Raw genomic sequence first — 57,671 nt, 5'->3', positions numbered from 1 at the left:
CTAAATTGATGAATAAAGAAGAGATTGACGAAAAGACTGTCAAACTTCCATATACGATAGATGCTAAAGGAACAACTAAATAAAAGGTGATAAAGGACAGCTGTACTGGCTGTCCTTTTTTTGCGCTAACAATGCATTTTTAATTAAGGCCATCATAATCATATGGAAAAGGTAAATTAAAAAACAGCTGCTGACCAGTTAAGGTGAGCAGCTGTTTCAATTAGAATTTATTCTTCTTCGTCATCTGTATTATCATCGTCATCATCATTTTTGTCAGACGGTGGTGTGGCTTCAGAGTTGACGTTGCCGTTACCGTTAGATGATCCATTGTCATTTGAGTCGTCATTATCATCAGACGACTCATTTCCGCTGCTCGATCCGTTATTTCCATTGGATGAGGCATTATCATTCCCGTTGCCATTACCGTTTCCGTTAGAAGATTCTTCTTCATCGTCTTCATCGTCTTCAGGTTCCGGCTCAGATTCTGGTTCAGGTTCAGGTGCTTCAGATGACTCGTCGCCATTGGACTCGTCATCTGAAGCAGCATCGTCTTCTGTTTCTTCATCGTCTTCATCGTCTTCATCGTCATCATCATCATCATCGTCGTCGGAAGATAATGCACGACCCCAGAATTCTTCCAATTCCTCATCTGTTGCTCCGATTGCAAAGTCATAAACTGTGGTTCCAGGAACGTTATCTGACTTGAACAGTTCAGTATGTGTATTACCAGAGTAGTTGAATGTCGATCCGTCAGGGGCTTCAACTTCACCGGCTTTCATACCAGTATCTACTATGACAGAATCTTCAGTTACACCATCAGGACGAGCATGGGTTTCGCCCACACCAAGAATATCCGGATTAACCGCATGGACAGCATTCATAATGCGTGCCCACATGTCTCGGTTACGTCTGCTTGGATGGAGACCAAAGTCATCTCTTAATGAGAGCTCGTTTGTTCCATACCCCATCCATGTTCCAAATGATACGCTTGGGGTACTGCCGATATACCAGACGTCGTGACGATCCTGAGTAGTTCCTGTTTTTGATACCCAGTCTGAAGAAAAATTCAGCTGATCAATGGTTCCTTGTGCAGTCCCATCAGTATGAACTCCTCGTAGCATATCGATTAGCAGATAATTGGAAGCCGGGCTCCATACTTCAGTCTGTTCCACTTCATGTTCATAAATAATTTCACCTGCACTGTTTTCGATGCGTTCAATCATGTAGGCGTCTGCATGCTGACCGTTATTTCCAATAGTTGAAAATGCGCTGATCAGGCCGACAGGAGAGGGGCCATCAGGTCCACCGATAGAAAACGAAGGGAAACTGATTGTTTCAGGCGCAACATCGTCAGCAGTAATTCCCATATTTCTAATGTAACTTTCCAGATCGACGTCTTCCTTCATTAATTCAGCATGAATTTTAAAGGCAGCCAAGTTTTTTGAATCCTCAAGAGATTCTCTGGCAGTCAGCCACTCATTAGTTGTGGCTCCAACGTTTGTCGGAGTGTAATAATTCCATTCTCCAGTAGCTGGATTCCACTCATCTCTTATTTCAACCTCTGTATCAGGTATGATAGTAGCGGGATTAAGAAGGTTAGCGTCAATAGCCGGTCCGTATACTGCGAGCGGTTTTATGACTGACCCTGGACTTCTGTTCATCTGAAATGCATTGTTAAATTGACTTAGTTCATAATCTCTTCCACCGATAAATCCGATGATTCGTCCGGTATCATTATCAATCAATGATCCGCCATATTGAACAGGAAGAGTAGTGGACTGAGTATTCCCGTCTGCATCTTCCCATGTGTAAGTCTGTTCAGCTCCTAGCTGATCCTGATACTCTCTTACGGTTTCTTCCATTGCATGGTGAACATCACGGTCAATCGTTGTATGAATTTGGTAACCGCCATTTCTAATCTCAGAACGAATCTGTTCTTCATACTCACTTAATAGATCAGGATTTTCTTCCAGTTCTTCATTCGTAATACCGTCACGTTCGAGTGCCTGAACAACTAGAATACGACGGGCTTCAAATTCTGCACGGTCATAAACATAAGACAAATCTTCATAATCGATTTCTTCACGATTTAAAAAGTCCTGTGTCAGATCGTATTCTAAAGCTTCCTGATACTCATCGTAAGTGATGAGCCCTACACGGTACATTCTGAACAGTACTTCTCGCTGTCTGCGCAAGCCAAGTTCCTGATCTTCCTTGATGGCACCAGTGTTTGTATAAGGACTGAAGACGTTTGGACGCTGAGGCAGTCCAGCTAAAAATGCGGCTTGAGGAAGGGTCACTTCTGATGCAGGAACTCCAAAGATCCCTTGAGCGGCTTCTTCAACACCCGCAATATTCTGGCCTTTATTGTTTCTGCCGAACGGGGATACATTCAGGTAGGCTTCCAGAATTTCTTCTTTATCCATATAATTCTCGATGCGCATGGCAAGAAGAATCTCATTAGCTTTACGCTCATGCGAAACTTCCCCGCCAATGATCTGTTGTTTGATCAGCTGTTGTGTTATAGTCGATCCACCAGTAGAGGCACCAGACTCTGTCAGATCCTGAACGAGGGCACGGGCGATAGCTTTAGGAACGATTCCTTCATGATCGAAGAAGTACTCATCTTCCGTTGCTATAATCGCGTCAACTAGAAGTGGAGACATCTGTTCCAGTTCAACTGGTGTCCTCATGAGATCCGCTCTCAGATCACTGATCACTTCTCCACCTGCATAATACATTGTTGATGTTTCGTTAAAATCGTAAATCTGCTGGACCATCACTTCATGGTCAGGAATGTCAGTTCCACTGACCAGTGAAACGAAATATCCGACTGCCGCTCCAGCTACTAGTGAACCTCCTACAAGAAGTATGACAACCAGCATAATAATAAGGGACTTGACGACCCGATAAAAAATATCAAAATAATAGACAACATTCTCGAAACGTGAGGGTTCATTCGTTTCTTCTGTCTGTCTTTGCTTCTTTTCTTCAGAACGCTTCATTATGAACTCCTTTAAGTTTGATTTAATAGTCGTGTAGCTTGCTATATTATAGCAAAATAAGGGTAGAAATAAAATAATTGAGGAGATAAAGCACATATAAATGAGTGGACTGTGACAGAATTGTTAAGTACCTGCAAGAAAAAATCCTTTACGAAAATAGGAATCATTTTACGTAAAGGATTAATGGTTAGACTGTTTCAGGTAGAGTTTCTCCGATTTTTTCTAATCGTTCGACCACTTCTTCTCTGCTTAGGTGATGCTCTTTGACGTAACGGTTTTCCGGTGAAACACGGCAGTCATGAGAACAGCCTCTTAAATACTTGTGCTCATTTTCTTCGGAAGTAATGAACTGACGGTTACAGAATGGGTTGCCGCAATTAACGTAACGTTCACACGGTGTACCGTCAAACCAGTCTTTAGCGATAACAGTATGTTCCTTGCGGTTGATGTCCACACTGATGCGGCCATCGAAAACATACATTTTTCCGTCCCACAGTTCACCCTGAGTCTCAGGGTGCGTACCGTAGTTATGAATCCCACCATGAAGTTGAGCAACATCTTCGAACCCTTCTTTAAGAAGCCAACCACTCAATTTCTCGCAACGTACCCCTCCCGTACAGTAGGTAACGATGCGTTTGTCCATAAATTTTTCTTTGTTTTTCCTGATCCATTCCGGAAGTTCTCTGAAGGATCGGATTTCAGGACGTACAGCACCTCGGAAATGACCCAGATCGTACTCATAATCGTTTCTCGCATCAAGAACGATTGTATTCTCATCTTCCAGCGCTTGTCTGAATTCAGTAGGTTCTAGATATTGCCCAGTAATTTCATTCGGATCGAGGTCGTCTTCACCCAAACTTAGAGAGACGATTTCGGGACGATAACGGACATGCATTTTCTTGAATGCATGCCCCTCCGCAGGATCCATTTTGAAGAACAGGTCATTGAAGCGCTCGTCAGATTTTACAGCTTCCATATAAGCATCAGTCTGCTCGACTGTACCGGAGACAGTTCCGTTAATTCCTTCTTCCGAAACGAGAATGCGCCCTTTTAGCCCGATATCATTACATAAAGCCAGGTGCTCGGTTCTGAATTGTTCAGGGTTGTCTATTTTTACATATTTGTAGTAAAGCAATACACGATAATCACTCATTTAATTTCCTCCTGTTGCTGGGTATGATCTAGTCCATTCTTATGGAATCACTAAAAAGTATAGTCGTTTCGCTTACAAAATGCAAGTAGTCTCAGGGAGTATAGCCATTTCGAATGTAAAATTGACATCTAAGTGTAATATACTTGAAATTTAAACATCTCGACATAATGTTATACTTTATCCAATAAATTAAAACGCTGACATCTAAAAACTATGAATTGACGATTAATGGAGGGGCTTTTGTTGATCAAGAAACTTATACTGTCAACTTTATCAAGTGCACTATTACTTAGTACATTTTCTGCTGTACCGAGTGTATCAGCAGACGATTTTAACGATGCAATTGATGAACAAAGATCAATCATTGAAGAGACCGACAATCAGGTACATAACCTTGAAGAAACAATCAGTTCTCTTCAGGAACAGGTACGCAATGCAGAAGACGAGTTAAAGACTCTCGATCGTGATATCACTGCCAATGAAGATAAAATCAATGAAGTAGTTGAGCGACTGGAAGCAGCTCATGCTGAAATGAAAGAGCTTCAGGAGGAGATTGCTGAACTCGAAGACATTATTTCCAAGCGAACTGAACAGCTGGAAAGTCAGGCCAGAAAAATCCAGGTCGATGGACAGACGACCAGCTATATCGAATTTATCATAGAGGCTGAATCACTAACGGATATCATCGGCCGAATTGATATTGTGTCCAGTCTCGTGTCATCTAACCGTAAACTGGTTCGAGCACAGGTAAGAGACATGGAAGCAGTTGCCGAGAAGCAGGAACGGACTGAACAGACGATCGTTCAACAGAATGCACTGGGTGCTGAACTTGAAGTCATTTCTCAGGACCTCGAACAGCAGAGACTTGAAAAAGAAGTGCTCGTTGCACAGATTGCAGCAGAAAGAGCCACCGCACAGTCTGACAGAGATCGTTATCTTTCGCAGAGAGCTGAAGCAGAACAAGCTGTTTCTCAACTGATTGTAGCACGTGAGGAAGCTGCACAGGCGGCTCGTGAAGCTGATGAACAAAGACGAGCAGAAGCAGAACAGAGTGAACAGGAAGAAAGAGAAGCTGTAGCACGTGCTGAAGAGCAGGCAGCTGAAGAAGAGGCTCAAGTCTCATTATCATCTTCTCAAGCTTCTCAAACTTCTGAGCCTGAATCATCCAGCTCAGAAACTCCTGCACCATCTAATTCAGATAGAAACCAATCATCTTCCGGAAATAACGGAGGTTCCGCATCAAATACTGAATCATCTAACAACAATAATTCTGGAAACAACTCTGGTAATAACTCAGGAAGTAATTCAGTTAACAATGGTGGTGGAAATGGAACAGGTGGAAGTTCAAATGAATCATCCAACAAGCCTGCACCAGCTCCTGCTCCAAGCGGAGGAACAAGCTGGGCAACACTTCAGCCACATGCAACTAGATTGCTGGGAACAAGATACCAGCTGGGAGGAAGTACGGCAAGTGCCCTTGACTGTTCCGGATTTACATCTCTTGTTTTTAGACAAGTAGGCATTTCACTGCCACGTACAGCAGCTGGACAGTATGCCTCTTCAAGAAAGATATCCAGAAGTGACGCGCAACCTGGCGATTTGATTTTCTTCTCTGAAAATGGATCTACAATTTCTCACGTAGGGATATATGTTGGCGGCGGACGCTTTATCGGTTCTCAGACTAGTACGGGTGTCGCGTATACCAACGCTCACACTGGCTACTGGGGTGCTCGATTTGTAGGATACGGAAGATATTAATAGCAAACTCAAAAAGGGACATGCCTGAACGGGCATGTCCCTTTTTGAGTTTATAGCCAGATTTTCCCCCTCAAGTAGTGAACAAGCAACTGATATTGATCCAAGATTCAGCTCTCAGTAATCTCAGCATATTTTTGTAGACCTGCACCCTTTATATATTTGGCTAGGACAGACTTGAGGCTGCATTATAACCTGAGTGGGTTCCAAGACGAATCTTGCGACATACTGAAGCGGACCTTGCACTATGACTTTGATCTGAGAGTCGAATTACCTTCAACTTACAAGCCTCCACATTGTCATTCCATCACTTATACATAATGAAAAAGCAATGAGCGCCCGTCCTGATAATAACGGTGACTCATTGCTCTTTTGTATTCAGATCTTATATTACCCGAACTTTGTCCTGATTTATGCGCTAGACTAAAACAAATCTGACATCAATAAAAATTGACAACTAACTTAAATATAGGAGTCGGTCAGAGTCATGTACTCATCGATATCTGCCAAAACTTCATCAATTGCGGCCTGCCAGAAATCAGGTTGTGTCAAGTCGACGTTCAAGTGTTTTTCAGCCAGATCTTCAGTCGTCATGCTGGCCGTGTCTCTAAGCAGTTCACGGTAGTCATCTTCAAAGGCCGATTCCTGATTCTTCGCATGAGAATAGATCCCCAGGCTGAACAGGAAACCGAATGTATACGGGAAGTTATAGAACGGCACTCCAGTTATGTGGAAATGCAGTTTACTTGCCCAGAACATTGGGTGATAGGTGTCTAGCGCGTTCTGGAATGCTTCTTTTTGAGCATCTTCCATCAGCTGGCTCAGTTCCTTCTCGTCAAGCAGCCCCTTCTGTCTCTGTTCGTAAAAACGTGTTTCAAACAGGTAACGGCTATGAATATTCATGAACATGACAGCAGCACGTGAGATTCTGCTGTCCAGAAGAGCGATTTTTTCTTCAATAGACTCAGCTGCCTCGACTGTCGCACTCGAGATAACCATTTCACAGAATGTTGATGCAGTTTCCGCTACATTCATTGCATAGCGACGGTTCAGATGAGGCAGATCCCTCATAACATGACTATGGTAGGCGTGGCCCAGTTCATGAGCAAGAGTGGATACATTGTTAGCGGAACCGGAAAAAGTCATGAACACTCGGGATTCGCCACTCATAGGCAAGTTGGAACAGTAGGCACCAGGGCGCTTACCATCTCGATCTTCGGCTTCCACCCAGTTCTGTTCAAATGCAGTTTCAGCCAGTTCTTTCATCTCCTGACTGAAAGAAGCAAAGTGATCGACGACGAGAGACTGAGCTTCTTCAAATGAATAAGATTTAGGCTCGAAGTCCCCTAAAGAAATAGGGGCGGTCACGTCTGCCCAGTTGAGCTTGTCTTTGCCCATCAGCTTGGCCTTGCGATTAAGGAAGTCTACCACTTTAGGTTTGTTTTCGGTAATCGTATCCCACATCATATCCAAGGTATCCTTTTTCAGACGGTTGTATTCCAGAGCAGGATCAAGGAAATGGTCTTCTCCTCTGAGCTCATAGGTCTGTAGTCGGAACCCTGCCAGATGATTTAAAGTATCAGCAAACAGTGGCGCCTTGGCGTGCCAGGTCAGCTCCCAGTTATCAAGCAGAGATTCTCGGACAGCAGGGTCCGGATCCCCTGATAACTTATTGGCTGCCTGACCGGCTGACAGAGTGGATAACTCTCCATCTTTTTTAAACGGCACACGTATACTGTTCACTAGAGACTGATAGACGTTCCCAAAGCCTTCCAGACCATCCAGTGAGAGCTGCTGTATGATGCGTTCTTCTTTTTCAGATAAAAGCTTTTTACCTTTTTCTCTTTTTTCATTCAGATTGAAGGAACTCTGTTTAAGTCCTTCATGAGCAATCAGTTCAGTCCATTGATCTTCAGGAACAGCTTTCAGCTTTTTCATAAATAAAGTCTCTACATCGCTCATCTCACTACCGAGACGGCTGAGTTCATTAACGCGTTTGGCCGCCTTGGAATCATTCACGTTGGCAGAAAGGATGCCTCTTGAAAATGTTGATGCTTCTGATAAGTTGTCATAAGCAGTCTGGCGCTTGTCCAGAAAATCGAGCAGCTCAGCAGTATGAGAATTGGCCTGCTCAGCCGACCAGTTTATAATCAGTTTTTTAGCTTCTGAAATCGTCTCTCTGATGCCGTCAATAAACTGACTCAGTTCCTCAGAATCACTTCCCCCTTTAAAAATCCGTTCCATATCCCAGTTCAATTGTGTTTGCATACAGTCTCCCCCTTAGTTGATTGGTATCATTGTATCGTTTTTCCCTTTTCATATAAAGGGACATCAGTTAGAATAATAGTATTGACTAATGGGGTGTGTAAAAATATGAGAAAAAAAACAAGGACTGCAGATAACATCTATCTTCTTTCTGCCTTTGCTGTGATGGCTATTTTGTACTACAGTTCCTCTATGAGCTATCAGGAGCAGACGGTCCAGCCAATTCTTAATCAATGGCTTGAAAATGAACCGTTCAGAGGGCTGCTGGAGCGTATGGCATTCATGTATGCAGGCAGTGAAGTCAGTATCGAAGCTAGTGGTTATGTTGGATTCTTAGAGTTTTTCCTTAGAAAAGGGGCCCATTTCATTTCTTATTTCTTTTTAGGCCTGTTCTGGTACTTAGGATTAAGAAACAGAGTGGACAATCCGTACTTAACTGTACTGCTGGCTGTGATGCTGTCGATAGGCTATGCGTCATTTGATGAATTAAGGCAGTCCTTTCATCCAAACCGGACAGCGTTGATGGAAGATGTCATTCTGGATACTGCAGGAGCTGTGACTGGGGTCATTTCCGGCCTGCTGTCCACTAAACCACGCAGAAGGCGATCGCGTGTCAAAGCCTGATTCAACGGACTGACTAAAGACGGCAATGAAAGCGCAACCTGACCACCTTGAATGACAAAAGATTTTTGGTATAATAACAAAGGACAAACACTAAGATCAGGAAAGAGGAAATAGAATGGCAGGACATTCCAAGTGGAAAAATATTCAGCATCGTAAAGGTGCACAAGATGCAAAAAAAGGAAAGATTTTCCAGAAATTGTCAAAAGAAATCTATCAGGCAGCAAAAGACGGCGGTACTGATCCCGATACGAATGCTGCATTGAGACTGGCTGTAGACAAAGCGAAGGCAAACAATATGCCTAACGACAATGTCGACCGCGCAATCAAGCGTGCCACTGATTCAGGTCAGGGAGCTGACTATAAAGAAGTGCTGTATGAAGGATACGGACCAAGCGGAATTGCTGTTCTGGTTTACGCCCTAACTGATAACCTTAACCGCTCAAGCACAAATATTCGAGTGGCATTCGACCGTAATGGCGGATCAATGGGAGAAAAAGGAACGGTCAACTATATGTTCGACCGCAAAGGCTATATTGCAATCAGCAGAGAAAATCTCGATATCGATGAAGACGACATGCTGATGCACGTACTGGAAGCTGGCGGAGAAGATCTGGAAACGTCCGACGATGTCTTTGAAATCTATACCGAAGCAACGGAATTCGCTCAAGTACGGGATGCACTGAAAGAAGCAGGATTCGAGCTGGACCAGTCGGAACTAACGATGATTCCACAGACTACTGTACCTGTTCCTGAGGAAAAAGTCAGTGTGTTTGAAAAACTGATCGATGCTCTTGAAGATGATGATGACGTAAGCGAAGTTTACCATAATGCAGACATTTAAAATAATTTCACTTAATAGGCACTGGACAGAAAAATTGTCCAATGTCTATTTTTTTTCGTCACTTTTAGGATAAAAGAACAATATATATAGTAGACAGAAAAATTTTATGGAGGGGTGGTAAAAACTGGATACCGAATTATTCGCACAGCATCTTCTGACAGTAGCTGATTCTTACCGAACGAGTGATATACATGTTCTGCCGGAACAGAAACACTATGATATCTATTTCCGGTTGAATGGACAGATGGACAAACAATTCTATCTGGATAGAGAAGAAGGGGGACGGCTCATATCGTTATTTAAATACTTGTCGAATATGGATGTCGGCGAGAAAAGGCGACCTCAAAGCGGATCGATGACATTTCAGCTCGAAAAGAAAGCCATTGACCTGAGATTCTCCACGATCAGTAACTACCAGAGTCAGGAGTCTCTGGTAATCAGGCTTTTAAAGCAGAAAGAAACAGACGTGTCAGAGATCGGGACATTCTTTCAGTATGAATGGCAGCAGCTGAAAAAACTGGCCGATGCCAAATCGGGTCTCCTTCTCTTTTCAGGTCCTGTGGATTCAGGCAAGACGACCACGATGTATCATCTGGTTAAAAACAGGATAAGAGGTGAAAAACAGCAGGTGATTACAGTAGAAGATCCCGTTGAGATTGAAGAAGTCTCCTTCTTGCAGACACAGGTCAATGAGACGGCGGGCGTATCATATGAACACTTGCTGAAAAGTTCTCTCAGACATCACCCGGATGTGATCATCGTTGGAGAAATAAGGGATGAAGAAACGGCACGAATGGTCATTCGAGGCGCCCTGACTGGTCACCTGATTGTGGCATCGATCCATGCCAAAAACTGCACAGGGGTCATATCCAGGCTGATGGAACTGGGAATCAGTCGGCCATTGCTCCAGCAGACACTGATAGGGATATCTTTCCAGACGCTGCTTCCACTTTACTGTCCCTTGTGTGAAACAAACTGTCGAACCTTCTGTACCCATTATCCCAGAGATCAGAAACGTGCCGCTTTATTCGAAGTCAGAACTGGGGAAGCACTCAAAAGGAGTTTGGTGGAGTCGGGAGAAAAGAAATCCCGTGAAGATGCGCAACGTTCATTTAATCATTTACTGGAAAAGGTGACTGCCTATGGCTATATTTCGAAACAGACCTGCGACCGCTACCTCATTCCTGAGCACTAGGTTCCTTTACCTCCAGGGTCGCTTTCTGTCGCGACTTGGAAGACTTCTGGGAGAAGGGTTTTCCATGAAAGAGGCACTGGACTTCCTGAGAACACTCGAAAAAAAGGAAGCGGCAGGATGGGCAGACACGATCAGACAGGAAATACTTGAAGGAGGAGAACTGTCAGCTGGAGTCAGACGATGCGGCTTTCCCGAATCGGTGAGCACACAGATTCACTTTGCTTTGTATCATGGACACCTGCATGAAGCCATATCGCATGCGGGGCAGCAGCTGATGAAACGAGCAGAGCGCAAACGAAAGCTACTTAGCATTATTCAGTACCCGCTGATGCTGACAGGCTTTATTGTAGTCATGTTGTTTATGATGCGGTACATTCTCATCCCTCATATTGAACAGATTACTTCATTCCAGTCAGAGGTCATGCCGTTGAGCACGCGCCTGATTGTTATGCTGGTCTACCGGACACCCGAGGGCCTGGCACTGTCTGCTGGTCTGATCACAACAGCAATTCTCATATTTAAAAAAGCGAACAGCAGGAAAAGTGAAGTCGAGAAACTGAATACACTCACCAGATGGAGCCGCTCCACATTATTCACGCTTTACTGGAGCCAGTATTTTGCTTACGAGTGGGGCCAGCTGATCAAGGGAAGCTGCAGTCTCCTTGAAGTCATCACAATTATGAAAGGAGAGCAGAGCTCGAAGCTGGTCAAGGATATAGGGAAGCGAATCGAGAGTGAAATGCTTAAGGGTCTGTCTTTTTCTGAATCTCTAACCCCCTATCATTTTTTAAACGAAGAATTGAAGGAAGTGATTCGTCAGGGTGAGCTTTCCGGAAAACTTGGCCATGAACTGACAATGTTTGCCCACAGCTGTGAAGAGGATTTTGACCGGAAGACAGAACAGCTGATGGCTCTAATCCAGCCCATTGTTTTTGTAGGTGTTGCATTAGTCATTGTTGCGATTTATGCCGCTCTGCTGCTGCCCACATTTACTGTTATGGATACATTTTAAAGGAGGAAAAATAAATGATAAATAGATTACGCAATAGATTAAAGAAGGAAAATGGCTTCACACTGATTGAAATGTCTCTGGTCCTGCTGATCATATCTGTGCTCCTGTTATTGTTCGTCCCTAACCTGTCCAAAAGACAAGAATCAGCAAACGATACTGGAACTGATGCGATCGAAACAGTCCTGCAGAGCCAGGTGGATTTGTATAAAATAGAAGAAAAGAAAAACCCTGAAAGTTTCGATGTAATGGAAAATGAACAGTATCTGACACCTAATCAAGCCGATCGGGCCAATAAAGAATTTCAGTTGAATGGCGGCATTGTGACGAAAAAAGCTAAGTGACAGGTGAATCATGACGTGGTCAATGAATAAAGAAGAGGGCATGACGCTGATCGAAACACTACTGGTGCTCACTGCTCTGTCCATTATTATCTCAATACCTGCTGTTCAGTTCAGTCGACTCAAAGAAAGATCTGAAACAGCCCTGTTCTTTGAAACCTTTCAGTCGAGTGTCACCCTCATGCAGAACTATGCGATACTTAATGATAAATGGACAGTCATCGAATTCAGGCGTCCACTTAAAGATATATCATTCAGAGTAGCGGGTGAACGGGGGCATCCGATCGAACACAAACTGTCTCTGCCGGATCACATCTCATTATTGAATGATCTGACTGAATTCAGGTTTTCAAGAGGGACGGGACATATAAGCGGACATGAGGTCATCAGATTCCGCACACCGGAAGGAATTGTAGAGTTTGCCTTCCAGCTGGGAAGTGGCCGATATGAAATCAGGTAAATGGAGAAAAAGCGGAGGGTTCATCCTTATGGAAGCCCTGATCAGCTTGAGTCTGATCACACTAGCAGTATGCAGCATGCTTCCGTTCCTTGTGGATACTTTTGTAATCAGAGAAGAAGCAAAACTAAACGTGGAAACCAGCAGAGTTCTTTACGAAACAGCTCAGTTCTGGGATAGAACATATCAGTCGAATGCGATGATGGTGGACGGCAAGCTGATCGTAGTTATTGAAAATAACAATCGAATCACAGTCAAAGGAGAGAAAATCAGTGATCAGATGGTGGAAATCCTGTCAGTCAAATGGAAAAAATGATCAGGGACTGACTTTGATCGAATGCCTAGTTACTATCCAGGTCATAAGTGCTATGGTCCTGCTTTTTTCTTTCGCTCTCAGCCAGTTTACAGCACTTGAAAGACAGGTGAATGATGACAGACAGATCGAGTGGCACCTCTTCTTGAACTATCTCGAACAGGATCTGAAAGACAAGGTGGTCACGGATGTGAAGGGTGAGACGATTACTTTCAAAAAGGTGGTGGATGGTGTAGTGCAGGAGGAGCCCATGACCTACAACCGCTATAAAAATCTATATAGGAGAAGTGTGCGTGGACTGGGGCATCACCCTGTTCTAATGAGAATCAGTACCTTCTCAGCCGAAAAGAAAGATGACCAGCTGATATTAAAGGTCACTTTTGATAACCTGGAATCATACAGAGGCATAGTGAAGGTGGTGGATCATGTTCTGGAGTAAGGGCTTCGCAGATTCTATACGAAGCGATGAGGGGAGCACGCTATTGTCTGCACTCATTATGCTCATGTTTACTTCGTTCCTATTGTTGTCATCGGTCACAGTCCTCAAGCATCAGATGATCCAGTACAGGCAGACGGCTCTCAGCTATGAAGCCAGAACGATGATTGAAATGACAGAAGTTCTTTTAAAAGATGATTTTGATGATTATCAGTCTTATCCCAGTGAAGTGAGATTTTCATCAGGGAGCACAACAGTGAGCAGGCTCACCGATACACGATTTCTTATCAAGGCAGAACTGAACAATCAGCATACTAGTCAGAAAACAGTTGAGCTGGCAGTGAAGCCTGTAGAACCGAGTACACCCCTAAAAACAGACGAAAGCATTGATGACGAAGCAGTGGGAGATGAGCCAGAGGCCACACCAGAAGTCCAGGCTGTAAAAGACCATCAGGATGAATGAAACAAGATACTAAGCATAAATTGATTTGAGCATCAGTGGGCCAGACTGAAGAGAGCCTGCTGATGCTTTTCGCTGTTCAGCTGTCCTGAATATAGGTGTTGGGAACCGGATGTACAATGGCTGCCCATTCGTTTCTTTTTTAATTCAGCTTTGCTATAATAAAACAGATGAACGAAGAGCTGTACGATAAACTATAGAATAGGGTGTTCAAATGTTACGAGTAAAAGCCGTTCAAACAGAACTGAAGAAACAGGAGCTTGATGCACTGCTGGTTACGAGTCCGTTTAATCTCCGCTATGTCTCCAACTTTACGGGAACAACTGGACTGGGTGTCATCACTCACGACAAAGCCTACTTTGTCACCGACTTCCGCTATACTGAACAGGCTGCTGAGCAGGCAGAAGGGTACGAAATCATCCAGAACACTGGACCGATTTTTGATGAAGTCAAAGCACTAGTTGAAAAAGAATCGATTGCAAACCTTGGATTCGAGACAAATTTCATGACTTTTTCAAATTACGAACTGCTGAATTCACTTGTGGAATGCAGGCTGACTCCTGTAAGCGGGCTTATCGAGTACTTAAGAGAAATCAAGGAAGAAAGCGAAATTGAAACAATACAGAAAGCAATTAAGATCACTGAATACGCCTTCGAAGAAATCCTTCATTTCATCAAACCTGGCGTGACAGAGGTAGAAGTAGCCAATAAACTGGATTTTCTGATGAGAGAAGAAGGTGCCAGTGGAGTATCATTCGATACGATCGTGGCCAGCGGAAAGCGTTCTGCGATGCCTCACGGAGTAGCGAGCGATAAGGTTATCGAACAGGGAGACATGATCACGATCGATTTCGGGTGCTACTATAACGGATATGTATCAGACATGACTCGTACATTTGCATTAGGTGACCCTGGAGAAGAGCTGAAGAAGATTCATCAGATCGTTCTCGACGCAAATCTGAAAGTAACAGAGCAGATCAGGGCTGGAATTACTGGGAAGGATCTGGACGCTGTAGCCAGGGATTATATTACAGAAAAAGGGTATGGTAAAGCGTTCGGGCACTCAACTGGACACGGGATCGGACTTGAAGTGCATGAAGGCCCTGGAATCAATTTCAAGAATGAAAATGTACTGGTCAGCGGAAATGTCATCACAAACGAACCTGGGATCTATATTCCTGGACTTGGTGGCGTTAGAATCGAAGATGATCTGGTCGTCACTGATAGTGGCAGCAGAAACCTTATGAGCGTATCAAAAGAACTGATTCAGCTTTAAGGAAAGCCTTGTGAAGAGTAGTGATTTCAAATAGGTTTTCGCTTTAAATCATGTTACAATAAAGAGAGAATTAAAATACGTTTTATTTATGCCGTATTTTAAATTAGGAGGAAAACAGGTAATGATTTCAACAAGTGAATTTAAAACAGGTCTGACGATTGAATACGATGGAAGCATCTGGAGAATCATGGACTTCCAGCACGTAAAACCAGGAAAAGGTGCGGCATTTGTCCGTTCTAAACTTAAAAATCTGAGAACCGGTGCAATTCAGGATGAAACATTCCGTGCTGGCGAAAAGATGGAAACCGCTCATATCGAAACGAAAGAGATGCAGTATCTTTATGAGAATGGTGGAAACCACGTCTTCATGGATACTCAGACATATGAACAACTTGAAATTCCTGGCGAACGTATTGAAGATGAACTGAAATTCATGAAAGAAAATATGGAAGTCGAAATCATGATGTACGGACATGAAGTCCTTGGTGTTGATCTTCCTAAAAAAGTCGAGCTGAAAGTAGTAGAAACAGAGCCTGGAATCAGAGGCGACACAACAGGCGGAGGATCCAAGTCTGCAACACTTGAGACTGGGGCAGTTGTAACTGTACCTTTATTCGTCAACGTTGATGACATGCTGGTCATCAACACAGATGAAGGAAGCTACGTTTCCCGAGCTTAATCATTACATCGATTCAGTAAAAGGAGGAAGAGTGATGAGTGAAAAAATAGTCGATACAAATAGAACAAATCTAATAGGTGAAATCGAAGTGGCTCCTGAAGTACTGGAAGTCATTGCCGGTATTGCTGCCAACGAAGTGGATGGCGTCTATGCCATGCAAGGACGCTTCTCTAAAACAATGAAAAATGTTTTCGGCAAAGCTAATCATAAAAAAGGTGTTCATTTGAATACAGATGAAGACGGGCTGAAAGTAGATATATACTGCTACTTCAAATTTGGCGTGAACGTGCCTGTCGTAGCTCAGACCATTCAGCAGCGAGTACGCGAACAAGTGCTGCATATGACCGATATTTCACTTGCTGAAGTGAACATTCATATTGCAGATATTGTACCTGAAAAAACTACAATCCAGGAATTGTTCGATCTGGATACGGAAGAAGATGAAAAATAGTGACTACTGTAAGGCGTGTGATAAGGGAAAAAGCCTTTCAGTCTCTTTTCCAGTTATCCACACATGATGAACTGACCGCTGACCAGGCCATTCGACTGGCATTGGAAAGTACCTTGTCTTTTGATGAGGGGCGTACGATCGAAGAGGCTATGAAAGATGCGTTGCCTGAGGAAAAGAATACTCAGCAGATCGTGACGGATGCGCTGCATTATCTCAGAAGACTGGTTGTCGGTACAAGAGATAACAAAGAAGTGATTGATGAGACAATCACCAGACATCTAAAAAACTGGTCTTTGAATCGTCTTGAACGTACCAACAGGCTGCTGCTTGAGCTGGCTGCATATGAACTGCTTTTTGAAGCAGAGACGGATAAGCGTATCGTCATGAATGAAGCGATCGAGCTGGCTAAGACATTCAATGATGAAAAGGCAAGTAAATTCATAAATGGTGTCCTGCAGAGCATTGCAGATGAGAATAAAGTTTGAGCACTTTTTTCTGTCAGATATCCGCCAGTTCCGGATATGAAGAAATGAAATGTGACGCAGACAGCAAGAGAGGGCGGGGAAATAGAGTGTAGACCACATTCTATTTTTTTGCTCTTTTTATTTTCATCCAGCATCAGAACTTTAGAAAGGAGTTTGCTATGAGTGAAGACTACCTTACTGTCTCCCAGCTGACGACATATGTAAAAAGAAAATTTGATTACGATCCTTATCTTGAACGTGTTTTTGTTAAGGGAGAGATTTCGAATTACAATCCTCACCGCAGGAATTCTCATCAGTATTTCAGCATTAAAGATAAAGATGCCAAACTGTCAGTGGTCCTGTTTCAGCGGGAAGCCAGAAAACTGAACGTCGAATTGGAAGAGGGCATGAGCGTTATGGCTGTAGGTCGCTTGTCTGTCTATGAAAAGAACGGGACTTACCAGCTTTATATTGAACACATTGAACCAGAAGGACTTGGACAGCTCTATGCAGCTTACGAAAAGACTAAAAAGAAACTGACGGAAGAAGGCTGGTTCGATGCATCACGCAAACAGCTTCTGATTCGGTTTCCTAAAAGAATTGCTGTGGTAACCAGTCCGAGCGGAGCAGTAATCAGAGATATTCAGACAACTATAGAAAGACGATTTCCTATAGTTGAACTCACTCTTTACCCTACTTTAGTTCAAGGAGACAAAGCCGCCGATTCGATCGTAAAAAGCATTAAGAAGGCGGACAGGACGGGCGATTTCGATACGATCATTGTCGCCCGGGGAGGCGGATCGTTTGAAGACCTGTTTCCATTTAATGAAGAAAAAGTGGCGCTGGCAATTGCTCATGCGAAGACACCAGTCATATCATCAGTTGGACATGAAACGGATACGACACTTGCAGATCTTGCCGCAGACGTCAGAGCTGCGACACCAACTGCAGCAGCTGAACTGGCGGTACCTGTATTGACGGAAGAAATAGGTAAGATCGATCTGACAAGACAGAGACTGGTCCAGGCGATGCAGACACTTATTCGTCAGGAAAAAGAGCGGGTAAAACGAATGGAGCAGTCGTATATATTCAGGCAGCCCGAGCGGTTGTATGATGGATACAGCCAGAATCTTGACCAGCTCACGGATCAGCTGATCAGAAGCACGGATCAGAGGCTTCAGTCGGCACGTCAGAAGAGGGATATGCTGAATCAGCAAGTGCGTTCCTACAATCCTATGTCCCGAATCAGGCAGGCCAGGATTGATAATGAGAGACTGAAAAAACAGCTGTATACATTATCAAGGCAGGTTGTCGAAAACAAGTCAAGACAAGTGGATCATCTCATTCAGTCACTGGATCTCCTTTCCCCACTAAATATACTAGGAAGAGGATTCGCTGTTGCCAGACAAAATCAGACTATTATCAAGTCAACTGAACAGATTAACATAAATGAATCACTGGATGTCACCATTTCAGACGGAACAGTCAAAGCGAATATAACTGGAATCAGTAAAGACACTCTTATAAATAAAAGCAGCGAGGAGTAGAAGCAGTGGATAAAGAAAAAACGTTTGATGAAGCAATGAAGGATCTTGAAGGAATTGTTCAGAAGCTGGAGCAGGGGGATGTCCCACTTGAAGAAGCACTCGATCAGTTTCAGGAAGGAATCAATCTGAGCCGATACTGCAAACGCATTATAGAGGATGCAGAAAAAACAGTTACACGTATGGTCAATGAAGACAGCAGTGAAGATATTGCTGATAGCTGATAAAAAAACTGATAAATCAGATGACATGAGACTAGGGGCTATTGAAGATACAATGACGCAATGAATCGTGAGTAGTCGATTACTAAAAAATTAAAGGAGTATCAAATGAATTTTCAGACATTCGTTAAAGATTTTAAATACCCATTCGAACGGTATATGAGAGAGGCTATCCCGGACAGTAGCAGAACTCAGCTGGAAGCATCCATGCGCTACTCCCTTGAAGCTGGAGGTAAACGCCTGAGGCCACTGATTCTTTTCGCTGTTCTCAAAGCATTCAACAAACCGGTCGAGCAGGCTTTCCCATATGGGGCAGCACTTGAGATGATCCACACCTACTCACTGATCCATGATGATCTTCCAGCAATGGATGATGATGACCTTAGAAGAGGGAAACCGACAAACCACATAGAATACTCCGAAGCGACTGCTATCCTTGCAGGAGATGCACTGCTGACCAAGGCCTTTGAACTGATGACGCAGGGAACAGCGGACGATGCGATCAAGCTTAAACTGATCAGATCTTTATCTCAAGATGCAGGTCACGAAGGCATGGTTGGCGGCCAGCAGGCGGATATGAACGGGGAACATACTACCTTGACTCTTGAAGAACTGGAGTCGATCCATGCAAGAAAAACAGGTAAGCTTATCCGTTTTGCTTTCTACGCCGGAGGACTTCTTGCAGATGTGAAAAATGAAACAGTTACTGATCTTGAAGAAATGGCCTATGCTTTAGGACTGGCTTATCAGGTGAGAGATGATATCCTGGATGTTCAAGGGGATGAAAAAGATTTAGGTAAGCGGACTGGAGCGGATGCCAGATTAGGAAAGAGTACCTACCCGGCATTACTAGGGCTTGAAGAGGCAAATGATCTGTTCAGGGAGAAGCTTGAAAAAGCACTGACATTGAACTGCCAAATTAAAGAGCGTGAGGCTGTTTATGACGACGAACTGCTGGCATCCTTCATTCGCTCATTAGAAATCGAAGCATTGTCTTGAGGTGAGGACATGAAAAAAGAACGTGCAGATGACCTGCTGATCCGTCAGGGTTGGGCAGAAGATCGTGAAAAAGCCAAACGACTTATTATGTCCGGTAAAGTTTATACAAGCAAAGAAGAACAGATTTTTACTTCTGGCGAAAAGTGGCTTGGAGATACGCTTGTCTATGTCAAAGGCGCTGAACAGCTGTATGTCAGCCGGGGGGGCAAGAAACTTGAGCGCGCTCTGGACTACTTTAAAATTGACCTGACTGATCAGATTGTACTGGATATCGGCGCATCAACTGGCGGATTTACTGATGTCTCCTTGCAAAACGGTGCCCGACTGGTCTACGCTCTGGATGTAGGAACAAATCAGCTTGCCTGGAAACTGAGGATCGATGAGCGTGTCAGTGTTATGGAACAGACCAATTTCAGAACCTGCCGACCTGAAGACTTTACCCAGGGACAACCCACTGCCGCAACGATCGATGTCTCGTTCATCTCCTTAGAGAAAATTTTTCCTGTATTAAAAGATATTCTTGCTGAAGATGGTACAGTCATAGCTCTGATCAAACCACAGTTTGAAGCTAGAAGAGAAGATGTGGGTGAACGTGGCATCATTACTGACCCCGAAGTCCACAGATATGTCATTCATGCTATCATTTCATTTCTGTATGAATTAGGTATGACTACAGAAGGGATCATCCCTTCACCTATTAAGGGTGGCAAAGGGAACAAAGAATATTTAGCGTATATAAAGAATCGGTCTGCGAAGGATAAATCGCTAGATTACTGGCTGCAGAAACTTATTACTGACTCGTTGTTTTCCTGAACACTTAAAAAGTATGCATATAATTTAATATAAGATGATAAGTTCTTTTCTTGGCACTCAGTTAGAAATGATGTATACTTAAACTGAATATACTGTATAAATATACTGTGTTATTTAGTTCGCAAGGGCATAGGAGTGAATGAAGTGAAGAAAAAAGAGAGACATCAACTATTACGGGAACTGGTGCAACAGGAGGTTATTCAGAAACAGGGAGACTTCGTCGATATCCTGCAAAAACGCGGAATCGATATTACTCAGGCGACGATTTCGAGAGACATTAAGGAACTTCAACTCATCAAAGTACCTGCTCAAGAAGGTGGCTATCAGTACAACCTGCCTCCAGAAATGAATTATAACATTTCCAAGAAACTGGCAAGACTGATGAAAGATGCCTTCGTTTCAATCGACACTCAAAAAGAATTTGTTCTGATCAAGACGTTACCGGGTAATGCATTTGCTTTGGGTACATTGATCGAGACAGCGAAATACCAGGAAGTGTTCGGATGTATATCTGGTGATGATACTGTCCTGATAATTTGTCGGGATGAGGACAGTGCTGAACGTTTCCAGAGAAGAATTATTTCCTTCATTTAAATGATCTGATGAACAGGAGGTTTATCTTTGCTAGAATCGTTAAAAATTAGAGATTTTGCAATTATTCAGGATCTGTCACTGGACTTCAGAACTGGCATGACTGTCCTGACAGGTGAAACTGGCGCAGGAAAATCAATCATTATCGATGCGGTCGGTCTCCTGGCAGGTGGTAGAGGATCCAGCGAATTTGTCCGGTATGGTTCAAAGAAATGTGTTCTGGAAGGCCAGTTCTCCTATCAGAAGACGGAGACGTTGACTGCGCTTCTGGAAGAAAACGCGATTGATGAAGAAGAAGCCACATTGCTGATCCAAAGAGAAATATTTGCCACTGGACGCAATGTCTGCCGAATTAACGGCAGTATCGTCACCATTGCTGTCCTGAAAGAAGTGGGTTCTCAGCTGATCGACATCCATGGTCAGAACGAGCACCAGGAGCTGATGGTGTCTGATAACCATATTCATCTGCTGGATTATTACGGACCGAGTGAACTGGATCGGCTGAAAAAAGAATACCAGTCAGTATTCAGTGAATACAGGCAGCTTGAAAAAGAACGCAGAGAATGGGAAATCAATGAACAGGAGCTTGTGCAGCGTATCGATATTCTGAAATATCAGGTAGAAGAAATCAAAGCTGCCGATCTTCACCTCAATGAAGAAGAAGAGCTTAAAGAAGAGGAACAGAAGCTTGCGAACCATCAGTCGATTGTCGAAGCCCTGTCCTCAAGTTATACCATTCTTCAAGGAGAAGAGATAAGCGGACTGGATCTAATCGGACAGGCAATGGAGAAAATGGAAAGTATTTCGGATATGGATGATAAATTCAGACAGATATCTGAAACACTTTCTGCTGCATTCTTCCAGCTTCAGGAAGTATCCAGTGACTTGTATTCTGAAATGGATCATCTTGAATATGACGAAGAACGCCTTAACGAGATCGAAGAACGTCTCAACATCATTCAGCAGCTGAAACGGAAATATGGGAATACTGTTGAATCGATTCTGATCCATTACGAAGAAGCTGTCAGTGAACTGGAAAAGCTTGAAAACCGGGAAGAACAAGTGGATATGCTCAGCAAGAAGACAACTCAGTTGAGGGAACGGGCTGTAAGTCTGGCTGGAGACTTGACGAAAATCAGAAAAGAGACTGCTGAAAGGCTGGAAGTGGCCATTCTTGAACAGCTGAAAGAACTGTACATGGAAAAAGTCCAGTTTTCAGTGAATTTCAAAGAAGGATCAGATCAGGGAACTGCTGATTCCATCTTATCCGCCCAAGGCCAGGACAAAATCGAATTTTTTGTAGCAACTAACCCAGGGGAACCCTTGAAACCACTTGCGCGTGTCGCATCCGGAGGAGAACTCTCTCGTATGATGTTGGCAATGAAAACTATCTTCTCCAGGTCGCAAGGCATTACAAGCATCATTTTTGATGAAGTGGATACTGGTGTCAGCGGAAGAGTGGCTCAGGCCATAGCAGACAAGATTTATTCAGTGGCCTACCATTCTCAAGTCTTATGCATCACTCATCTGCCTCAAGTTGCAGCGCGGGCAGATCAGCACTTGTATATACGAAAAGAAGTGGCTAACGACCGGACGACCACCTATGTTGAACAACTGGCCGAGAAAGAACGGACAGAAGAAATTGCCCGTATGCTTTCAGGTGAGGAACTAACGCAACTGACTATTGAAACTGCTCAGGAATTACTGAAACTGGCTGATAAAAAGAAAAAGCAGGTATAAAAAAACCCTCTTTGCACCACTGAATAAGGGGCCAAGAGGGTTTTTGTCAATTATATTATAGAATCACACTTAAAATCGAAGCAAATGCAGGAATAGCCATCGACAGGAGCAGCACCCAAATAATGATTTTAGAAGCAGTGCTTGTTGATCCTTTTTCTCTTCGTTTCTTAGGCATAAGTGTACACCAACTTTCCTGAGAACTTTCAGCTATTAGTGTACTTAAAGTGCTGTCATAATGCAAGTCTTTATTAGAGAGTTTCAAAAGTGTTCAAATTTTGATAATATAATTACGAGTAAGATATGCAGGTCTGACTTTTTTGAGCGGTCAGCTGCATCAAAAATGAGAGGAGATTTACTATGAGTAAACAGCAAGTCGGCGTTATCGGTATGGCTGTCATGGGTAAGAATCTGGCTTTGAATATTGAAAGCAGAGGCTACTCCGTGTCGATTTATAACCGTACAGGATCAAAAACAGATGGGGTCATCGAAGAGAACCCCGGCAAGAATCTGACTGCAACGTATGAATTGGAAGAATTTGTCGACTCTCTGGAAGTACCTAGAAAAATCGTTTTGATGGTACAGGCAGGGAAAGGGACAGATGCTGTCATCAAACAGCTGCTACCTCACTTGGATAAAGGAGATATTTTGATCGATGGAGGGAACACCTTCTATCAGGATACGATCCGCCGCAGCAAGGAACTTGCTGATTCAGGCATCAACTTTATCGGAACTGGCGTGTCCGGTGGAGAAGAAGGTGCTCTGAAAGGACCAGCGATCATGCCAGGTGGTCAGAAGGAAGCTTATGATCTTGTAGCGCCGATCCTGGAACAGATTGCTGCCAAAGCACCTGCTGATGGAGAGCCATGTGTCACATACATTGGTCCAGATGGAGCGGGACACTATGTGAAAATGGTCCATAACGGCATCGAATACGGCGATATGCAGCTAATTGCTGAGTCTTATCACATTTTGAAAGACGTTGTCGGCTTGTCAAATGAAGAAATTGCTGATGTATTCAAGGAATGGAATACTGGTGAACTGGACAGCTTCCTGATCGAAATCACAGCAGATGCGTTAACTAAAAAAGATCCGGAAACAGGCAAGCACATGATCGATATCATTCTTGACCGTGCCGGAAACAAAGGAACAGGAAAATGGACGTCGCAGAGTGCGCTTGACCTGGGACTGCCTCTCCCACTGATCACAGAATCAGTTTTTGCCCGCTACATCTCTGCACTGAAAGACGAACGTGTAGCAGCGAGCAAAGTTCTGCCTAAGCCGGAAATGAAAGCCTTCGAAGGCGACAAGAAAGAAGTCATCGAAAAAATCAGAGAAGCCCTGTACTTCAGTAAAATCATGAGTTACGCTCAAGGATTTGCACAAATGGGAACTGCTTCAAAAGAGTACAACTGGAACCTGAAATACGGTGACATTGCAAAAATCTTCAGAGCTGGCTGTATCATCAGAGCGCGTTTCCTTCAGAAAATCACTGAAGCCTATGAGCGTGAACCACAGCTTAAAAACCTAGTACTGGATGACTATTTCATGGACATCACTGAACGTTATCAGCAGTCAGTAAGAGATCTGGTCGGACTTTCTGTTCAGGCAGGTGTTCCTGTGCCGGCATTCTCATCAGCGATCGCTTATTACGATTCTTACCGTTCAGAACGTCTGCCTGCAAACATCATTCAGGCACAACGTGATTACTTTGGAGCGCATACCTATGAACGCGTCGATAAAGAAGGCACGTTCCACTTCGACTGGTATGGAAATGAAGGCGAAGAAAGCTGGGATTAAGCCAATTGTGTCATTGATTAAAAAATAGTATGAAGATAGTGGGTTTTCAATTAGAAAACCTGCTATTTTACTGTTATAATAGCTTTAATAGACGATTTCTTTCGTTCCCTTGAATGAGAAACTGTGTTACACTAAAGAAGCCTTGTGACAGGAACTGAAGGGGATCACCCGTAAACAAAATGAAACAGGTAAATTAAGCTAGGAGTGAAAACATTGGCAAATATTTTGATCATTGAGGACGAGAAGAATCTGGCCAGATTCGTCGAACTTGAACTGAACCATGAAGGGTTTAGGACAGAAGTACGTTTCGATGGACGTTCAGGACTGGAAGCGGCACTGGATGAAGAGGAAAGCTGGGATATCATTCTCCTTGACCTGATGCTTCCTGAACTGAACGGCATAGATGTAGCTCGTCGCATAAGACAAGTCAGCAATGTGCCGATCATCATGATGACTGCCCGCGATTCAGTTATTGACCGTGTATCAGGTTTCGATCACGGTGCTGATGACTATGTCGTCAAACCGTTTGCGATCGAAGAACTGCTTGCCCGCATGCGTGCACTGCTTCGTCGAATCGAAATTGAAACTGAAGAAAACGTCAGCCGTCAGACAACCATCACTTATAAAGACATTACTGTCGAAAAGGAAAACCGCGTCGTCAAGCGTGGCGATGAAGTCATCGAGCTGACTAAAAGAGAGTACGAACTGCTTGTGGAACTTATGGAGAATGTCAACGTCGTTCTGTCTCGTGAAGTCCTCTTGAACAAAGTATGGGGTTACGAAACAGAAGTCGAAACGAATGTTGTCGACGTCTACATCAGATATCTTCGTAACAAAATCGATGTAGCAGGCAAGGAAAGTTACATTCAGACCGTTAGAGGAACTGGATACGTGATGCGCACGTGAAACAGCAGGCAGCCATCGATACGACAGCAGTAAACCAGCAGAAGCGTATTTCTCTGAGATGGAAGTGGACGATTGGGGCTGCAATTGCACTATTTCTTACCTATACGATTTTTTCAACGATTCTGTTCATTACGTTCCAGCAGATCATGATCGAAAATGAACAGCAGGCTGTCAGAAATGTGGTATTTAACCTTACCGAACGTTTCGGGCAGCATTTTTATGAGTTGACTGAAGAAGATGTAGAAGAAACACTGGATCAGCAGGAGCTGTATCTTACTCCCGAGATGCCGATAATGGAAGAAACTCAGAATCAGAGAAGTACTCCGCTGAGAGCAAGTCAGGGCAGCATCGTCATTCGTGTGTTCAGCCCGGATGAAGAACTTTTGTATGAAACGAATTCGGTAGATATCGGATTTGAACCACTTGAGACCTTACAGATACAGACAATACCTGAAGGACCTCATGGAGAAGCGCTGTCAGCTGTGACCCCGGTCTATTCTTTTTTGAATAATGACCGGATCGGTTATGTTCAGGTGATCAATACACTATCATCCTATCATCAGCTGTTCAGAAGTGTTTTGGGAGCGATCCTTTTGACAGGAATCATTGCCCTACTGTTCAGTGGGGTCATCGGTTACCTCATAGCCATCTCATTTCTTCAGCCGATCCGTCGACTGACCGAAGCGATGCACATCATTGAAAAGGATCCGGAATCCGAAGAACGCATCGATGTTGGAGACGGAAATGACGAACTGACTGAACTCGCCAACGCATACAACGCCATGCTGGATAGAATGCAGCGGAACATTGAACACCAGAAGCAGTTTGTAGAAGATGTCTCTCATGAACTTAGAACACCCGTCGCTGTGGTGGAAGGGCATATGAAACTGCTCAACCGCTGGGGGAAAGATGACCCAGTTGTTCTTGAAGAATCACTGGATGCCTCCCTGCAGGAAATCGGCCGGATGAAGAGTCTGGTGCAGGAAATGCTGGACTTGTCCCGCGCAGAACAGGTGGAAATTCATTATAAAAATGAACGGACACCGGTCAGAGAAATCATTAATCAGACATTTAATAACTTCAAGCTGGTTCATCCTGACTTCTATTTCATTCTTGATGATGATCTTGAAAAAGAAGTATATGTCAACATCTACCGTAATCATCTGGAACAGATTCTTATCATTCTTCTGGACAATGCAGTCAAGTATTCGACTGACCGTCATGAGGTGCATTTAAGTGTCTCGGAACACGGCAGAAATGTTCAGATCGCCATTCAGGATTATGGTGAAGGAATGACTCAGGAAGATACCGTTAAAATCTTCAACCGATTCTACCGGGTAGACAAGGCTCGCAGCCGTCATAAAGGCGGAAACGGACTGGGACTGTCTATCGCCAAACAGCTGATTGAAGGCTATCATGGCAAGATCTGGGCTGAAAGTGTTCTCGAACATGGATCTATCTTCAGAATAGAACTGCCTAAGCTGGAAGATAAGCAATCGGACAGGGATTCAGATAAATAATTAAAAATTGGGAAAGGCCCGGCAATCAGCCAGGCCTTTTTTCTGTTCAAGCAAGTGAGACTAGCTGTAAATTGGTGTTTATTTTCGTGAGTTTTTCCCTGAAAAGATAATAGTATATACGAGGAGGGAGCACATGTTAATTTTGAAATCCAGGGAAAAGTCATCACAGTTGAGGGGCTATGAGTCACTGAACAGCCGATTATCATTAAGTAAAGACGAACTCAGCAAATACAATCATTTAAAAGCAGGACTGGAAGGTGAAATAACATTTGATAACTTGATTCAGACTAGGTTAAACAAAGACATACTTATTCTGAACGATCTCCTGCTATCGGTAAATGGCTCATCGATACAGATTGATTCACTCATTCTGATGAATAACAGTGTCTATATATTTGAAATAAAGAACTACAAAGGAGAGTATCGGTATGAAGCAGGGAAGTATATCAGTAAACGTGGATACACTATTGTAAGTCCAAATAACCAGCTCGAGAGAACCGCTACTCTATTTGCCCAGCTGATGAAATCGTGGAATTACTCTGTCAACGTAGTGAAGTATCTGGTTTTTATCAATCCTGAATTTACACTTTACCGTGTCGGATCTGATGACAGCGTCTGCTTGCCAACTCAAATAAATGAACTGCTGAGAAAACTTGATGATCAGGAGGTCAGCCGAAACCCCAAACTACGTCAGCTCGCAAACAGATTACTGGAAAATCACAAACAGAATGTACCGTTTGAGCTGAATCTTCCCACATACGCCTGGGAAGACCTTCTTAAAGGCCCAACCTGTACACATTGTAAAAGTTTTACACTTGCATATTCACAACGCAGCTGTGTCTGCAAAGCATGTGGAATAAAAACAGACAGATTGGATAATATTATTGGCAACGTTGAAGAAATGAAGCTTCTGTTCCCGGAGATGAAGATTACTACCAAATGTGTCAGTGAATGGCTGAATGGGGCATTGCCTGCCAAGTCCATCAGACGGGCTCTAAACACCCATTATAAGCAACAGGGAAAAAGTCAGGGTGTATATTATCTTTGAACTAATTGGATATCTCGAATAACCGGAGAAGCATTAATGATTGGATAAAGAATGATGGCGTCCTCGAGTTGGACGAAAGAAGTCGGGAGCAGCCAACTGAGTTGCGATCGTGTCACCGAGTTGGACGAAAGATGTCGGGAGCAGCCAACTGAGTTGCGATGGCGTCCTCGAGTTGGAGGAAAGGTGTCGGGAGCAGCCAACTGAGTTGCGATGGCGTCCTCGAGTTGGAGGAAAGGTGTCGGGAGCAGCCAACTGAGATGCGACCGTGTCCTCGACTTGGTCGAAAGATGTCGGGAGCAGCCAACTGAGATGCGACCGTGTCCTCGAGTTGGACGAAAGAAGTTGGGAGCAGCCAACTGAGTTGCGATGGCATCCTCGAGTTGGACGAAAGAAGTTGGGAGTAGCCAACTGAGATGCGATGGCGGCATTGAGTTGGACGAAAGATGTCGGGAGCATCCAACTGGAGTGTGATCCTGTTCTCGAGTTGGACGAAAGAAGTTGGGAGCAGCCAACTGAGTTGTGATGGCGGCCTCGAGTTGGACGAAAGAAGTTGGGAGCATCCAACTGAGTTGCGATGGCGGCCACGAGTTGGACGAAAAATGTCGGGAGTAGCCAACTGAGTTGCGATGGCGGCATCGAGTTGGACGAAAGACCTCGATACTGCTCTAATGGAATAGAATTCCTTGAATAATAAAAGGAAGCCCGGCACACGCCGGGCTTTTCATCTCTATGACAAAAGAAAAGAAGAGAGCCGAGGCTCTCTTCTACATCATTTTAAAAACATTAATTGTTTCTCTGCTGCTTGCCTGAGTTACGACGGCCTTTCGATTCAAAAGGACTCTGATTACGTCGTTTGTCCTTAGCAGACGGTGCAGGTGAAACTTGCTTCCCTTGTTTTGTCGTGACTTCTTCAGCCTGAATTTTTCTGCGGGAAGGCTTTTTACGTTCAACGACCTGTTTGTCGCCGTGCTTTTCTTTCATTTCCTTTTCCAGTTTTGGCTTGTAGTAAAGATTGGTCAACAAGGACTGTCCGATCGCCACAAATCCACCAGCAAACCAGTATAGTGTTAAACCAGCTGGTCCGGTAATAGAAAACATCAGGATCATGATCGGGTTCATCAGCATCATTGAGTTGGATTGTTTGCGCTGCTCTTCAGGCATACCAGCCTGCATGATTCGAGTTTGTACATAGTAGACAGCTCCGGTCAGTAAAGCAAGAATGATACTGCGCTGTCCAAGTTCAATACCTAACCAAGTCGCGTTCTGGATCGATTCTGACATGCGGATAGCCTGGAACATTGCTGTAAATACAGGCATCTGAATCAGAAGTGGAAGACACCCGGACAAGCCGCCGAGCATATTGACATTGTTCTCACGATAAACTTCCATCAGTTCCTGTTGCAGTTCCTGTTTTTTCTGAGCATCATCTGTTTCTTTCATTTCAGCTTGAATCTCATCTGTTACAGGTTTGACAACGGCCATTTTTGTCTGCTGTTCCATAGACGTACGTTGCTGCTTAATTGAGAGTGGAAGTATAATGATACGAACGATAATGGTTATTGCAATAATTGACAAGCCGTAGTTTCCACCGAATAAATCTGCAAGAATTTCGATGAACGACTGAGTCGGCAGCACCAGATAATCATATAAAAATTGAGAAAAGCCACCAGTCGGGTTTCCAGCCTGATCGACTCTCATACATCCCGAAAGGAATAAGACGATCGACAGCATCCCACCGGATAACAGCCATCTTTTTGTTCTGTTTTTCAAATCAGTTCAATCCTTTAAAGTAAGTTAGTCACGTGGTCTTGATGTCTGACACGCTATTGAACACTATACAATAAAGGAAGCAAGAATTCAATTAGCTTGGGAAAAATTAGTTTTTTCTTCAACATTTTCGTCATAGGTGACTACAACTTTATCCACATTTGCCGAAGGACTTGGTCCTTTCCGCAGAGCTTCAACAAATCGGGACAGCTGTTCTGCGCTGCCCTGCGCCTCTACATAAACGGTCCCGTCAGATTCATTACGAACGATACCAGTAATGCCAAGTTCATCTGCAGCCTGCTTGGTGGTGAAACGGAAGCCGACTCCTTGTACACGACCGGAAATCTCTGCTCTCAATTTCTGTGTGTCTGTTCCTTCCAGAGGATCGTTTGTATAGATTATTTCTCCGCCGGACTTATTCCCTTTTCCTTTATTGAAAAATTCTTTAAATAGTGACCCCATAGTGCTTCCTCCTTATAATAGTCATGAATTACAGATCAGTTAATGTAATGACTCAGCTAACAGAAAATGTGCGATTCAAGTTGGATTAGTTATCCTAACTATAGTTTACTTGTTAAGACAGAAAAAAACCAATGATTAGCCGTCAGCAATGCAGTCATGAATCCTAAACGTGTCAAGTATAATGATCATAAAGAGTTATCCCCTGAGACTCCTACCTTAGCTGGATGATTCATGCTATAATGACACAGATATGAAAGAAAGGAGAACGGGAATGGCACGAACGAAAAAACGAGGCAGACCAAAGAAAAAGACCCACAAGGTGGCACCTGAACTTACTGGATTTATTCTATTTTTCACCAGCCTGCTGGCGCTTGGATCTTTTGGATTTGTCGGACGATTTATCACTAATGTATTCAGATTATTTGTAGGAGAAACCTATGCTTTTATGGCCATAATATTACTGGCGACCGGACTGTATCTGCTGCTGAAAGGCGAATGGCCAAGTTTCAAAGGTCCACGGACAAGAGGAGCGGCACTGCTCTACGTAGCCTGGCTTGTTTTTAATCACTCGAGATGGGTTCTGCCTGTCATCACTGATTCCACGAACAGTGTAACAGCTACCTGGCAGGCGATCTGGCCTCAGGTCACCAGCAACAGTATAGGTAGGTCAGTCGGAGGCGGAATGATCGGCGCAGTCTTCTTTGGAGCCAGCCATTTCTTATTTGCAATGGCGGGTACTTATATCATGATCGTTGCTCTTGTATTTGTGGGGATCATGACTTTCTTCCAGTTCTCATACAGAAATCTTTTTGAACGAATCAGAAAAGGCTTGAGAGTATTGTTCAACGGGTTGAATAACAGTGTAGGATCAGCCGTTTCTCATGTAAGTGATAGCCGAAAAAAACGCAGGAAGAAACCGAAAACTGCCAGAAAACCTAGGAAATCCAGACAGAAGAAAGAAGAAATTAAGGATCAGCCTGATTTGACAGATAATGTTGAGGAAACTACTCCAATCAACGAGTCAGCTGCATCAGAACATGAACAGACTACCCTTGAAATTGAAGGCTATCAGGAGATACAGGAGAAACTCCAAAGAAAAAACACAGATTCTCATCCTCCTTCAGAACCGGAAGATGGACAGGACGATGGCCCGGTGGAGTTTGAAATTGGAGAAGAGGAAAATGAAGCCTACAAACTTCCTCCGGTTACCTTACTGAATCAGATCGAAGCAATCGATCAGTCTGACGAATACACGATCATTCAGAAAAACGTCAAGAAGCTGGAAGAGACCTTTGAAAGTTTCGGGGTGAAAGCTAAAGTTACTAAAGCCAACCTTGGTCCGGCAGTAACGAAATATGAGATACAACCTGCAACGGGTGTGAAAGTAAGCAAAATTGTCGGGTTGTCAGACGATCTTGCGCTGGCACTTGCTGCTAAGGACATACGAATGGAAGCGCCGATTCCAGGAAAAGCGGTGATTGGTATTGAAGTTCCGAACTCTGAAGTCAGTACCGTATCGTTCAGAGACATTATAGAAGGACAGGTCAAGAATAAGGATAAACTCCTTGAAGTCCCATTAGGTAGGGATATAGCAGGAAACGTTGCTATGGCCGATCTGGCTAAAATGCCACACCTTCTGGTAGCTGGAGCAACGGGATCAGGTAAGTCGGTTGCAATCAACGGAGTAATTACGAGTCTCCTGCTTAAAGCTAAACCAAATGAACTTAAACTGATGATGATCGACCCGAAAATGGTTGAATTGAATGTCTATAATGGCATTCCGCATCTTCTGACACCGGTCGTGACGAATCCTAAGAAGGCTGCAGTTGCCCTTCAGAAAGTCGTTCAGGAAATGGAAAGACGATACGAATTATTTGCCGCAAGTGGGTCAAGAAACATGGAAGGCTACAATGCTTTTGTCAAACGTAAGAACGAAGAGAATAACGAAGGACTGCTGCCGCTGCCTTTTATCGTTGTGATCGTAGATGAGCTGGCAGACTTGATGATGGTGGCTTCCAATGAAGTTGAGGATTCAATTATCAGATTGGCCCAGATGGCACGAGCTGCAGGGATCCATATGATCCTGGCGACTCAGCGTCCGAGTGTGGACGTTATAACCGGAATAATCAAAGCCAATGTGCCGTCACGGATCGCGTTCGCCGTATCAAGTGGCACGGATTCCCGGACGATTCTTGACAGCAACGGGGCTGAGAAACTTCTGGGACGTGGAGACATGCTCTTCCAGCCGATGGGCGCCAATAAGGCGAACAGGGTACAGGGAGCCTTCATATCCGATGAGGAAGTCGAAGCTGTTGTAAGCTTCGTCAAGGACCAGCAGGAAGCGAATTATGTAGAAGAGATGATTCCAAAGGATGAGCCTCAAAAAAATACGGCTGACTCTGAAGACGATTTATATGACGAAGCTGTGTCGCTTGTAATAGAAATGCAAACTGCAAGCATATCACTGCTTCAGCGAAGGTTTAGAATTGGATATAACAGAGCTGCACGTATGGTGGATGAAATGGAAATGAATGGAATCGTCGGGCCTTCCGAAGGATCGAAACCCAGAGAAGTACTGGTATCAGGTGAACCTGCCGAAACACCTTCAGAACCTGTTGACCAGATAAGTTAAATGAAACCTCAATATGAAAGTTTTTTAATTATATTAGACATCAAATTCTAACTTTCCTTTTTGCTACGGGAGTGTTACTATAACCTTGAAAGGAGAGAGTGTTAGCGGAATCATTTGACGTGCCTATTAAATTCAAATGAGAAGCAGGTGCTCTTTTCTAAGGTGTAAAAAAATTTTAGGGGGAAACAATTGTGACAATGCTTAAATTGAGAACATTGCTGGCTTTAGGTACATCTGCTTTCGTACTGGCTGCCTGCCAGGGTCAGGATGCTGGAGACACAACTGACACGATTCAGGATGATACTGAGGATACTACTGAAGATACTAGTGAAGAAACTGCGGATAACGGAGAAGATACAGAAGATATCGACTTCCGAATCGCTATGATTACTGATGAAGGTGGAGTTGACGACCGTTCATTCAACCAGTCCGCTTGGGAAGGTATGAAACAATGGGCTGACAATCTTGGATTAAGCGATGATCACATTGCTTACTACCAGTCAAATGACTCCTCTGATTTTGTTCCTAACTTGAATCAGGCTAATGCTGATGGTTACGACATTATTTACGGAATCGGATTTATGCTTCTTGACGCTGTCAACGATGTAGCTGATCAGAACCCTGACCAGTACTTCGGAATTGTCGATGACATTTCTGATCGTGACAACGTTGTGTCTCTAACTTTCCGTGACCATGAAGCGGCATTCCTTGCAGGAGTTGCAGCTGCTCAGACAACTGAAACAGGACGCGTCGGATTCATCGGGGGAATTGCGTCTCCAGTTATCGACCGTTTCGAAACAGGATTTACTGAAGGTGTTGCTTACGTAGATGATAGCATCGAAGTAGATGTGCAGTACGCTGAATCATTCTCAGACGCTGGTGTAGGACAACAGATCGCTGCTGGTATGTATGCAAATGGAGCAGATGTTATCTACCACGCTGCAGGAGCAGTTGGTAACGGTGTATTCACAGAAGCACGTAACCGTCTTGAATCAGATCCTGATTCTGAAATCTGGGTAATCGGTGTAGACCGTGACCAGGAAGAAGAAGGAAACTGGGATGGTGGAAACTTCACTCTGACATCAACACTTAAAGGTGTAGGTTCTGCAATTGAAATGTCTGCCAACCAGACAATTGAAGAAGGATTCCCAGGTGGAGAAAATATTGCTTACGGTATAGAAGAAGGAGGAGTTGACGTGACACGCGGAAACATGTCAGATGATGCATGGGCTGCTGTTGAAGAGGCACGTCAGGCTATCCTTGATGGAGAAATCGAAGTAACTGAATTCTCTGATTCTGAATAACAGATAAACGATTTTTAAACGAACTTGAATAGGCACAAGTGAATAGGTAAAGCGCTAGTCAACAGGCTGGCGCTTTTTATCTTCATTACCGAGTCCGACAGTTCGTTATTTAGTTAAGAAAATTATTACTAATTGTTTATCTGTGTTCAATTTACGAGGGTGTAAAAGTAAGGTATAATAAATAACTGTTAATATTAATTAAATGGAAGCGAAGGAGGGATCGGTTATGTCACAGACTAATAAGGTCATTGAAATGAAAGGCATTACAAAAGAGTTTGGAAATTTCAGAGCGAATGACAATATTCATCTGGACCTGAATAAGGGGGAAATCCACGCTCTGCTCGGAGAAAATGGTGCCGGAAAATCTACATTGATGAATATATTGTCTGGGTTACTGGAACCGACAGAAGGTGAAATTTGGGTGAAGGGTAATAAAGTTAACATCTCCTCACCGGATATAGCGAATCAGCTGGGTATTGGAATGGTGCATCAGCACTTTATGCTTGTAGATAAGTTTACGGTTACTGAAAATATTATGCTGGGTAAAGAAAAACACAGGTTTGGATTTATGGATCAGGATTCTGCAGAAAAGGAAGTACAGGAACTTTCTGATCGCTACGGACTTCGTGTGGATCCTAGAGCACGCATATCTGACATTTCAGTAGGTATGCAGCAGCGTGCTGAGATTCTGAAAACTTTGTATCGTGGTGCTGATATCCTTATTTTCGATGAACCGACTGGAGTACTGACACCTCAGGAGATCGAGGAACTCATGGAAATCATGGATTCTCTTGTAAAAGAAGGCAAGTCGATCATTCTGATTACTCACAAACTAGAGGAGATCAAGCAGGTAGCCGATCGCTGTACCGTCATCAGACGCGGAAAGAGTATCGATACTGTAGACGTAGCCTCGACCTCACAGCAGGAACTGGCTGATATGATGGTCGGACGTTCAGTATCGTTCAAAGTAGACAAGAAACCGGCAGCACCTAAAGGGCCAGTTCTGGAAATCAATAATCTGACAGTCAAGGAAGCTCGTGGGTATGATGCAGTTAAAGCCATCGATCTTGAAGTTAGGGCAGGTGAAGTGCTTGGGATAGCAGGAGTTGACGGAAATGGACAGTCCGAGCTTATGCAGGCGATTACTGGACTGACTAAGGTCGACTCCGGAACAATCAAACTGGACGGCAAGGATATCACAAACAAGAAACCACGCAAGATCACTGAGACTGGACTGGGACACATTCCGGAAGACAGACAACGTTATGGACTGGTTCTTCCAATGAAGCTGGAAGAGAATATGGCCCTTCAGACCTATTATCAGAAACCATTCAGCAAGCATGGATTCCTTAATCATAAAGAAATCAAAGAACATGCCAAGCGTCTGATCGAAGAATTTGACGTGCGTACGCCAAGTGAAGAGCATTCAGCTGCTTCTCTTTCAGGAGGTAACCAGCAGAAAGCTATCATCGCACGTGAAATTTACCGTGATCCTGAGCTGCTAATTGCAGCACAGCCGACTCGTGGACTTGACGTAGGAGCGATCGAGTATATTCACAAACGTCTGATCGAACAGCGTGATAACGGTAAAGGGGTTCTGCTCATGAGCTATGAACTGGACGAGGTCATGAATGTTTCTGACCGTATCGCTGTTATGTATGATGGAAATGTCATCGCCGTTGTCAATGCAGATGAAACTAATGAAAAAGAACTGGGTCTCTTGATGGCAGGTGTCTCACTAGAGAAGGCACATGAACAAGTGGCTGAGTCAAATGGAAAGGAGAAGGAGACCGTTGCTGACACAAAATAATAATCGCTTGAATAACTTAATGGTTCCGATCCTGTCCATCATTCTGGGAATTATTTTTGGGGCATTATTGATGCTTTTATTCGGATATAATCCACTAACTGCTTATCAGGCTATGCTTGAGGGCGTGTTTACAAGTCCATATTTCTTCGGAGAGGCGTTGAGACAGGCTACCATTCTGACTTTTACTGGGCTTGGGTTTGCGATTGCGTTTCAAGCCGGATTCTTCAACATAGGGATTGCAGGACAGCTGCTTGTCGGTTGGGTAAGTGCAATCTGGGTGGCATTGACCTTACCGGATCTTCCTAGAATTGTCCTGGTGACCTTAAGTCTTTTAGTAGGAATCGTTGCCGGAGCTATCTGGGCAGGTATCGCCGGAGCCTTACGTGCATATTTTGGAACAAGTGAAGTTGTCGTGACAATCATGCTTAACTACACAGCCCTCCACGTAACGAACTATCTGATCAGAAATGTTCTTTCTACAGGAAATACAACTGAACGTGTAGGTGAAAACGCAAGCCTGCGCATAGACTGGCTGACAAACTTGACAGCCGGATCTCGTCTGAATGTCGGATTCTTTATCGCTATCATAGTCGTTGCCCTTTACTGGGTATTCATGACGCAGACAACTGCCGGATTTGAAGTGAGAGCTGTTGGTCTGAATCCACATGCATCAAGCTATGCCGGAATGAGCGCAGCTAAGAACATTATTTTATCCATGGTCCTCAGTGGGGCACTTGCTGGACTAGGTGGAGCTATTCACGGTCTGGGAACTTTCGGAAACATCTTTACACAAAGTGGACTTCCTCACGTCGGCTTCAACGGAATAGCAGTAGCACTTCTGGGACTGGGTAATCCAGTCGGTATTTTCTTCTCATCCATTCTCTTCGGAGTACTGGATGTCGGAGCTGGTTTCCTGCCAAACCGTGCGGGTGTTCCGGATGAAATGGCAAGTATCGTTATTGCCGCGATTATATTCTTTGTAGGGGCTAACTACCTGATCCGTCTGATCATGGGTAAACTGCAGTCAAATAAACAAGCGACAGAAGGAGGAGAATAGGCATGGACATTATACAGCTACTGCAACTTATTGTATCCAGTTCTTTAATGTTTGCCGCTCCCTTGATTTTAACAGCACTTGGAGGGACCTTCTCTGAGCGTGGTGGAGTAGTAAACATCGGACTTGAGGGCATCATGGTTATGGGTGCTTTCATGTCAGCTATTTTTAACATTCAATTTTTCGGTACTTTCGGTAATATGACTCCCTGGGTCGGACTTCTAGCCGGCGGGGTCATTGGTCTTCTATTCTCAATTCTTCATGCTGTAGCGACGATCAACTTGAGAGCAGATCATATCGTTTCAGGTACAGTAATCAATCTGGCTGCTCCAGCACTTGCGGTCTTCCTGACTCGTGCCATTTTCGGTGCAGCTCAGACCGGTCCGCTTCCAAGAGCATTCGGTCGATCAAACATCTTCCTGCTGCACCGTATTCCAGTTATCGGGCCGATTTTTTTCCGTAATACTTCCGGACCGGCCTATCTTGGAATCATCATTGCAGTGATTGCATGGTTCATCTTATTCAAGACTCGTTTCGGACTTCGTCTACGTTCTGTAGGTGAACACCCGCACGCAGCTGAAACACTGGGGATCAAAGTGTACACTATGAAATATGCCGGCGTACTGATTTCTGGTTTCTTAGGCGGAATGGGTGGAGCAATTCAGGCACAGGCGATTCATAATGAATTTGGTATCTTAACTGTTGCCGGTCAAGGATTTATCGCGATGGCAGCTATGATTTTCGGTAAGTGGAATCCACTTGGAGCTATGGGAGCAGCTATATTCTTCGGTTTTGCTCAAAGCCTGGCTCGTATCGGAAACCATATTCCAATTATTCAGGATATTCCTAATATCTGGCTGCAAGTTCTTCCGTTCCTTCTGACAATCCTAGTTCTTGTTGGTGTTGTCGGACGCGCAGAAGCACCAGCAGCAATCGGTAAAACATATATTAAATCTAAATAACCGGTTAAACGACAGAAGCCCGGAATCTTCAGGTTACATACTGAGGATTCCGGGCTTTTATTATTTCTTTTCAATTGCCAGTAGGAAGGGCGGCGAGTTTTTCTGATTAATGAAAGCATACTGCAGCACGTCATAGGACTTCTGCGGAAGGGATTGAGCAAAGGACAGGACCGCTTCTTTCTCTTCAGCACCGCCCTCATGGCCGTAGTAGATCATGATCAGGATAAGACCACCCGGTTTTAAAAGCGGCAGCACTTTACTCAGTGATTCGATCGTTGTATCAGGTGAAGTGACGATCGATTTGTCTCCTTTTGGTAGATAACCGAGATTGTAGACAGCTGCTGCAATCGAAGACTCCTTTATTGAAAATGAATCGACTAGTTCATGGCCGGCTTCTATCAATTGAACACGCTGATTTAGGTCAGCCTCAATCAATCTATTTTTGGTAGCGGAAATGGCATCCCTCTGTATATCAAACCCGATTACCGTGCCTTCAGGGCCGACAATTTTTGCCAGCAGAAGCGTATCGTTGCCGTTACCAACTGTGGCATCAATGACAGTGTCTCCTTCTTCAACAGACTGGTAGAGTAAGGTGTGAGTGAATTTTAATGCTGATTGTAACATGAAACAAACCTCCATAAGTATAAATTCTAATGAATGATCAAGGATCACTCTATACAAAAATGCTTTTCTGATTGTTGATACAAGCAACTTATACAGTATATTACAATAGTATAACAAAGTAAAAATCGTCATAGATATTATTTCTCTTCTGTCCGACTAAATGTATAATATAGGGACGATAACTTTTTCCAAAAAAGAGGAGGAAATTTAATGACAAAACACATCTCAATGCCTCTTGCCCCTGAAAATATAAAGGGGATCAGAAAATCAGTTGCATTTTCATCAAGTCTATTAGCAGGCGTTGTAGCCCTAGGTTCCTTAACACAATCAGTTGAAGCACAGGAAATCGATAAGGATCAGGCTTTTCTTCAAAATCTATATGAACAGTATACAGCTTTAGAACTTTCAAATGAAGATTCTTCCCAAGCTTCTTTAGAACAGGACGATGAGTCAGATAATGACTCTTCAGAAGCAACACCCGTATCAGACGAAGAAACAGATTACATAAAGGCCCAGCTGACAAGAATGATTGAACTGGCTGGAGGAGAAAGTGTTCTTGAACAATTGGACTCAGAACATTTGACTACTGAGCAGCTGGACTCGATCTTCAATGCACTGATCGAAAAGCAGCTGAATGACATTCAGGATAGTGAAGAGACAGTACATGAGAATGACATAAGTGAAGCAGTTTCATTAGCTGCGGAATCCTTAACAGAAAGCGATGACTCGGTGGCTGACACAGCAGAAGAGCCAGCTCTGTTGACTGCTGCAGCTGCAGATGATTCAACTGAACAGGATGAATTATCTGAAACTACTGAAGAAGCAGGTGGAAAACTTGCTGCTGAGGATTTATCTGAAAGTACCGTTCAGGACCAGGATTCCGAGTCTCCGGCTGAAACTGTAGCAGAAGAGGCGGAAGTAGAAAATCCGGTATTAGAGACTCCAGTAACTGACAAACTAGAACCAGAGACTTCTAAAACCGAAACACCAAAAACTGAAGCACCGAAGACTAATTTAAAAGAAACAGCTCCTGCACCTAAAGTCGAGGAACCAAAAGCAGCAGCACCTAAAACCGAAACGAAGCAGGCCACTCCTGCACCTGAAGAAGCGATCGTATATGTCGTCAAGTCCGGCGACACGCTGAACCGTATTGCTCAGACATATAATACGACAACTGCTAAGCTCGCCAGTCTGAATAATCTGACTAACATCAACCTTCTGTCTGTGGGACAAGTTCTAGCCATCAATGAAGCAGGGGTTGCCCAGGCGAAGAACAGTCAGCCGTCAAATTCATCTAATCCTGGGAACCTGCATCAGACAAACACGCCTGCACCAGAAACAGCGATTGTATATGTCGTCAAGTCCGGCGACACGCTGAACCGTATTGCTCAGACATATAATACGACAACTGCTAAGCTCGCCAGTCTGAATAATCTGACTAACATCAACCGTCTGTCTGTGGGACAAGTTCTAGCCATCAATGAAGCAGGGGTTGCCCAGGCGAAGAGCAGTCAGCCGTCAAATTCATCTAATCCTGGGAACCTGCATCAGACAAACACGCCTGCAGCATTTATCAATCAGATTGCTGGATTTGCTCAGGAGATTGCATCTAAAAATGGCTTGTATGCGTCTGTCATGATAGCCCAGGCCAGTCTTGAATCAGGCTTTGGACGAAGCAGCCTGTCTGCACCGCCGAACCACAATCTATTTGGAATTAAAGGAAGCTACAATGGTCAGTCAGTAGCCATGCAGACGAGAGAATATTATTCACATACTGGATGGATCACGATAACCGATTACTTCAAAAAGTATCCGAGTTATGTAGAATCACTGCAGGACTATGCACGTCTGCTAAGAAACGGGACGAGCTGGAATCCACAGTTCTATTCCGGGACATGGGTCGAAAGAACAAACAGCTATCGTGATGCAACGGCATGGCTGCAGGGAAGGTATGCAACGGATCCGACTTATGCGAATAAGTTGAACAATCTGATCCAGCTTTATGATCTGACACGATTTGATGTACCAGTCTCTGGAGGCAACAGACCTACGCCTGTACCATCCAATCCGGCTCCGTCCAATCCTTCAAATCCATTTAAGGAAACGACGACTTATACTGTCGTTAGAGGAGATACGTTAAGCAAAATCGCACGTGACTTTAAAACGACGGTTCAGGCTTTGAAGACAGCGAATAATCTGAGCAGTGACTTGATTTTCGTGAATCAGAAACTGACCGTGCCTAAACTTGAAACAGCGCAACCTGCGCCAGAACAGCCAAAAGAAGAAGCGAAACCAGATACCTCCAAGCTTGAAGAGTCCGGTAACCAGGGTGAAACACCAGCTCCTGATGCGAGCAGACCGGAAACTGGAAGTGAAATCTATACGGTTGTAAGGGGAGATACCTTAACCAAGATTGCCCGAGAATTCAGTACGACAGTTCAGGCGATCAGAGAAACAAACAATTTAAGTGGAGATCTGATTTTCATCAATCAGCGTTTGACGATACCGGGTAAAGCAGCAGAAACTGTACCAGTGACTCCGCCAGTCAGTCAGCCTGATACTCAGAGCAAGTCTGTTACGGTCCAAAGAGGAGACACGCTGTCTCAACTGGCCCGTACACATAATACAACTGTCGCTACTTTGAAATCTGCGAACAAGCTCCTGTCAGATACCATTTATGTCGGTCAGGTTCTGCTTGTACCAGGAACATCTGGACAGGGAGAAAGCACTGTACCTGCACCGAGTCCGGATGCTGCGGTTCCCGAAAAAGGTACTACATCATATACGGTTAAATCTGGAGATACACTATCAGGAATAGCCAGAACGTACAAGACAACTGTCGCTCAGCTTAGAACGTTGAATAAGCTGAACAGTGATCTAATCAGAATAGGTCAGCAGCTGCTGGTTCCATCTGATGATACACCGACTGTGCCAGCACCTCAGCAGCCTGAGAAACCGACTGCGGCGACTACTTATACAGTCGTAAGCGGTGATACATTGAGTAGAATCGCAAGAGATCACCAGACGACTGTCTCACGCCTGATGTCTGACAACAAGCTGACCAGTGACCGTATTTTTGTCGGACAGCGTCTGACTGTCAACGGGACAGCTCAGGATCAGAACACTCGTCCAGAGAACCAGACCAGTCCGTCACCTGCTGTAAGTGACTATGTCGTCAAGGCAGGAGATACGTTAAGTCAGATTGCCCGCACACACGGCACTACGGTGAGTGCACTGAGCCAGCTTAACAGTCTGACTGATACTAACCGTCTGTCAGTTGGTCAGGTCCTCAAGGTAAGTGGCACACAGCAGTCACAACCTGTGACTCAGACACCTGCTGCACCTGTTCAGGATAATGATAAGACAGTCAGCACAATTTATACGGTAAAATCGGGAGATACCTTAAGTGGCATTGCCCGTCAGTTCAAGACGACCGTTGCTCAGTTAAGAGAATGGAATGCGATTGAAAACGCAGACCGCCTATCTGTCGGTCAGAAACTGACGATTAAAGGCTCAACTGACTCTACTGTACCAAGTGCACCTGCGCCAACCTCGCCTGCTGGAAATCAGAATCAGGGAGGCACGTACACGGTAAAAGCTGGAGATACACTCTCACACATTGCTCGAGAGTTCCAGACCACAGTGACTCAGTTACGTGAGCTGAACAATCTGATTAATGCGGACCGCATCTTTGTCGGCCAGACCTTGCGTACTGGAGGATCAACTTCTGTCAGCACGCCAACTGTTCCGACACCAGCGCCAGCAAATAATCAGTCCAGACCTAATGACCGCTCCTATGTGATTAAGGCAGGTGACACCCTTTCAGCTATAGCGAGAGATCAGAACGTGACGATCAGACAGCTGAGAGAGTGGAACAACCTGACGAGTGACATTATTTTCGTTGGTCAGACATTAGTTGTGCGCGGTGAGCAGACAAGCGAGACGGCTCCTCAGCCCACTCAGTCAGTCCATACTGTTTCTGCTGGAGAAACATTGTCTCATATTGCAAGAGAGTACAAACTGACTGTAAGGGAACTGAAAGAAATGAACAATCTAAGTACAGACCTTATCTTTGTCAATCAGCAATTGAAGACAGCCAAGTAACATGTACCCCTTTTCACGGGCCGAAAAAGCCCCTGTGAAAAGGGGTTTTTAAATATTGTTTTAAATATTATGTTATATATTTTGTTGCTAAATGATAGAGCTTACTATATAATGAAAGCGACATCTTCTTTAATCATTTCCGAAGCATTTATCATCCTTTTAAAGAAGGTGATCACTGTAAAAAGGAGTGGGACAAATGAAGTATCTACAACGTATAGGCCGATCCTTGATGCTGCCTGTGGCGGTCTTGCCTGCAGCAGCTATTCTGATGGGTATCGGGTATTGGATCGATCCGAGCGGTTGGGGTGGAGAAAGCCAGATTGCGGCTTTCCTGATCAGCGCAGGAGCATCCCTTATCAATAACATGGGTATACTGTTTGCGATAGGGGTAGCCTTAGGCATGTCCAGGGACAAGAACGGGTCGGCTGCTCTGAGCGGTCTGGTCGGCTGGCTTGTGACAACGACCATGCTGAGTCCGGATACGGTTGCCCAGCTGCAGCAGATTGACGTGGAAGAAGTGAACTTGGCTTTTGACAGTATCGAAACGCAGTTTATCGGTATCCTTGTCGGTATTATTGCAGCGGTCATTTATAATAAATTCAGTGGAGTCAAGCTTCCTCAAGCTCTGGCATTTTTCAGTGGAAGACGTCTTCCGCCGATTATCACTGCAGTAGCCTCACTAGTCTTGTCAGGTATACTGATGTTTGTCTGGCCACCAGTCTTCGGTCTGCTCGTTGACTTTGGAACATTCATCAGTGGTCTGGGAGCCTTTGGAGCCGGGTTATATGGGTTCTTTAACAGGCTGCTGATTCCGACGGGTCTTCACCATGCTTTAAATGCAGTATTCTGGTTCGATCTGATTGGAATTAATGACATTCAGAATTTCTGGGAAGGAACAGGAGTAGTGGGGGTGACAGGCATGTACCAGGCCGGTTATTTCCCTGTCATGATGTTCGGACTGCCTGCCGGTGGTCTGGCTATGTATCAGATGGCTGATTCAGACCAGAAGAAACGGGTCGGCTCATTGATGCTGGCCGCAGGATTTGCAACGTTCTTTACAGGCGTGACAGAACCGTTGGAGTTTGCCTTCATGTTCGTCGCACCTTTGTTATTTGTAATACATGCCCTGCTGACAGGTCTTTCTATGTTTATTGCAGCGACATTTAACTGGACTGCCGGGTTCGGTTTCAGTGCCGGGTTTGTCGATGGCGTGCTCAGTTTCAGGCTGCCGATGGCCAATCAGCCGTACATGCTGATCGTTCAGGGACTCGTATTTGCGGTCATCTATTATTTTGCTTTCCTCTGGGCAATTAAAACATTCAATTTGAAAACGCCAGGTAGAGGAGAAGAACTGGCGCTCGATGAAGGAGAAGTATCAGGAGGACCGACAGCTACTGCCTCGCCGACAGCCAACCAGGGGATAGACAGAGATCCTGTCCTGGCTGCAGATAACAACGAATACCGTAGAAAAGCAGAAATCATCCTCGACGGCCTGGGTGGCCAGGAAAATATCGGCTCTCTGGACTACTGTGCCACACGACTGAGGCTGGAGATAAATGACATGAACAAGGTAAACGAAAATAGAATCAGGCAGGCAAACGTACCAGGACTGAGAAAAACAGGACGGAACACAATGCAGGTCGTTGTCGGAACGGATGTGGAATTCGTAGCGAACGAAATGGAAAAATTAAAATAAGATTGCGCATTACCTGAGCCTTTGGTAGAATAAGTGGAAAGATAAGAAAAACAGTGCACAGGAGTAGTAAGTGTCTCTTTCTTCCAGAGAGTGTATGGGTGGTGAAAATACACAGAAAGACAGCTGAACTCGCCTGACAAGTTGCCTCGGGGAATCAAGTACCCGCTGCCGTTTTCCGCGTTAAGGACTGGAGGCTGTTTTACTTCATGTAAAACAGTAAACATAGGTGGTACCGCGATCATTAACGCCCTATGAGTAACAGCTCGTCTGTTATTCATAGGGCATTTTTTAATTTAAAGGAGAGAATTGTATGTCATTCAACCATAAGACGATCGAACAGAAGTGGCAGGCTGTCTGGGAAAAGAACCAGACGTTCAGAACCACTGAAGATAAGAACAAGGATAACTTTTATGCGCTTGATATGTTCCCGTATCCATCAGGTCAGGGGCTGCATGTCGGGCATCCAGAAGGGTACACGGCAACAGATATTATTTCACGAATGAAGCGTGCGCAAGGCTTCAATGTGCTTCATCCGATGGGATGGGATGCCTTCGGTCTTCCGGCTGAACAGTATGCACTGGATACCGGAAACGACCCAGCTGAGTTTACTGAAAAGAACATTCAGACTTTCAAGCGTCAGATCAAGTCGCTTGGTTTCAGTTATGACTGGGACCGTGAAATCAATACGACAGATCCTAACTACTATAAATGGACGCAATGGATCTTTACGAAGCTGGTTGAAAAAGACTTGGCTTATGAAGCGGAAGTCCCTGTCAACTGGTGCCCGGCACTTGGTACCGTTCTGGCAAATGAGGAAGTCATTGACGGAAAATCCGAACGTGGAGGACATCCAGTCTACCGTAAACCGATGAAGCAGTGGATGCTTAAGATTACGGCATACGCAGATCGTCTGCTGGACGATTTGGAGGAAGTGGACTGGCCGGAACACATCAAGGACATGCAGCGTAACTGGATCGGCAAGTCTGAAGGAGCTGAAATTACATTCGGCATCAAGGATTCTGCTGAATCGTTCACTGTCTTCACAACTCGTCCGGATACGATTTACGGAGCGACCTATGCTGTTCTTGCACCGGAATCAGATCTGGTCGACAAGATCACCTCAGCTGAACAGAAAGAAGCAGTCGATGCTTACCGCACTGAGGCAAACAAGAAATCTGACCTTGAGCGTACGGATCTGAATAAAAATAAAACGGGTGTCTTTACAGGAGCTTATGCAGTAAACCCAGTAACCAACGAGGAGATGCCGATCTGGATCGCTGACTACGTCCTGGCTTCATACGGTACTGGGGCAATCATGGCTGTTCCTGCTCATGATGAACGTGATTATGAATTTGCTCAGAAATACGATCTGACGATTCGTCCAGTCATTAAAGGCGGAGATACAGACAAGGAAGCCTATACGGGTGACGGTGAGCATATCAACTCTGGTATTCTGAACGGCCTGAATCAGGAAGAGGCAACAGAGACCATCATCACTTACTTGGAAGATAACAATATCGGTGAATCTAAGACAACTTATCGTCTGAGAGACTGGCTGTTCGCCCGCCAGCGTTACTGGGGTGAACCGATTCCTGTCATTCACTGGGAAGATGGCACGACAACCACAGTGCCTGAAGAAGATCTTCCGGTAACCTTGCCTAAAACGGATGAAATCAGACCATCCGGTACAGGTGAATCACCGTTGGCCGTCATTGAAGATTGGGTCAATGTAGTAGACGAAAAAACAGGTATGAAAGGGAAAAGAGATACGAACACGATGCCGCAGTGGGCAGGAAGCTCGTGGTATTTCCTTCGTTTCATCGATCCAAAGAACCCGGACCAGCTGGCAGATCCTGAAAAACTGAAACAGTGGCTGCCTGTCGATCTTTATATTGGCGGAGCGGAACACGCAGTACTTCACCTGCTTTATGCTCGCTTCTGGCACAAATTCCTTTATGATTTAGGTCTGGTTCCGACTAAAGAGCCATTCCAGAAACTTTACAACCAAGGTATGATCCTGGGAGAAAACAATGAGAAAATGTCCAAGTCAAAAGGGAATGTTGTCAATCCAGACGTCGCAGTGGAAGAATACGGTGCAGATACATTGCGTCTATATGAAATGTTCATGGGACCTCTGGATGCAGCCATCGCCTGGAGTGAAGACGGACTGGAAGGCGCACGTAAGTTCCTGGACCGTGTCTGGCGCCTATTCATCGATGAAGATGGAAAAGTCAGAGACCGCATCACCACTTATGACGACAAATCTCTAGAGGTTGTCTTCCATCAGACTGTGAAGAAAGTGACGGAAGATTATGAGAATCTGCAATTCAATACAGGAATTTCCCAGTTGATGGTTTTCATCAATGCCGCGTATAAAGCAGAAGGTCTGCCGCTTGACTATGTCAAAGGATTCATCAAGATGCTGGCACCGATCGCACCTCACGTCTCGGAAGAACTGTGGGCGAAAGTGACCGGAGCTTCCGAAAGTATTTCCTATGAAGAGTGGCCGTCATATGATGAAACTAAACTGGTTACGGATGAAGTAACGGTCGTTTTCCAGATCAACGGAAAGGTTCGTTCAAAAGCACAAGTGTCGAAATCGATAACGAAAGACGCACTTGAAGAACTGGCGCTTGCAGACAGTAGAATCCAGGAGATGCTGGAAGGACAGACCGTACGAAAAGTTATAGTTGTCCCAGGGAAACTAGTCAACATCGTAGCTAATTAACAGTTAGGGGATAAGAGGGAAGGGAGAGTCCTTCCCTTTTTCTCTGTAAAATAAAGTGAGGAAAGCTTATGCAAAAATCATCCGACCTGAAAACTCCAACAAAAAGTGACCTGAAAAAATTTACTCAACTGATCTGGTCAACGAAGATCTCAAAAGGGCTCATTGCAATCGGACTCGCAGGCAGCCTCCTGACGACCTTTACACAACTGATGATTCCACTCGCCACTCAGCAGTTCATAGATGGCATCGAATTCGACCAGTTTGGACCGTGGCTAGCTGCTCTGATTGTAGGTATCTTCATTTTTCAGGTTATTTTCAATGGATTTTCAAATTATGTGCTGCACAAGATCGGTCAACGGGTAGTGGCGAGTCTGCGTTCTTTTTTATGGAATAAAGTGATCAAGCTCCCTGTTTCCTATTTTGATCAGTATGCATCAGGAGAAGTGGTCAGTCGGATCACGAATGATACGACGATCGTCCAGAATCTGATCTCGTCCTTTTTTCCGCAGTTTATCAACGGGATTCTGTCCCTGTTTGGTATTTTTATTATCTTGGTACTCATGGACTGGCAGATGACTTTGGTCATGCTGACGGCAGTTCCACTTGCACTAATGCTGACGCGTCCTCTAGGAAAGAAAATAGCTAAAGTATCCAGAGAGATGCAGGATGAGACGGCCTCGTTTTCCGGAAAGATCCAGCAAACGATCGCTGAAATCAGACTGATGAAATCCTCAACAGCTGAAAGCTATGAACAGTCAAAAGGTAAGAAGGACATTGAAAAACTTTACACCATCGGATTAAAAGAAGGTAAATACATGGCCATCATCAGTCCGCTTATATATACGCTTATGATGGGGGTCATGGTGTTCGTCATCGGTTACGGAGGTGTACGCGTAGCCAGAGGACAGATGACTACGGGTCAGTTGGTAGCATTTCTGCTTTATTTGTTCCAAATCATTTTTCCGATCATCACCTTCATGAACTTCTTCATGCAGATGCAGAAAGCTACCGGTGCAACGGACCGCATCTCATCTATTTTAGAAGAAAAAGAGGAAGCTGAAGAACAGGGAGAAGACAGAACCATTGCTGACCTGCCTATTATTTTTGATCAGGTCAGCTTTTCCTATGAATCTGAGAAAGAAGTGCTCAAGTCCATTTCCTTTGAAGCACTTCCGGGAGAAAAGGTTGCGTTTGCTGGTCCAAGTGGTGGAGGGAAATCCACACTTTTTGCACTCCTGGAGCGGTTCTACACACCAGACAGTGGAGAGATTCGAGCAGGAGAGGTGTCTATAGAGACAATCTCGCTCAGTTCATGGCGCAGTCAGATCGGGTACGTTTCTCAGGAAAATGCGATGATGTCTGGAACCATCCGTTCCAATGTCTGTTACGGGCTGCCGGATGCCGACAGCATATCCGACGAGCGCTTGTGGGAAGTACTTGAAATGGCTTATGCTAAAGAATTTGTGGAGGAGTTTCCGGGCAAGCTTGATGAACCGGTTGGCGAACGAGGTCTGAAATTGTCAGGCGGACAGAGGCAGCGGATCAATATTTCCCGTGCCTTTTTAAGGGATCCTAATATCCTGATGATGGATGAGGCGACAGCCAGTCTGGACAGTCAGTCTGAGGAAAAAGTATCTAGTGCATTGAAGAAACTCATGGTCGGGCGGACCACTTTCGTCATTGCCCACCGCTTGAGTACGATAGTAGACGCAGACAAGATTCTGTTCATAGAACAGGGGCGTTTGACTGGTATAGGCAGGCACGAGGAATTGATGAAGACGCATCCTCTCTACAGATCCTTTGCTCATCAGCAGCTGGCAGATGAATGATGTGACAGTTTAACGAAAAAGAGATGAAAAATATTTATCTTTCGCTCAAAAGATTGCACGGAAACACTTAAAGCAGTAAAATAGAGTCTGTTACAAAGGAGCACTTTGCTCCTTTTTTCTATGAAAAGCGATAGGTAAAATGAATCCAGCGCACACAGGAGTGACAGCCAGCTGGTATCGAGTGAAAAGAGGGTTCTAGAATGAGTTCTGAAGCAACAAAAGGATTAACTAAAGAAATGTCTCATGACGAAAGAATGATAAGCGGAACTGCCTGGATGACTGCCGGAAGCATGATTTCCCGTATATTGGGTGCCTTGTATATCATTCCCTGGTATGCCTGGATGGGTGGACAGGGTCCGGGAGATGCAGCGAATGCATTGTACCAGATGGGTTATACGCCTTATGGGTTCTTTCTTGCTCTGGCGACGGCTGGCGTACCGAGTGCTATATCCAAACAGGTGAGTTACTATAATGCATTAGGGGAGTATGGGGTTTCAAAGGCCATATATAAACAGGGTCTCAAAATCATGGCTATCACTGGAGTCGTTTCAGCTCTGGTCATGTTTGTAATGGCACCGCTGCTTGCTGAAGCCAGCCCATCAGCCAGCGCATCTGAAGCCGTTCTAGTCATGCGCTCACTGACTCCGGCTTTACTCATCATTCCTGCTCAGAGTGTCACACGCGGATTTATCCAAGGACATAATACGATGAAGCCGTCTGCAGTGTCTCAAATACTGGAACAGCTGGCTCGAATCATTTTCCTCCTGTCAACTGTGTATGTCATCAGAGAGGTCAATTCCGGTGAAGTGGTGACAGCCGTTGCATTCTCTACCTTTGCAGCGTTTGTGGGAGCAATTTTTTCACTAGGTTATCTAGGATTTGTGCTCAAACGCATGAAGACAGCCTTCAACTATGAGCCTGAAGAAAGCAAAGGCGAGGTATCAGTCTCACCGAACGAGCTGATCATAAATATTATTAAAACGTCGATTCCATTCATCATCATTGCGACTGGAATCATCGTCTTTCAAATCGTCGACCAGGTCACATACGGCCCGCTCATGTCTGCCTTTTCAAATATGAGCGAAAGCATGATCGAACAGACTTACGGAATCACTCAGGCCAATGCACATAAACTGATCATGGTACTCACTTCTTTCGGTACGGCCATGTCGATCGCTTCAGTTCCTCTTATCAGTGATCTGATTGCGAAAAACAATATGAATGAAGTGCGCAGACAATTTTCAAAAGGAATCCAGCTTCTGCTGTTTGCCATGTTCCCTGCAGCAATTGGTATGGCTGTCGTCGCTGAACCGTTGTATACCATTTTCTACGGCAACAATGCTCTCGGAACTGGCATCACACAAGTGTCAGCTGTGATGAGTATATTTGTTGCACTATATGCGGTGCTGGGGAATATGCTTCAGGCTGCCAACCTGACTCGTCCGGCTATCAAAGCTCTGATGACCGGACTGGTAGTAAAAGTGGTCACCCAGGTTCTATTCGTATCATGGCTCGGTCCATACGGCATGCTGCTGTCATCTATCGCCGGTTTTGGCATAAGCTGCTGGCTGATGATGCGTATCATGCATGAACACACACACTATTCCGCAAGCAGACTGTTCAGACGTTCCCTTTTGATCCTGATTTTATCTGGAGCTATGGGAGTTGGAACACTTATTGTAAAATGGGGACTAGGATTCATCCTGAATTATGAAATAAGAATGCACTCGTTGATTGCGCTTGCAATAATAGCAGTAGTCGGGATCCTTATTTATGGTTATCTTGTGCTGAAAACGAGACTAGCTGACCGACTGATCGGTGCTAAAGCTGAACGTGCACGAGCTAAATTTAGAATGAAATAGAATACTCTTTGCACACTCAAGAGTTTATGAAATAACGAAAGGAGAGCATATGAGACTTGATAAACTGCTGGCCCACAGTGGCTTAGGCACACGAAAAGAAGTAAAGAAACTGTTAAAAACCAAAATAGTCGAGGTCAATGAAAAAACCGTGACGGACCCGAAGACTCATGTCGATCCTGATACGGACAAAGTAACGGTCGGTGGAGAAAAACTGGATTATCAGGAGTTTGTCTACTTCATGATGAACAAGCCTCAAGGCGTTATCAGTGCTACTGAAGACCTGATGCATGAAACCGTGCTTGATCTTCTGGAGATGCAGGACAGTCTGCAGGAGCCTCATCCGGTCGGTCGTCTGGACATCGACACAGAAGGGCTGCTGATACTGACAAACGACGGCAAGCTGACGCATCGACTGCTTTCACCGAAGCATCATGTAGACAAGCGGTATTATGCAGAAATAGACGGCATAGTCACTAAGGAGGATATCGTCCAGTTTAAAGAAGGTGTAACTCTGGATGACGATTATGAGACACTTCCTGCCGATCTGGAAATTCTGTCAACAGATGAGGAAGCTGGAACGTCAGTCATTGAACTGGTTATTCGAGAAGGGAAGTTCCACCAGGTCAAGCGTATGATACAGGCAGTCGGGAAAGAAGTGACCTACCTGAAACGCCTTGAAATGGGGCCAATCAAACTCGATGACACACTTGAACTTGGTGCTTACAGAGAACTGACGTCAGAAGAAGTCGAGTTATTGAAGAAAGCGTAAATATAAAAGAGATGCCCTTGAATCCGTCCAACTAATGCTGGAAACTTGGATTGAAGGGCATCTTTTTTTGTATTATTGGCCGATCGAAGGAAGTTAATCTGTTGGATTACTTAAATAGTCTTAAGACAAATGTTTGCAGATTTAGAACAAAACAATCATTTATAGTGAGGAAAAAGCCGCCAAATCGGCTTTTAACTACTTAAACAGACGATCAGTATCTGTTATGTAGAAGACAGCAAAATGACCAGCTATAGCCATTTGTCAGGCAACGACTGGTCATTTATTTATAGCACAAAGGTTTGAAGAACGAGCGCCAGGAAGCCGGCACCGACATAGGAGAACGCCAGAGCCATCGTCCATTTCATTTTTCTCTTATCCTGTTCGTGTTCTTCTTCTGTGACATATTCGCTTGCCTGAGGTGTGGACCACAGGGCGAACACGAAAAATCCGGCAATACCGAAAAAGTACAGAAGGTCCAGATTCATCAACATCAGGAGAAAACCGAGGAGAAACACCCAGATAGAATTGATCAGCAACTTATTTTTTTTCATCGTACACACATCCCTCTATGTGAACTACCCACCACTTAAATCCTCCGGATTTTGAAGTGGGGGCTTCCTACGAACTCCATTCTTGTCTGCACAGGTTTCATGCAGACAGAGGAATCGGATATGGGTAGGCTCAAAAGGCAGTCCCTGCCTCATAGGTTTTCTTTTACTTGGCTAACGCCAAGGAATACTCAGTAGGCTTGGTTGTCGCCTATATAGACTTGGTTATCGTCTATATATAAAGTATACCAAATGAGAATGACATTAACCACTTCAAGCTATCGCTTGACCGAAATTCATCTCCCACTTTCACTGGTGCTTCGCACCCATACGCTTAGAAGTGGGAGATGAATTTCGGAATTACGTTAAAAACTCTATCTGCATAAGTGTATCTTTTTTTATACTTGTTGACAATATATCCATAAACAGACAGAGGAAATTTAGGAAATTCTTCATAGATAACAATGAGTTTGTCAGACCACTTGGAAGGGAAATTGCCTTGTCCGATATCTTTTATGAATCCAAAGACCACTCAAACGAACCGTTTCCCACTGTCGTATTTTGAAAAAGTTTTCATTGTTTCAGGAATCTGCTCAATAATATGTGTTGGCAAGGTAACGTACTGGTGTCTGGCTAGTTCATCGCCAATGTAGCTGTGCAGGTATACGGATGCCAGAACAGCGTGTTTCTTATGCTCAAACTGTGCGACAAAACCGGCAATCATTCCAGCCAGAGCATCACCCATGCCACCGGTAGCCATTGCAGGATTCCCGGCAGTATTTTCCCAGACTTCATCCTCGTAATAGACCTCCGTCCGACTTTTTTTCAAAACCACTACCGCATTCAGATCCTTCACTTTCTGATGGTTCAGTTCAACGTCTTGATCATCGATCGGTACACCAGTCAGTGTACGCCACTCGCCTAAATGAGGCGTCACGATCAGTTCTGCTTTCAGAGGAGGGAGATTTTCATTGACATGCAGATGAATAGCATCCCCATCCAGAACTAGGATTTGCTCCTCGTCAATTGTTTCATAAACGGTTTTCATTACATCAGCCGCCCTCTGATCACGACCCAGACCCGGTCCAATGACGATCACATCCATCCCATCGATCATGGATTCCAACTGCTGGAGATCATACAACGTCAGACACATCGCTTCAGGAAGTCTGGAGTGAAGGGCAGCGTGATTACTTGGATCTGTAGCTACTGTCACCAGACCTGCGCCGCTGTGAACACAGGCTGAAGCAGATAAAATAATCGCGCCACCCATATTTTCGTTACCTCCAACTAACAGTACCCGACCATACGTACCTTTATAACTGTCTTTTTTTCGTTCAGTAATAAAGGCTTCTACTTTTCTTTTAGTTATTTTATTCATCTGGCATGCCTCCTTTCCTTTAGTTTACTCTTCAAATACTATCCAGTCGAGTAAAACCAGTCAGCATGTTTAGTTGACTGTTATAATGTGGAAAGAAGTGTTCGTGTCATCTTTAATTGGAGTTTAATGAAATAAATGATAAAATAGAGAAAGAGACACGAAAATGTATAGGAGGAATGTAAGAATGACTGAACACTCAATTGACTGGAAAGCTGAAGCGGCGAAACGTAAAGATGCGTTTCTGGAAGACTTGTTTGACCTGCTTCGTATCGATAGTGTACGTAATGATGATAAAGCAACAGAGGAAGCGCCTGTTGGACCTGGTCCCAAAGAAGCACTTGAGGCATTTCTGGCTTTAGGTGACCGTGATGGCTTCACAACAAAAAATGTAGATAACTGGGCTGGCCACATCGAATACGGTGACGGAGACGAACTCATGGGCGTACTGGCTCACGTCGACGTTGTCCCTACAGGAACGGGATGGGAAACAGATCCGTTTGAACCCGTGATCAAAGATGGCCGTCTCTATGCACGTGGATCAAGCGATGACAAAGGACCTGGTATGGCGGCTTATTATGCGATCAAGATGATCAAAGACCTTGATCTGCCGGTCTCCAAGAAAGTCCGTTTCATCATCGGAACAGATGAAGAAAGTGAATGGAAAGGCATCAAGCATTACCTTGAAACTGAGCCTGAACCTGACTTTGGTTTCTCACCGGATGCCACATTCCCGATCATTAATGGTGAAAAAGGGAATACAACTGTATTCATCGAAACAAAAGGAGACGGGTCCGGAGCATCAAATGAATTAGTTCAGTTTGAATCAGGCCTGCGTCCGAATATGGTTCCTCAAGATGCGGTAGCCGTCGTTAAAAGTGACGACCCTCAAGCTATCGAATCTGGACTGACTGACTTCCTTAATGGACTACCAGTCAAAGGGACAGCGGCTGTGGACGGAAACAAAGTAACGCTGGAATTCACCGGTAAGGCGGCTCACGGAAGCAAGCCGGCCAGTGGAGTCAATGCAGCGACTTACCTGGCACGTTATTTATCAGACTTTAATTTTGGAAAAGATGCAAAAACTTTCTTGGAAGTCATCACACTTTATCTGCACGATGATCCTGAAGGGAAAAAACTGGGTATCGATCATACGGACTCCGTAATGGGAGAGCTGACTTCCAATCCGGGTGTCTTCTCCTATAAAGCAGAAGAAGGCGGAAAAATCACGGTCAATATGCGTTACCCTCAAGGGACAACAGAAGATAAGATCTTAGATACTTTCAAAGACAAGCTGTCTCAGTATGATGTAGAGCTTTCAAACAGTGAAGGGAAGGAACCTCACTATGTTCCTGCCAACGATCCGCTTGTGACAACACTGCTGGACGTTTACCATCGTCAGACTGGGCTTGAAGCTCACGAAATGGTTATTGGTGGCGGAACATACGGCCGTCTGATGGAACGCGGAGTCGCATACGGCGCAATGTTCCCGGACAGTGTTGATACGATGCACCAGGCCAATGAATTCATGGCTGTAGATGATCTTATGAATGCAATGGCAATCTACGCAGAAGCAATCTACGAACTGATCAAATAAAGATAAGCTGAATGAAAAAAGGAAGAGCCGCGGCTCTTCCTTTTTTCTAATATGCTCAAATTAAAATTACTCACTAAAAGAAGCCATTCCTGAGAATAAAATGGCTTCTTTAGTACTTATTCCGTTAGTTACCAGCTGACTTGTGAATGGTCAACTGTCCAAGTCTCTCCTTCTTCCCTGTGGAGGTGTCCGGAAGAGTAGGGCTCATCATCGACTGTCAGCGAAACCTCTTCAACATTGTAGTAGGCTCCAATGGTATTGACCAGTGCCTGAACAATGAGTGACTCGATTCCCGATCCGGCATTCATATCATCAATCAGTTCTACGGAAAAGTCGGCATATGCAATGCCATCATCTCCAAGATACATATAGTTGATTTCAGCTGACCCAGCAATCAGAGCTAAAGAGTCGTAACCCTCGGCCTGTCCTCTCAGGACTTCTGTCAAAGCCACTCGAATGGGCTCGTTAGTATACAATTCAATAGACGTATTGACAGCTTGAAGCTCAGTAGCCTGATCATCGAGTGTAAAAACTGTCACGGAATGTTCTTCTGGCTGATTTTCCGCAAGTTCTGTCAATGTTGAACGAATCTCCATCTCATCGTCACCGGGATTTGAAATGCGCTCGACCAGCCCAATGCCATCAGCATAGTAATACACTGTCGTATTGCCTTCGCGTTCGCGCGTCAGTTCGATTGCATCAAAGGTTCCGAAAGGGAGGTCAATTTCAACTGCCACATCAGTTATTTCAGTTACTGAGCCAGTCGGGCTCTCCCAGGAGTGACCGGCTTCAATAGGCAGCTGGAGAATAATTTCGTGGTCATCCTGCGCACTGCTCAATCCGGTGTCCATCATATCATCTCTGAAATAGGTTTCCGGACGTACAAAAATTTCCCGTATTTCATCCTCAGTATACTCATAGACAGTAACCACATCGGTTCCAGCAGTCGACTCAATCATCTGAAGCGTGTCATCATGGGCGAACTGAGGATAACGGGTGAATGAGGCATACTCTATGCCTTCACCCTCGTATTCAAGCCAGGTGTCTTCCAGCTTGGGGAACCAGACTTCAAGATCTTGTGATACGGCATAGTCATCTTCAGTAAGGTCGTCCGTGTCGTCTTCATCTAAATCTTCGTCATCCTGTTCGGGTGCGATGACTTCTTCATCCGGCTCGTCGATATCCTCACTGTCATCTTCGTTATTGCAGCCAGCGAGAATGAGGCCAGCGGAAAGTGTCAGATACGTATACTTCAGCCAAGTGTTCGTCAACATTCTTATCACTCCTTAATTGGTGCTCAGTAATTTTTGTGAAGAGCCGTTCTGTAGATTTCTCTTGAAATATCCAAAGTCTGGTCGCCACGTTCCGAAATAGAATCATTGCCGTGTGCTTCGAGTTGTGAAACTAAGGTATCAATATCCTCTTCTTGAACGTTGACTTCAGAAAGGTTGACGGGCATGTCGATCGACTTGAAGAAGATGATCGTTTTAAGAATAGCTGCATCAATTTTTTCTTCTTCAGTCCCATCAGAAATGCCCCAGACTTTTTCGGCATATTGAACTAGTTTGTCCCATTTCTTGAGTTTACGGACCGTCATCACAGCCGGCATGATTGCAGAAAGCGTACGTGCATGGTCTGTATTGTTCAAGACAGTGATCTCATGGCCAAGTGCATGTGTCGACCAGTCTCCAGGTACTCCTCTGGACAGCAGGCGATTCAGCGCCAGAGTAGCGGTCCACATGAAGTTAGCTCTCAGATTGTAGTCATGCTTCGATTCGTCAATGACGTCCGGTCCAATTTCGATCAGGATGCGAAGCAGGCCTTCAGCAAATTCATCCTGCACTTTTCCGCCGACAGGATAAGTCAGATACTGTTCCAGAATATGAATGAATGAGTCAGTGATCCCGTTGGCCAGCTGCCTTTTTGGAAGAGTATAGGTCAGTTCAGGTTCGAGAACGGAAAATTTCGGAAAAACTTCCCAGCTGCTGAAGCTGACTTTAGCTTTCTTTTCCTTGAATGAAATAACTGACGTCTCATTCATTTCGGTCCCAGTGGCGGGGAGAGTCAGGATCGTTCCAAAAGGCAGGGCAGACTGGACAGGTTTACCAGCCCCGACACCTTTTCCGAAGATATCAGAAGGATTTCCATCAAATTCTGCTGCTGCGGCAATGAATTTCACGCCGTCAATGACCGATCCGCCACCGACTGCCAGCAGATAATCATATCCTTCTTCCTTGATAAGCTCCACGGCCTGCATGCAAGTTTCAAATGTCGGATTAGCTTCGATTCCGCCGAATTCGCCGACAGTCTCGTGTGACAAGGCTTGTTTTACACGGTCAAGTGTTCCGAATCGTTTGACGCTGCCGCCACCGTATAAGATGAGAACTTTCTTATCAGAAGGGATGTGCTTATCTAATTGTTCGATTTTATTTCTTCCGAACAGTATTTTAACAGGATTGTAAAAAGTAAAATCAGATATCTCTGGTTTCATATTAGTGCCTCCTTTGTAGTATAAGTTAGTGTCAATACTTTCTTTTAATAATTGCTTACAATGGTTGTTATATCAAGGAAAAGCAAAAAAACACTTGCCCCTCCCCTAAATCTCGTTCAAAATAGTAGGTACCAACCAAACTACTTCCAAG

At 44.5% G+C, this 57,671-nt stretch carries 47 protein-coding genes and 1 other annotated feature (1 of these 48 running past the window's edge); of the genes, 37 read left to right on the top strand and 10 right to left on the bottom strand.

The window, feature by feature from the left end; translation table 11 throughout:
* Positions 1 to 83: the end of a catabolite control protein A gene (gene ccpA, locus ACYQ2O_RS00890; RefSeq protein ID WP_346025579.1), read on the top strand. 919 nt of this gene lie to the left of the window's left edge; the window shows 83 of its 1,002 coding nt (coding positions 920–1,002); its start codon lies beyond the left edge, outside the window; the stop codon is at positions 81 to 83.
* Between the two features lie 144 nt (positions 84 to 227).
* Here ccpA and ACYQ2O_RS00885 read toward each other — a convergent pair whose 3' ends face one another.
* Together ACYQ2O_RS00885 and trhO are read right to left on the bottom strand one after the other, a co-directional pair.
* Positions 228 to 3,005 carry a transglycosylase domain-containing protein gene (locus tag ACYQ2O_RS00885; protein WP_346025578.1) on the bottom strand — a complete coding sequence of 926 codons (2,778 nt, stop codon included), beginning with the start codon at positions 3,003 to 3,005 and terminating at the stop codon, positions 228 to 230.
* Between the two features lie 187 nt (positions 3,006 to 3,192).
* A complete protein-coding gene (gene trhO / locus ACYQ2O_RS00880) occupies positions 3,193 to 4,158 on the bottom strand; it encodes an oxygen-dependent tRNA uridine(34) hydroxylase TrhO (protein WP_346025577.1) in 966 nt (321 codons plus the stop codon).
* Between the two features lie 243 nt (positions 4,159 to 4,401).
* On the opposite strand from trhO, the gene ACYQ2O_RS00875 reads away from it, so the two are divergent.
* Positions 4,402 to 5,916 carry a C40 family peptidase gene (locus ACYQ2O_RS00875; protein WP_459795822.1) on the top strand — a complete coding sequence of 505 codons (1,515 nt, stop codon included), beginning with the start codon at positions 4,402 to 4,404 and terminating at the stop codon, positions 5,914 to 5,916.
* 459 nt (positions 5,917 to 6,375) lie between these two features.
* Here the strand turns inward: ACYQ2O_RS00875 and ACYQ2O_RS00870 are convergent, their stop codons facing one another.
* Positions 6,376 to 8,181, bottom strand: a complete 1,806-nt coding sequence (locus tag ACYQ2O_RS00870) for a M3 family oligoendopeptidase (protein WP_459795821.1) — start codon at positions 8,179 to 8,181, stop codon at positions 6,376 to 6,378.
* A 105-nt stretch (positions 8,182 to 8,286) separates the two neighbouring features.
* Between ACYQ2O_RS00870 and ACYQ2O_RS00865 the strand changes: the two genes are divergently transcribed.
* From ACYQ2O_RS00865 to ACYQ2O_RS00755, 23 genes are all read left to right on the top strand, one after another.
* On the top strand, positions 8,287 to 8,802 hold the full coding sequence (locus tag ACYQ2O_RS00865) for a VanZ family protein (protein WP_459795820.1): 516 nt from the start codon (positions 8,287 to 8,289) through the stop codon (positions 8,800 to 8,802).
* Positions 8,803 to 8,917: 115 nt separating this feature from the next.
* The gene (locus ACYQ2O_RS00860; protein ID WP_346025573.1) at positions 8,918 to 9,643 is read left to right on the top strand and encodes a YebC/PmpR family DNA-binding transcriptional regulator; all 726 of its coding nucleotides are present in this window, start codon (positions 8,918 to 8,920) and stop codon (positions 9,641 to 9,643) included.
* Between the two features lie 124 nt (positions 9,644 to 9,767).
* Complete coding sequence (gene comGA / locus ACYQ2O_RS00855) at positions 9,768 to 10,838, top strand: competence type IV pilus ATPase ComGA (RefSeq protein WP_346025584.1); 1,071 nt, start codon at positions 9,768 to 9,770, stop codon at positions 10,836 to 10,838.
* Entirely contained in the window at positions 10,786 to 11,850 is a 1,065-nt protein-coding gene (gene comGB, locus ACYQ2O_RS00850; RefSeq protein ID WP_346025572.1) for a competence type IV pilus assembly protein ComGB, read from the top strand. The genes comGA and comGB overlap by 53 nt, the downstream gene beginning before the upstream one ends.
* A gap of 14 nt (positions 11,851 to 11,864) precedes the next feature.
* Positions 11,865 to 12,191 (top strand): competence type IV pilus major pilin ComGC, encoded by a 327-nt coding sequence (gene comGC / locus ACYQ2O_RS00845; protein ID WP_346025571.1) that lies wholly within the window; start codon positions 11,865 to 11,867, stop codon positions 12,189 to 12,191.
* 22 nt (positions 12,192 to 12,213) lie between these two features.
* Positions 12,214 to 12,648 (top strand): competence type IV pilus minor pilin ComGD, encoded by a 435-nt coding sequence (gene comGD / locus ACYQ2O_RS00840; RefSeq protein WP_091266073.1) that lies wholly within the window; start codon positions 12,214 to 12,216, stop codon positions 12,646 to 12,648.
* Entirely contained in the window at positions 12,635 to 12,961 is a 327-nt protein-coding gene (locus ACYQ2O_RS00835; protein WP_346025569.1) for a hypothetical protein, read from the top strand. Before comGD ends, ACYQ2O_RS00835 begins: the two co-directional genes overlap by 14 nt.
* Entirely contained in the window at positions 12,918 to 13,397 is a 480-nt protein-coding gene (comGF, locus tag ACYQ2O_RS00830) for a competence type IV pilus minor pilin ComGF (protein WP_346025568.1), read from the top strand. The genes ACYQ2O_RS00835 and comGF overlap by 44 nt, the downstream gene beginning before the upstream one ends.
* A complete protein-coding gene (locus tag ACYQ2O_RS00825; RefSeq protein WP_346025567.1) occupies positions 13,384 to 13,857 on the top strand; it encodes a hypothetical protein in 474 nt (157 codons plus the stop codon). Before comGF ends, ACYQ2O_RS00825 begins: the two co-directional genes overlap by 14 nt.
* A 211-nt stretch (positions 13,858 to 14,068) precedes the next feature.
* Positions 14,069 to 15,130, top strand: a complete 1,062-nt coding sequence (locus tag ACYQ2O_RS00820; protein ID WP_346025566.1) for a M24 family metallopeptidase — start codon at positions 14,069 to 14,071, stop codon at positions 15,128 to 15,130.
* Positions 15,131 to 15,251: 121 nt separating this feature from the next.
* The gene (efp, locus tag ACYQ2O_RS00815) at positions 15,252 to 15,809 is read left to right on the top strand and encodes an elongation factor P (protein ID WP_346025565.1); all 558 of its coding nucleotides are present in this window, start codon (positions 15,252 to 15,254) and stop codon (positions 15,807 to 15,809) included.
* 34 nt (positions 15,810 to 15,843) lie between these two features.
* The gene (locus tag ACYQ2O_RS00810; RefSeq protein ID WP_346025564.1) at positions 15,844 to 16,260 is read left to right on the top strand and encodes an Asp23/Gls24 family envelope stress response protein; all 417 of its coding nucleotides are present in this window, start codon (positions 15,844 to 15,846) and stop codon (positions 16,258 to 16,260) included.
* Entirely contained in the window at positions 16,260 to 16,745 is a 486-nt protein-coding gene (gene nusB, locus ACYQ2O_RS00805; RefSeq protein ID WP_176759611.1) for a transcription antitermination factor NusB, read from the top strand. The genes ACYQ2O_RS00810 and nusB overlap by 1 nt, the downstream gene beginning before the upstream one ends.
* 158 nt (positions 16,746 to 16,903) lie before the next feature.
* A complete protein-coding gene (gene xseA, locus ACYQ2O_RS00800; RefSeq protein WP_346025563.1) occupies positions 16,904 to 18,271 on the top strand; it encodes an exodeoxyribonuclease VII large subunit in 1,368 nt (455 codons plus the stop codon).
* A 5-nt stretch (positions 18,272 to 18,276) separates the two neighbouring features.
* The gene (locus ACYQ2O_RS00795; RefSeq protein ID WP_346025562.1) at positions 18,277 to 18,492 is read left to right on the top strand and encodes an exodeoxyribonuclease VII small subunit; all 216 of its coding nucleotides are present in this window, start codon (positions 18,277 to 18,279) and stop codon (positions 18,490 to 18,492) included.
* Positions 18,493 to 18,597: 105 nt separating this feature from the next.
* Entirely contained in the window at positions 18,598 to 19,488 is an 891-nt protein-coding gene (locus tag ACYQ2O_RS00790) for a polyprenyl synthetase family protein (protein ID WP_346025561.1), read from the top strand.
* A gap of 9 nt (positions 19,489 to 19,497) precedes the next feature.
* Positions 19,498 to 20,301, top strand: coding sequence for a TlyA family RNA methyltransferase (locus ACYQ2O_RS00785; protein ID WP_459795818.1), 804 nt, complete (start codon positions 19,498 to 19,500; stop codon positions 20,299 to 20,301).
* Positions 20,302 to 20,445: 144 nt separating this feature from the next.
* Positions 20,446 to 20,895 (top strand): arginine repressor, encoded by a 450-nt coding sequence (argR, locus tag ACYQ2O_RS00780; RefSeq protein ID WP_346025559.1) that lies wholly within the window; start codon positions 20,446 to 20,448, stop codon positions 20,893 to 20,895.
* Between the two features lie 27 nt (positions 20,896 to 20,922).
* Entirely contained in the window at positions 20,923 to 22,632 is a 1,710-nt protein-coding gene (recN, locus tag ACYQ2O_RS00775; protein ID WP_346025558.1) for a DNA repair protein RecN, read from the top strand.
* Between the two features lie 357 nt (positions 22,633 to 22,989).
* Entirely contained in the window at positions 22,990 to 24,429 is a 1,440-nt protein-coding gene (gene gndA / locus ACYQ2O_RS00770; protein WP_091482339.1) for an NADP-dependent phosphogluconate dehydrogenase, read from the top strand.
* A 213-nt stretch (positions 24,430 to 24,642) separates the two neighbouring features.
* Positions 24,643 to 25,335: a response regulator transcription factor gene (locus ACYQ2O_RS00765; protein WP_091482341.1), complete on the top strand. Its 693-nt coding sequence runs from the start codon at positions 24,643 to 24,645 to the stop codon at positions 25,333 to 25,335.
* Positions 25,332 to 26,855 carry a HAMP domain-containing sensor histidine kinase gene (locus ACYQ2O_RS00760; protein WP_346025557.1) on the top strand — a complete coding sequence of 508 codons (1,524 nt, stop codon included), beginning with the start codon at positions 25,332 to 25,334 and terminating at the stop codon, positions 26,853 to 26,855. Before ACYQ2O_RS00765 ends, ACYQ2O_RS00760 begins: the two co-directional genes overlap by 4 nt.
* 133 nt (positions 26,856 to 26,988) lie before the next feature.
* Positions 26,989 to 27,903, top strand: a complete 915-nt coding sequence (locus ACYQ2O_RS00755) for a nuclease-related domain-containing protein (RefSeq protein ID WP_346025556.1) — start codon at positions 26,989 to 26,991, stop codon at positions 27,901 to 27,903.
* A 783-nt stretch (positions 27,904 to 28,686) separates the two neighbouring features.
* Here ACYQ2O_RS00755 and yidC read toward each other — a convergent pair.
* Together yidC and ACYQ2O_RS00745 are read right to left on the bottom strand one after the other, a co-directional pair.
* On the bottom strand, positions 28,687 to 29,673 hold the full coding sequence (yidC, locus tag ACYQ2O_RS00750) for a membrane protein insertase YidC (protein WP_459795816.1): 987 nt from the start codon (positions 29,671 to 29,673) through the stop codon (positions 28,687 to 28,689).
* An 87-nt stretch (positions 29,674 to 29,760) separates the two neighbouring features.
* On the bottom strand, positions 29,761 to 30,132 hold the full coding sequence (locus ACYQ2O_RS00745) for an acylphosphatase (protein ID WP_091266108.1): 372 nt from the start codon (positions 30,130 to 30,132) through the stop codon (positions 29,761 to 29,763).
* 271 nt (positions 30,133 to 30,403) lie between these two features.
* Here ACYQ2O_RS00745 and ACYQ2O_RS00740 point away from each other — a divergent pair, with 271 nt between their 5' ends.
* The 5 genes from ACYQ2O_RS00740 (at position 30,404) to ACYQ2O_RS00720 (ending at position 37,894) form a co-directional block, all read left to right on the top strand.
* On the top strand, positions 30,404 to 32,764 hold the full coding sequence (locus ACYQ2O_RS00740; protein WP_346025554.1) for an FtsK/SpoIIIE family DNA translocase: 2,361 nt from the start codon (positions 30,404 to 30,406) through the stop codon (positions 32,762 to 32,764).
* A gap of 197 nt (positions 32,765 to 32,961) precedes the next feature.
* Positions 32,962 to 34,068 (top strand): BMP family lipoprotein, encoded by a 1,107-nt coding sequence (locus ACYQ2O_RS00735; protein ID WP_346025582.1) that lies wholly within the window; start codon positions 32,962 to 32,964, stop codon positions 34,066 to 34,068.
* Between the two features lie 226 nt (positions 34,069 to 34,294).
* Positions 34,295 to 35,878: an ABC transporter ATP-binding protein gene (locus tag ACYQ2O_RS00730; RefSeq protein WP_346025553.1), complete on the top strand. Its 1,584-nt coding sequence runs from the start codon at positions 34,295 to 34,297 to the stop codon at positions 35,876 to 35,878.
* Positions 35,865 to 36,935 (top strand): ABC transporter permease, encoded by a 1,071-nt coding sequence (locus ACYQ2O_RS00725; protein WP_428830634.1) that lies wholly within the window; start codon positions 35,865 to 35,867, stop codon positions 36,933 to 36,935. Before ACYQ2O_RS00730 ends, ACYQ2O_RS00725 begins: the two co-directional genes overlap by 14 nt.
* A gap of 2 nt (positions 36,936 to 36,937) precedes the next feature.
* On the top strand, positions 36,938 to 37,894 hold the full coding sequence (locus ACYQ2O_RS00720) for an ABC transporter permease (protein WP_346025551.1): 957 nt from the start codon (positions 36,938 to 36,940) through the stop codon (positions 37,892 to 37,894).
* A gap of 60 nt (positions 37,895 to 37,954) precedes the next feature.
* Here the strand turns inward: ACYQ2O_RS00720 and ACYQ2O_RS00715 are convergent, their stop codons facing one another.
* Positions 37,955 to 38,518, bottom strand: a complete 564-nt coding sequence (locus ACYQ2O_RS00715; RefSeq protein ID WP_346025550.1) for a tRNA 5-(aminomethyl)-2-thiouridylate-methyltransferase MnmM — start codon at positions 38,516 to 38,518, stop codon at positions 37,955 to 37,957.
* Positions 38,519 to 38,728: 210 nt separating this feature from the next.
* Here ACYQ2O_RS00715 and ACYQ2O_RS00710 point away from each other — a divergent pair, with 210 nt between their 5' ends.
* The 6 genes from ACYQ2O_RS00710 to ACYQ2O_RS00685 all read left to right on the top strand — a co-directional run bounded on the left by ACYQ2O_RS00710 (position 38,729) and on the right by ACYQ2O_RS00685 (position 51,506).
* Positions 38,729 to 42,622: a LysM peptidoglycan-binding domain-containing protein gene (locus tag ACYQ2O_RS00710; RefSeq protein ID WP_346025549.1), complete on the top strand. Its 3,894-nt coding sequence runs from the start codon at positions 38,729 to 38,731 to the stop codon at positions 42,620 to 42,622.
* A 196-nt stretch (positions 42,623 to 42,818) separates the two neighbouring features.
* Positions 42,819 to 44,318 carry an N-acetylglucosamine-specific PTS transporter subunit IIBC gene (nagE, locus tag ACYQ2O_RS00705; RefSeq protein WP_346025548.1) on the top strand — a complete coding sequence of 500 codons (1,500 nt, stop codon included), beginning with the start codon at positions 42,819 to 42,821 and terminating at the stop codon, positions 44,316 to 44,318.
* A gap of 44 nt (positions 44,319 to 44,362) precedes the next feature.
* Positions 44,363 to 44,573 (top strand) — a binding site (T-box leader).
* A 55-nt stretch (positions 44,574 to 44,628) separates the two neighbouring features.
* On the top strand, positions 44,629 to 47,046 hold the full coding sequence (gene leuS / locus ACYQ2O_RS00700) for a leucine--tRNA ligase (protein ID WP_459795814.1): 2,418 nt from the start codon (positions 44,629 to 44,631) through the stop codon (positions 47,044 to 47,046).
* Between the two features lie 68 nt (positions 47,047 to 47,114).
* Complete coding sequence (locus ACYQ2O_RS00695; RefSeq protein WP_346025546.1) at positions 47,115 to 48,875, top strand: ABC transporter ATP-binding protein; 1,761 nt, start codon at positions 47,115 to 47,117, stop codon at positions 48,873 to 48,875.
* A 200-nt stretch (positions 48,876 to 49,075) separates the two neighbouring features.
* A complete protein-coding gene (locus tag ACYQ2O_RS00690) occupies positions 49,076 to 50,737 on the top strand; it encodes a putative polysaccharide biosynthesis protein (protein ID WP_346025545.1) in 1,662 nt (553 codons plus the stop codon).
* Between the two features lie 49 nt (positions 50,738 to 50,786).
* Entirely contained in the window at positions 50,787 to 51,506 is a 720-nt protein-coding gene (locus tag ACYQ2O_RS00685; RefSeq protein ID WP_346025544.1) for a pseudouridine synthase, read from the top strand.
* A gap of 284 nt (positions 51,507 to 51,790) precedes the next feature.
* Here the strand turns inward: ACYQ2O_RS00685 and ACYQ2O_RS00680 are convergent, their stop codons facing one another.
* Positions 51,791 to 52,057, bottom strand: coding sequence for a hypothetical protein (locus ACYQ2O_RS00680; protein WP_346025543.1), 267 nt, complete (start codon positions 52,055 to 52,057; stop codon positions 51,791 to 51,793).
* A gap of 529 nt (positions 52,058 to 52,586) precedes the next feature.
* Positions 52,587 to 53,435, bottom strand: a complete 849-nt coding sequence (locus ACYQ2O_RS00675) for an NAD(P)H-hydrate dehydratase (RefSeq protein ID WP_346025542.1) — start codon at positions 53,433 to 53,435, stop codon at positions 52,587 to 52,589.
* A 184-nt stretch (positions 53,436 to 53,619) separates the two neighbouring features.
* On the opposite strand from ACYQ2O_RS00675, the gene pepV reads away from it, so the two are divergent.
* Positions 53,620 to 55,029 (top strand): dipeptidase PepV, encoded by a 1,410-nt coding sequence (pepV, locus tag ACYQ2O_RS00670; RefSeq protein WP_346025541.1) that lies wholly within the window; start codon positions 53,620 to 53,622, stop codon positions 55,027 to 55,029.
* Between the two features lie 128 nt (positions 55,030 to 55,157).
* On the opposite strand, the gene ACYQ2O_RS00665 is transcribed toward pepV, so the two are convergent.
* Both ACYQ2O_RS00665 and ACYQ2O_RS00660 read right to left on the bottom strand, forming a co-directional pair.
* A complete protein-coding gene (locus ACYQ2O_RS00665; RefSeq protein ID WP_346025540.1) occupies positions 55,158 to 56,303 on the bottom strand; it encodes a GerMN domain-containing protein in 1,146 nt (381 codons plus the stop codon).
* Positions 56,304 to 56,326: 23 nt separating this feature from the next.
* Complete coding sequence (locus ACYQ2O_RS00660; RefSeq protein WP_346025539.1) at positions 56,327 to 57,520, bottom strand: iron-containing alcohol dehydrogenase; 1,194 nt, start codon at positions 57,518 to 57,520, stop codon at positions 56,327 to 56,329.
* Positions 57,521 to 57,671 lie beyond the last annotated feature (151 nt).

This window comes from Alkalibacterium sp. m-11 (assembly GCF_054658155.1).
This window is presented reverse-complemented; position numbering and strand designations above follow the sequence as displayed.

Excerpts from the sequence above, each read along its gene's own strand:
- ACYQ2O_RS00885 (WP_346025578.1), bottom strand. The coding sequence starts at position 3,005 with ATGAAGCGTTCTGAAGAAAAGAAGCAAAGACAGACAGAAGAAACGAAT.
- trhO (WP_346025577.1), bottom strand. The coding sequence starts at position 4,158 with ATGAGTGATTATCGTGTATTGCTTTACTACAAATATGTAAAAATAGAC.
- ACYQ2O_RS00870 (WP_459795821.1), bottom strand. The coding sequence starts at position 8,181 with ATGCAAACACAATTGAACTGGGATATGGAACGGATTTTTAAAGGGGGA.
- ACYQ2O_RS00865 (WP_459795820.1), top strand. The coding sequence starts at position 8,287 with ATGAGAAAAAAAACAAGGACTGCAGATAACATCTATCTTCTTTCTGCC.
- ACYQ2O_RS00860 (WP_346025573.1), top strand. The coding sequence starts at position 8,918 with ATGGCAGGACATTCCAAGTGGAAAAATATTCAGCATCGTAAAGGTGCA.
- comGB (WP_346025572.1), top strand. The coding sequence starts at position 10,786 with ATGGCTATATTTCGAAACAGACCTGCGACCGCTACCTCATTCCTGAGC.
- comGC (WP_346025571.1), top strand. The coding sequence starts at position 11,865 with ATGATAAATAGATTACGCAATAGATTAAAGAAGGAAAATGGCTTCACA.
- comGD (WP_091266073.1), top strand. The coding sequence starts at position 12,214 with ATGAATAAAGAAGAGGGCATGACGCTGATCGAAACACTACTGGTGCTC.
- ACYQ2O_RS00835 (WP_346025569.1), top strand. The coding sequence starts at position 12,635 with ATGAAATCAGGTAAATGGAGAAAAAGCGGAGGGTTCATCCTTATGGAA.
- ACYQ2O_RS00825 (WP_346025567.1), top strand. The coding sequence starts at position 13,384 with ATGTTCTGGAGTAAGGGCTTCGCAGATTCTATACGAAGCGATGAGGGG.
- ACYQ2O_RS00820 (WP_346025566.1), top strand. The coding sequence starts at position 14,069 with ATGTTACGAGTAAAAGCCGTTCAAACAGAACTGAAGAAACAGGAGCTT.
- efp (WP_346025565.1), top strand. The coding sequence starts at position 15,252 with ATGATTTCAACAAGTGAATTTAAAACAGGTCTGACGATTGAATACGAT.
- ACYQ2O_RS00810 (WP_346025564.1), top strand. The coding sequence starts at position 15,844 with ATGAGTGAAAAAATAGTCGATACAAATAGAACAAATCTAATAGGTGAA.
- xseA (WP_346025563.1), top strand. The coding sequence starts at position 16,904 with ATGAGTGAAGACTACCTTACTGTCTCCCAGCTGACGACATATGTAAAA.
- ACYQ2O_RS00790 (WP_346025561.1), top strand. The coding sequence starts at position 18,598 with ATGAATTTTCAGACATTCGTTAAAGATTTTAAATACCCATTCGAACGG.
- ACYQ2O_RS00785 (WP_459795818.1), top strand. The coding sequence starts at position 19,498 with ATGAAAAAAGAACGTGCAGATGACCTGCTGATCCGTCAGGGTTGGGCA.
- gndA (WP_091482339.1), top strand. The coding sequence starts at position 22,990 with ATGAGTAAACAGCAAGTCGGCGTTATCGGTATGGCTGTCATGGGTAAG.
- ACYQ2O_RS00755 (WP_346025556.1), top strand. The coding sequence starts at position 26,989 with ATGTTAATTTTGAAATCCAGGGAAAAGTCATCACAGTTGAGGGGCTAT.
- ACYQ2O_RS00745 (WP_091266108.1), bottom strand. The coding sequence starts at position 30,132 with ATGGGGTCACTATTTAAAGAATTTTTCAATAAAGGAAAAGGGAATAAG.
- ACYQ2O_RS00740 (WP_346025554.1), top strand. The coding sequence starts at position 30,404 with ATGGCACGAACGAAAAAACGAGGCAGACCAAAGAAAAAGACCCACAAG.
- ACYQ2O_RS00735 (WP_346025582.1), top strand. The coding sequence starts at position 32,962 with ATGCTTAAATTGAGAACATTGCTGGCTTTAGGTACATCTGCTTTCGTA.
- ACYQ2O_RS00730 (WP_346025553.1), top strand. The coding sequence starts at position 34,295 with ATGTCACAGACTAATAAGGTCATTGAAATGAAAGGCATTACAAAAGAG.
- ACYQ2O_RS00720 (WP_346025551.1), top strand. The coding sequence starts at position 36,938 with ATGGACATTATACAGCTACTGCAACTTATTGTATCCAGTTCTTTAATG.
- ACYQ2O_RS00715 (WP_346025550.1), bottom strand. The coding sequence starts at position 38,518 with ATGTTACAATCAGCATTAAAATTCACTCACACCTTACTCTACCAGTCT.
- ACYQ2O_RS00710 (WP_346025549.1), top strand. The coding sequence starts at position 38,729 with ATGACAAAACACATCTCAATGCCTCTTGCCCCTGAAAATATAAAGGGG.
- nagE (WP_346025548.1), top strand. The coding sequence starts at position 42,819 with ATGAAGTATCTACAACGTATAGGCCGATCCTTGATGCTGCCTGTGGCG.
- leuS (WP_459795814.1), top strand. The coding sequence starts at position 44,629 with ATGTCATTCAACCATAAGACGATCGAACAGAAGTGGCAGGCTGTCTGG.
- ACYQ2O_RS00695 (WP_346025546.1), top strand. The coding sequence starts at position 47,115 with ATGCAAAAATCATCCGACCTGAAAACTCCAACAAAAAGTGACCTGAAA.
- ACYQ2O_RS00690 (WP_346025545.1), top strand. The coding sequence starts at position 49,076 with ATGAGTTCTGAAGCAACAAAAGGATTAACTAAAGAAATGTCTCATGAC.
- ACYQ2O_RS00685 (WP_346025544.1), top strand. The coding sequence starts at position 50,787 with ATGAGACTTGATAAACTGCTGGCCCACAGTGGCTTAGGCACACGAAAA.
- ACYQ2O_RS00680 (WP_346025543.1), bottom strand. The coding sequence starts at position 52,057 with ATGAAAAAAAATAAGTTGCTGATCAATTCTATCTGGGTGTTTCTCCTC.
- ACYQ2O_RS00675 (WP_346025542.1), bottom strand. The coding sequence starts at position 53,435 with ATGAATAAAATAACTAAAAGAAAAGTAGAAGCCTTTATTACTGAACGA.
- pepV (WP_346025541.1), top strand. The coding sequence starts at position 53,620 with ATGACTGAACACTCAATTGACTGGAAAGCTGAAGCGGCGAAACGTAAA.
- ACYQ2O_RS00665 (WP_346025540.1), bottom strand. The coding sequence starts at position 56,303 with ATGTTGACGAACACTTGGCTGAAGTATACGTATCTGACACTTTCCGCT.
- ACYQ2O_RS00660 (WP_346025539.1), bottom strand. The coding sequence starts at position 57,520 with ATGAAACCAGAGATATCTGATTTTACTTTTTACAATCCTGTTAAAATA.